Source organism: Pyxidicoccus fallax, assembly GCF_012933655.1.
Lineage (GTDB): Bacteria > Myxococcota > Myxococcia > Myxococcales > Myxococcaceae > Myxococcus > Myxococcus fallax.
Genome location: NZ_JABBJJ010000055.1, coordinates 1 through 47,403, shown reverse-complemented (window position 1 = coordinate 47,403; position 47,403 = coordinate 1). Strand labels below are relative to the sequence as shown.

Annotated in this window: 33 protein-coding genes and 1 pseudogene; 19 read left to right on the top strand and 15 right to left on the bottom strand. The window is 71.1% G+C overall.

Annotated features, from left to right (window positions below; genetic code table 11):
• Positions 1-505 (bottom strand): annotated as a pseudogene (locus HG543_RS14660) (metallophosphoesterase family protein); the annotation flags it as partial.
• A gap of 182 nt (positions 506-687) precedes the next feature.
• Between HG543_RS14660 and HG543_RS14655 the strand changes: the two are divergent.
• The 4 genes from HG543_RS14655 to HG543_RS14640 are packed head-to-tail and all read left to right on the top strand — an operon-like array spanning position 688 to position 5,183.
• Complete coding sequence (locus tag HG543_RS14655) at positions 688-1,296, top strand: biliverdin-producing heme oxygenase (protein ID WP_246357021.1); 609 nt, start codon at positions 688-690, stop codon at positions 1,294-1,296.
• Positions 1,277-3,550 carry an ATP-binding protein gene (locus HG543_RS14650; RefSeq protein WP_169345376.1) on the top strand — a complete coding sequence of 758 codons (2,274 nt, stop codon included), beginning with the start codon at positions 1,277-1,279 and terminating at the stop codon, positions 3,548-3,550. Before HG543_RS14655 ends, HG543_RS14650 begins: the two co-directional genes overlap by 20 nt.
• Positions 3,547-3,990 carry a response regulator gene (locus HG543_RS14645; RefSeq protein ID WP_169345375.1) on the top strand — a complete coding sequence of 148 codons (444 nt, stop codon included), beginning with the start codon at positions 3,547-3,549 and terminating at the stop codon, positions 3,988-3,990. The genes HG543_RS14650 and HG543_RS14645 overlap by 4 nt, the downstream gene beginning before the upstream one ends.
• Positions 3,987-5,183, top strand: coding sequence for a hybrid sensor histidine kinase/response regulator (locus HG543_RS14640; RefSeq protein ID WP_169345374.1), 1,197 nt, complete (start codon positions 3,987-3,989; stop codon positions 5,181-5,183). The genes HG543_RS14645 and HG543_RS14640 overlap by 4 nt, the downstream gene beginning before the upstream one ends.
• Here the strand turns inward: HG543_RS14640 and HG543_RS14635 are convergent, their stop codons facing one another.
• Positions 5,184-5,747 (bottom strand): DUF420 domain-containing protein, encoded by a 564-nt coding sequence (locus HG543_RS14635; protein WP_169345373.1) that lies wholly within the window; start codon positions 5,745-5,747, stop codon positions 5,184-5,186.
• Between the two features lie 173 nt (positions 5,748-5,920).
• Here HG543_RS14635 and HG543_RS14630 point away from each other — a divergent pair, with 173 nt between their 5' ends.
• The 6 genes from HG543_RS14630 to HG543_RS14605 all read left to right on the top strand — a co-directional run bounded on the left by HG543_RS14630 (position 5,921) and on the right by HG543_RS14605 (position 15,848).
• Entirely contained in the window at positions 5,921-7,954 is a 2,034-nt protein-coding gene (locus tag HG543_RS14630; RefSeq protein WP_169345372.1) for a DUF1585 domain-containing protein, read from the top strand.
• Positions 7,954-8,649, top strand: coding sequence for a hypothetical protein (locus HG543_RS14625; RefSeq protein WP_169345371.1), 696 nt, complete (start codon positions 7,954-7,956; stop codon positions 8,647-8,649). Before HG543_RS14630 ends, HG543_RS14625 begins: the two co-directional genes overlap by 1 nt.
• A gap of 17 nt (positions 8,650-8,666) precedes the next feature.
• Complete coding sequence (locus tag HG543_RS14620) at positions 8,667-10,070, top strand: DUF1501 domain-containing protein (protein ID WP_169345370.1); 1,404 nt, start codon at positions 8,667-8,669, stop codon at positions 10,068-10,070.
• 12 nt (positions 10,071-10,082) lie between these two features.
• The gene (locus HG543_RS14615) at positions 10,083-11,609 is read left to right on the top strand and encodes a hypothetical protein (RefSeq protein ID WP_169345369.1); all 1,527 of its coding nucleotides are present in this window, start codon (positions 10,083-10,085) and stop codon (positions 11,607-11,609) included.
• A gap of 24 nt (positions 11,610-11,633) precedes the next feature.
• Positions 11,634-15,359 (top strand): VCBS repeat-containing protein, encoded by a 3,726-nt coding sequence (locus HG543_RS14610; RefSeq protein ID WP_169345368.1) that lies wholly within the window; start codon positions 11,634-11,636, stop codon positions 15,357-15,359.
• 75 nt (positions 15,360-15,434) lie between these two features.
• Positions 15,435-15,848: a hypothetical protein gene (locus HG543_RS14605; RefSeq protein ID WP_169345367.1), complete on the top strand. Its 414-nt coding sequence runs from the start codon at positions 15,435-15,437 to the stop codon at positions 15,846-15,848.
• A gap of 4 nt (positions 15,849-15,852) precedes the next feature.
• Here the strand turns inward: HG543_RS14605 and HG543_RS14600 are convergent, their stop codons facing one another.
• Entirely contained in the window at positions 15,853-16,815 is a 963-nt protein-coding gene (locus HG543_RS14600) for a DMT family transporter (RefSeq protein WP_169345366.1), read from the bottom strand.
• A gap of 901 nt (positions 16,816-17,716) precedes the next feature.
• Positions 17,717-20,374, bottom strand: coding sequence for a DNA ligase D (gene ligD, locus HG543_RS14595; protein ID WP_343073354.1), 2,658 nt, complete (start codon positions 20,372-20,374; stop codon positions 17,717-17,719).
• Positions 20,375-20,667: 293 nt separating this feature from the next.
• Here ligD and HG543_RS14590 point away from each other — a divergent pair, with 293 nt between their 5' ends.
• Positions 20,668-20,979: a PQ-loop repeat-containing protein gene (locus HG543_RS14590; RefSeq protein ID WP_169345364.1), complete on the top strand. Its 312-nt coding sequence runs from the start codon at positions 20,668-20,670 to the stop codon at positions 20,977-20,979.
• Positions 20,980-21,043: 64 nt separating this feature from the next.
• Here HG543_RS14590 and HG543_RS14585 read toward each other — a convergent pair whose 3' ends face one another.
• Complete coding sequence (locus HG543_RS14585) at positions 21,044-21,358, bottom strand: hypothetical protein (RefSeq protein WP_169345363.1); 315 nt, start codon at positions 21,356-21,358, stop codon at positions 21,044-21,046.
• 173 nt (positions 21,359-21,531) lie between these two features.
• Here HG543_RS14585 and HG543_RS14580 point away from each other — a divergent pair, with 173 nt between their 5' ends.
• The 6 genes from HG543_RS14580 (at position 21,532) to argE (ending at position 29,536) form a co-directional block, all read left to right on the top strand.
• On the top strand, positions 21,532-22,017 hold the full coding sequence (locus HG543_RS14580; protein WP_169345362.1) for a demethoxyubiquinone hydroxylase family protein: 486 nt from the start codon (positions 21,532-21,534) through the stop codon (positions 22,015-22,017).
• 72 nt (positions 22,018-22,089) lie between these two features.
• On the top strand, positions 22,090-23,601 hold the full coding sequence (locus HG543_RS14575) for a TraB/GumN family protein (protein ID WP_169345361.1): 1,512 nt from the start codon (positions 22,090-22,092) through the stop codon (positions 23,599-23,601).
• Positions 23,602-23,697: 96 nt separating this feature from the next.
• Positions 23,698-25,173 (top strand): TraB/GumN family protein, encoded by a 1,476-nt coding sequence (locus HG543_RS14570; RefSeq protein WP_169345360.1) that lies wholly within the window; start codon positions 23,698-23,700, stop codon positions 25,171-25,173.
• A gap of 66 nt (positions 25,174-25,239) precedes the next feature.
• Positions 25,240-26,628: a formimidoylglutamate deiminase gene (gene hutF / locus HG543_RS14565; protein ID WP_169345359.1), complete on the top strand. Its 1,389-nt coding sequence runs from the start codon at positions 25,240-25,242 to the stop codon at positions 26,626-26,628.
• A gap of 186 nt (positions 26,629-26,814) precedes the next feature.
• A complete protein-coding gene (locus HG543_RS14560; RefSeq protein ID WP_169345358.1) occupies positions 26,815-28,323 on the top strand; it encodes a TraB/GumN family protein in 1,509 nt (502 codons plus the stop codon).
• 76 nt (positions 28,324-28,399) lie between these two features.
• Entirely contained in the window at positions 28,400-29,536 is a 1,137-nt protein-coding gene (argE, locus tag HG543_RS14555) for an acetylornithine deacetylase (RefSeq protein ID WP_169345357.1), read from the top strand.
• Between the two features lie 29 nt (positions 29,537-29,565).
• On the opposite strand, the gene HG543_RS14550 is transcribed toward argE, so the two are convergent.
• Complete coding sequence (locus HG543_RS14550) at positions 29,566-30,966, bottom strand: hypothetical protein (RefSeq protein ID WP_169345356.1); 1,401 nt, start codon at positions 30,964-30,966, stop codon at positions 29,566-29,568.
• 180 nt (positions 30,967-31,146) lie between these two features.
• On the opposite strand from HG543_RS14550, the gene HG543_RS14545 reads away from it, so the two are divergent.
• Complete coding sequence (locus HG543_RS14545; protein WP_169345355.1) at positions 31,147-31,740, top strand: flavodoxin family protein; 594 nt, start codon at positions 31,147-31,149, stop codon at positions 31,738-31,740.
• A gap of 69 nt (positions 31,741-31,809) precedes the next feature.
• On the opposite strand, the gene mfd is transcribed toward HG543_RS14545, so the two are convergent.
• The gene (gene mfd / locus HG543_RS14540; protein WP_169345354.1) at positions 31,810-35,403 is read right to left on the bottom strand and encodes a transcription-repair coupling factor; all 3,594 of its coding nucleotides are present in this window, start codon (positions 35,401-35,403) and stop codon (positions 31,810-31,812) included.
• 211 nt (positions 35,404-35,614) lie between these two features.
• Here mfd and HG543_RS14535 point away from each other — a divergent pair, with 211 nt between their 5' ends.
• On the top strand, positions 35,615-37,120 hold the full coding sequence (locus HG543_RS14535) for a sensor histidine kinase (protein ID WP_169345353.1): 1,506 nt from the start codon (positions 35,615-35,617) through the stop codon (positions 37,118-37,120).
• A 22-nt stretch (positions 37,121-37,142) separates the two neighbouring features.
• Here the strand turns inward: HG543_RS14535 and HG543_RS14530 are convergent, their stop codons facing one another.
• The 8 genes from HG543_RS14530 to HG543_RS14495 all read right to left on the bottom strand — a co-directional run bounded on the left by HG543_RS14530 (position 37,143) and on the right by HG543_RS14495 (position 47,330).
• Positions 37,143-37,478: a hypothetical protein gene (locus tag HG543_RS14530; RefSeq protein ID WP_169345352.1), complete on the bottom strand. Its 336-nt coding sequence runs from the start codon at positions 37,476-37,478 to the stop codon at positions 37,143-37,145.
• A 58-nt stretch (positions 37,479-37,536) separates the two neighbouring features.
• On the bottom strand, positions 37,537-37,860 hold the full coding sequence (locus HG543_RS14525; RefSeq protein WP_169345351.1) for a c-type cytochrome: 324 nt from the start codon (positions 37,858-37,860) through the stop codon (positions 37,537-37,539).
• Positions 37,861-37,897: 37 nt separating this feature from the next.
• Positions 37,898-38,548, bottom strand: a complete 651-nt coding sequence (locus tag HG543_RS14520; RefSeq protein WP_169345350.1) for a prepilin-type N-terminal cleavage/methylation domain-containing protein — start codon at positions 38,546-38,548, stop codon at positions 37,898-37,900.
• A complete protein-coding gene (locus tag HG543_RS14515) occupies positions 38,545-39,750 on the bottom strand; it encodes a PilW family protein (protein WP_169345349.1) in 1,206 nt (401 codons plus the stop codon). Before HG543_RS14515 ends, HG543_RS14520 begins: the two co-directional genes overlap by 4 nt.
• Positions 39,747-40,304: a type IV pilus modification PilV family protein gene (locus HG543_RS14510; protein WP_343073353.1), complete on the bottom strand. Its 558-nt coding sequence runs from the start codon at positions 40,302-40,304 to the stop codon at positions 39,747-39,749. Before HG543_RS14510 ends, HG543_RS14515 begins: the two co-directional genes overlap by 4 nt.
• On the bottom strand, positions 40,301-44,755 hold the full coding sequence (locus HG543_RS14505) for a pilus assembly protein (protein ID WP_169345348.1): 4,455 nt from the start codon (positions 44,753-44,755) through the stop codon (positions 40,301-40,303). The genes HG543_RS14510 and HG543_RS14505 overlap by 4 nt, the downstream gene beginning before the upstream one ends.
• 30 nt (positions 44,756-44,785) lie before the next feature.
• Positions 44,786-45,472, bottom strand: coding sequence for a hypothetical protein (locus tag HG543_RS14500; RefSeq protein WP_169345347.1), 687 nt, complete (start codon positions 45,470-45,472; stop codon positions 44,786-44,788).
• Between the two features lie 262 nt (positions 45,473-45,734).
• Entirely contained in the window at positions 45,735-47,330 is a 1,596-nt protein-coding gene (locus HG543_RS14495) for a glycosyltransferase family protein (RefSeq protein ID WP_169345377.1), read from the bottom strand.
• Positions 47,331-47,403: the final 73 nt, after the last annotated feature.

The window sequence follows — 47,403 nt, the reverse complement described above, 5'->3', positions numbered from 1 at the left end:
CCCGCAGTCCATCCAGCTCCACCACCTCTCCATCCAGCAGGTACACCCCCGGCTGCCGGCGGAAGCGCTGCTGCTCCCGCGCGCTCCCGAAGGTGTCGTGGTTGCCCGCCACGCCCGCCACCCAGCGGTAGTGCGTCGCGAAGGCACTCCACACCGCCCGCACGTCCCCCGACGCCCCACGCACCGTCGCCGTCTCGTCCGAGTACAAATCTCCCGCGAGCACCACGCCGGTATTCGCCGGCAGCGGCAAGTCGCCGTACTCCCCCAGCTCCGCCAGCGTGTCGGCCAGCACCTCGCCCAGCAGCGCCACGGCCCCGTCACGCAGCGCGTGCGGCGCCACGCCTTGCAGGTCCGACATTACCAGCAGGGCATCCAGCCCTTCCGGCAACACGTCCACCGTGCCCCGCAGCAGTGGGAAGTGCCGTACCTCCGCCCCACCGCGCGGCGCCGCGGACTGGTAGGGCCACGTGCCCGCGGGCACCGTATCGAGTGTCAGGATTCGCATGGCCCCGAGAGTCGAATGGCGCTCCGGTTTCCTGACCGTGTTCATTCGAACCCACGGTCCCAGCCGCCTGCGCCCACCAGTGAACAGGGGAACCGTCAGGACAGGCGGGGGGTAGCCAGGTGGACACTCGCGAAGGATGCCGGGTTCCCACCCTGTGAGATTGGGAGCATCTTCCGACCACCTTGTCACTGTTGCAGCGACTGAAGACGGAGACGCGTCCCCACCACGAGCGCACCGAGGCCGCGGTCCGCCTGATGGAGCCAGACCTGACGCCCGGCGGCTACCGACGCCACCTCGAGGCACTTCACGGCTTCTATGTCCCGCTGGAGGCGGAGCTGTCCGCCTGGCTGGAGGGAGCCGTGCCCGCCCTGCGCGCGCACGAGCGCTGGAAGGTGCCGCTCTTGGAGGAGGACCTGCGGGCGCTCGGCCATGACACGGCCTCGCTCGCGCGGCTGCCCCGCTGCCAACAGCTGCCGCAGCTGCCCGGCCTGCCCGAGGCACTGGGGTGCTTCTACGTGCTGGAGGGCTCCACCCTCGGAGGTCAGCTCATCCTCCGCCACCTGCGGCGCCGCTTCGCGGACGTGCCCGTGGGCCCGTTCGCCTTCTTCAGTGCCTATGGAGAGGAAGTGGGCCCCATGTGGCGCGCCTTCGGCCAGGCCCTCACCCAGGCCGCGGCCGAGGCCTCCTCCAGCGACTTCGACGCGCGCGTGGTGAAGGGCGCGCAGGACACCTTCGAGGCATTCGGCGCCTGGCTGGCGCGGGAGACGGCGAATGCTTCCCCCCACGCCTGAGCTCGACCTCTCGCAGTGCGACCGCGAGCCCATCCACCTGCTCGGCGGCGTCCAGCCGCACGGCGTGCTGCTGGCCTTCCGGCCGCCGGACCTCACCATCGCCGTGGTGAGCGCGAACACGGAGCCGCTGCTCGGCCGGTCCCCCCAGGCGCTGCTGGGCCAGTCCATCACCCGCGTGCTCGACACGCCCAACCTCGGCCGCGTGCGCGTCGGCACCGCCGCCGGCCCCGTGCGAGTCTCCGTGTCCGGCCGCCCCTGCTCCGCGCTGCTGCACGACAGTGATGGGCTCACGGTGCTGGAGCTGGAGCCCCTCACCGGCGAGGACGCCAGGGCCGACGAGGACGCGCTCGCCGCCGTGCACCAGCTCGTGTCGCCCCTGTCCGCGGGCCGGGGGACGTCGTCGCTCCTCCAGTCCACCGCGGACGCGGTGCGCGCGCTCACCGGCTTCGACCGTGTCATGGTGTACCGCTTCCACGCGGACTGGCACGGCGAGGTGGTGGCCGAGAGCCGCGCCGAGGGCGTGGACAGCTTCATGGGCATGCACTTCCCGGCGAGCGACATCCCCGTCCAGGCCCGGGCCCTCTACACGCTCAACCCGCTGCGCCTCATCGCGGACGTGGGGGCCCGGCCCGTGGCGCTGGTGCCTCCCGTGGCGCCGGGCTCGGGCCGCCCGCTGGATTTGTCCGGCGCCGCCCTGCGCAGCGTGTCCGAGGTGCACATCGAATACCTGCGCAACATGGGCGTGGGTGCCTCCTTCTCCGTGTCGCTCCTGAAGGACGGCACGCTGTGGGGCCTCATCGCCTGCCACCACCTGGCGCCACGCCACGTGTCCGCCGCGCGGCGCCAGGCCTGCGAGGTGCTCGCGCGGCTGTTGTCCCTCCAGCTCACCGCGGAGGAGCGCGGCGCCAGGGAGGCCGCGCGGGCCCGCCGCGCCGACCTCCAGGGCCAGCTCGTCACCCGGCTGGGGGAGGGCCCCGCGCTCGCGACGGCGCTGGAGTCGCACCGCGACCTCCTGCTGGAACTCACCGGCGCTACCGGCGTGGCGCTGCTGCTCGGCGACGTGCTCGACGCCGAGGCCGGCGAGGCGCCCCTCCTCTTCGGGAAGACGCCCTCCGGGGACGAGGTGCGGGCGCTGGGCGCGTGGCTCGCCACGGAAGCGGGCGCTGGCGCCGCCTTCCACACGGAGCGCCTGGGCGCGCGCTTCCCGCCGCTGGCCGCGCGCGCGGACGTGGCCGCGGGCCTGCTGGCCGTGCGGCTGGACCCGGAAGCCTCGCGCTTCGTCCTCTGGTTCCGCCCGGAGGTGGCGCGCACCGTGACGTGGGCGGGCAACCCGCGCAAGCCGGCGGAGCCGGAGCCCGGCCACGCGCGGCTGCATCCTCGCGGCTCCTTCGATGCCTGGCGCGAGGAGGTGCGCGGCGCGAGCGCGCCCTGGACGCCCGCGGACGTGGAGGCGGCGGAGTCCTTCCGAGGCGCGCTGGTGGGCGTGGTGCTGCGCCACGCCGCGGAGCTGTCCCGCCTGTCGCGCGCCCTGGTCCGCTCCAACGCGGAGCTGGAGTCCTTCAGCGGCACCGTGGGACACGACCTCAAGGAGCCGCTGCGCGGCATCCAGCAGTACACCTCCTTCTTCCTGGAGGACCACGGCGACGCGCTCGACTCCGAGGGCCGCGAGCACCTCCAGTCGGTGCTGTGGCTCGCCAGGCGCGCCCAGAAGATGCTGGACGACCTCTTCGAGTTCAGCCGCCTGGGCCGCTTGGAGCTGGCCTGGGGCGAGGTGGACATGCACGAGGTGGTGGAGGAGGTGCTCGCCACCCTCTCCACGCGCCTGGAGGAGGGACGCGTCGAGGTGCGCCTGTCCCGCCGCCTGCCCCGCGTGGCGTGCGACGCAGTGCGCGTCCGGCAGGTCTGGCTGAACCTCCTCTCCAACGCGGCCAAGTACCAGGCGGCCGAGCCTCACTGGGTGGAGCTCGGCTGGTTCGGACCGGGCGAGGCGCGTCCGGGGGCGGCGGACCGTGTCGGCGCGCCCTACGTTTTCTTCGTGAGAGACCCGGGCATCGGCATTCCAGAGTCGTTCCACGAGACCATCTTCGAGATGTTTCGGCGGCTGCACCCCGCGCACGCGTATGGCGGGGGCTCCGGCGCGGGGCTCGCGATTGCCCGCCACCTGGTGCGGCTGCACGGCGGGGAGCTGTGGGTGGACTCGGCGCCAGGGCAGGGCGCCACCTTCTACTTCACGCTGGGCCGGGGGCCGCGATGAGCGCGCCGCGCCCCCTGCTGCTGGTGGAGGACAGCGACGCGGACGCGGTCGCCATGGCGCGCATCGCCCGCCGGCTGCCCACGCCGCTGCCGCTGGTGCGCGTGCGGGATGGCGAGAGCGCGCTGGACTACCTCTACCAGCGCGGCGGCTATACGGACGCCGTGAGGCCGGCGCTGGTGCTGCTCGACTTGCACATGCCGGGCATGGGGGGCCGCGAGGTGCTCGCCCGTCTCAAGGCGGACCCGGGGCTGCGCTGCATCCCCGTCATCATCTTCTCCAGCTCGCAGGACCAGCTGGACGTGGAGGGCGCCTACTCGGACGGGGCCAACAGCTACCTCTTCAAGCCGGAGCCCGGTGAGCAGCTCGAGGCCACCGCCCGCGCGCTCCAGGCCTTCTGGCTCAGCGCGGCCCGGCTGCCCGACGTAGGGGAATCCTCATGAGGGCCCTGCGGGTGCTGATGATCGACGACAGCCCGGCGGACCGGCTCGCCGTGCGCCGCGCCCTGGAGCGCGACGAGGAGCGGCGCTGGGAGCTGGAGTCCGTCACGTCGGCGGAGGAGGGCCTGTCGCGCATCGTCGCCGCGCCGCTCGACGTCGTCCTCGTGGACTACCACCTGCCCGGGATGACGGGCATCGGGCTGCTGCGCGAGCTGCAGGCGCGCCTGCCCGGTGCCGTCCCCGCGGTGGTGATGCTCACCGGCAGCGGCAACGAGCGCGTGGCGGTGGACGCGATGAAGGCCGGCGCCCAGGACTACCTCGTCAAGGAGACCTACAGCGCGGACCGGCTGCGCCGCAGCCTCAAGGCCGCCGTGGACACGGTGCGCATGACGCGCGAGCTGGAGGAGCGCCGGGAGCGCGCCGAGCACGCCGAGCGCGCCGCCCGCGAGGCGCTGGCCGTGCGCGACGAGCTGTTCGCCATGGCCACGCACGACCTGAAGGGGCCGCTGCAAATCATGGCCTTCAACGCCCAGTTGCTGCGCCGTCAGCTCCCCCAGGGCACCCTCAACACCTCCCAGGAGTCGCGCCTGGAGCACATCGTCCGCGCCGCGCACCGCATGGGCGAGCTCATCGACCACTTCCTGGAGGTGACGCGCGGCGAGGTGCAGCCCCTGCGCCGCGAGCACCTGGACCTGCGCGCCCTGGTGGGTTCCAAGGTGCACGCCATGGAGGCCTCCGCCCGGCACCGCTTCGTCTTGCGCGAGGAGGACGGCGACTTCACCGGTGACTGGGACGCCCGGGCGCTGGAGCGCGTGCTGGAGAACCTCCTGGGCAACGCCGTGAAGTACAGCGCCCCGGGCACCACCGTCACGGTGCTGCTCGCCGTGGAGCCCGGCGCCCCGGTGGACCGCATCCGGCTGGAGGTGTCCGACGAGGGCGTGGGCATCCCCGCCGAGGACCTGCCCCTCGTCTTCGAGCGCTTCCACCGCGGGCGCAACGTGGCCCCGGACATCTCCGGCAGCGGCGTGGGCCTGGCCAGCGCGCGCCGCCTGGTGGAACTGCACGGCGGCACCATCCACGTGGAGAGTCAGCTGGGCCGCGGCACCACCTTCACCGTGAGCCTGCCGCGCGGCCTGCCGCCCACCACCTCCGTGCCGGACGCGTCCGGCGCCAACCCCGCCACGTCCCCGCAGTGACTACGGCACCGCCGGCATGCTGCCGCGCAGCATGAAGAAGATGACCACGCCCGTCACCGACACGTACACCCAGATGGGCGCCAGCCACCGCGTCACCTTGCGGTGCCGGGTAAACTCCTTGCGCCACGCGAAGTAGAAGGCCACCAGCGCCAGCGGCACCACCGACATGGACAGGAGCACGTGGCTGGCCAGGATGCTCAGGTACAGCCCGCGCCAGTCGCCCACGTAGCGCGTGTCCCCGTGCACGTAGTGGTAGGCCAGGTAGCACACCAGGAACAGCGCCGACGCCGCGAAGGCCCCCACCATCAGGTACTGGTGCGCCCGCCGCGCCCCGCGCTTCACCGCCACCCACCCCGCGATGAGCATCGTCGCCGCCGTCGCGTTCAGCCCCGCGTTCACCGCCGGCAGGAAGCGCAGATCCACCCCCGCATCCGCTCCGCCACGCCGGATGAGCAGCAGCCACGCCAGCAGCGACAGCGCGGCCACGGAGACCACGGCGGTGAACACGTAGAAGGCCCGGTCATTCACCCGGGCCGGCAGCGGGGCGGGAGCGGCGTTCGACATGCGCTCTATCTCTCGCGGCCCGTCTCCCGTTGCAACCGCCACGCCCTTGCAGGAACGACTCCGTCATACATGTCGGAGTAGCAAATGTTGACCAGTCGTTTGATCTTCAATCTGAAATTCCAGCATACTCGGAGTTGGTCACCCCCGACCCCCCCTCTCGGAGGTCCCCTTTGTTGGACCGTGTGCGTTGCCTTGCCGCCCTGGCCGGCGCCGCCTTCCTGCTGGCCGGACCGGCCGCCGCTCAGGACGATGCGGCCGTCTGTGCGCCCGTGGAGAAGGTGCCCCTGGAGCGGCACCTCCGTCAGCTGTCGCTGGATCTGCTCGGGCGCCCTCCCACCTACGAGGAGTACAAGGCCATCCAGGCCAAGGGCTCCATCACCGCGGAGGACATCCGCGCGCTGATGAATAAGGAAGAGTTCTACGCCCGCATCCGCTCGTACCACCGGGCCCTGCTGCGCTCGAACATCTCCGCCAGCGTCTTCGACAACGGCAACTCGCGCATGAGCGGCCTGGGCACGGACACCAGCCCGCTGGTGCTGAGCAACAACACGGCCGCCTCGCTGCGCGGCATCAACAACATCGGCTGCGAGGCCGCCGTGGAGCAGGACTCCTGCCTCACGTTCGACCAGCCGGACAAGCATGCGGAGCCCCTGCGCACGCGCGTGACGAAGTGCCGGGACGACCATGGCGTCCCCATGCCCGTCACCTTCGACTACGACGAGAACCTCCACAAGTGCACGCCGGTGGCCGAGTTCACCGCGGGCACCAACGCCGTCACCACGTGCGAGGCGCTCAAGACGAGCACCGCCTGGGGCAAGTACCTCTTCTTCTGCGACGTGCGCGGCGCGGACAAGGTCCATGAAATCTGCATCCCGTCTCCGGACCGGGCGGCCACCGCCGCGCTGACGGTGCAGGAAGTGGACGCCAACGGCCGCATCGTCGTCTTCAAGCACCCCAACCCCGCCTCCCGGCCGTCCCTCACCGAGCTGAAGCGCTGCACGCTGGACCTGGACTGGCGCGACGGCATCAAGGGCAACTACATGCCCACGCGCGGCTGCATCCAGCGCGAGGGCTATGTGGTGGCGAAGACGCAGCCCTACTGGGCCACCGCCGTCACCACCATGCCCAACCCCGTCCGGGTGTGCGCGATTGAAGCGCAGAACCGCGTTGAGAATCCCTGGACCCGGGCGTCCTGCGAGACGGCCCGCTTCACCGGCGACCGGACGTGCGGCTGCGGCGACCGCTTCAACCGCTGCGAGAGCAACAACATCACCGCCCAGAACGTGCGCAGCGTGCACACCATGCGCGTGAACGCCTTCAACGAGGAGCCGCTGCGCATCGCCGAGTCCGTGGTGCGGCGCGACGAGCCGTACTTCAACATCCTCACCACGCGCCGCTCCTACGTGAATGGCACCCTGTCCGAGCTCTTCCGGAACAAGCAGGGCGTGGGCGTCTTCAACGTCACCGCGCCCACCGCCATGGAGGCCGTGCCCGTCGTCCCCTACGAGGAGGACGGCGCCTGGGTGGAGTACACGCGCGACGCGCAGCACGCCGGCGTGCTCACCACGCCCTCGTTCCTCTTCCGCTTCCCCACGCACCGCGCGCGGGTGAACCACTTCTACGAGGCCTTCCTCTGCAAGACGTTCGCCCCGCCCGCAGACGCCTCGCTGCCCCCGCCCGAGGACTCCTGCAACCGGGAGAACAACCTCGCGGTGCGCTGCGGCTGCAACTACTGCCACGCGACGATTGAGCCCACCGGCGCGCACTGGGGCCGCTACGCCGAGCGCACCGCCCAGTTCCTGTCGCCGGACCAGTTCCCCCGCTTCGACCCCAAGTGCCGCGACTGCGCCCTCAACGGCGACACCAGCTGCGGCGGCGAGTGCAGCCAGTACATCATGCAGGCGTACGACGGCGACGGCGCCAGCAGCCTGGGCATGCTCAAGACGTACCTCTACCGCACGCCGGAGGAGGAGCAGAACATCGAGGCCGGTCCGCAGCTGCTCGTCCAGCGCATGATGCAGTCGGGTGACCTGGAGCGCTGCACCGTCAAGCGCATCTGGAACGAGTTCCTCGGCCGGCCGATGTCGGCGGAGGAGCAGCGCATGTACCTGACGCCGCTGTCGCAGGAGTTCGCGAAGAGCGGCCACCGCCTCAAGGCGCTCATCGAGCGGGTGGTGATGACCGACGCCTACCGGAGGATTGACTGATGCGCCGCCTCGTACTCTCCGCCGCGTTGCTCGCGCTCGCCTCCGCCGGCTGCTCCAAGTCGGAGGAGAAGCCGGTGGCTCCGCCGCTGGACGGCCAATTGGAGCCCATTCCCAACCCGCACCAGCCCGGTGACTTCGAGCCCCTGCCGGACCCGGAGGCCCAGGGCGGCAGCGTGGGACGCCAGCCGCGCCGCCTCACCGTGGCGCAACTCGACGCCGCCATCCTCAACGCCGTGGGCCGCAGGTGGACGGGCCCCGGCAACGACGGCATCGACGCCCGCGCCACGTCGCTGGGCCGCGCGGACTACGCGCTGGTGGCCAGCGAGAACACCGAGCCCAACCTCGTCTTCGCCAAGTTCCTGGAGGACGGCGCGCGCTACACGTGCCTGGAGCAGGCCAAGGTGGAGGTGACCCAGACGGACCCGTCGCTGCGCACGCTCAGCCGCACCCTGCCCGGGACGTGGGGAGACCTGCGCAAGCTGACGGACGCGCAGGTGCGCGAGTTCCTCGTCTACAACTCCACGCGCTTCTGGGGCTCGCCGCTGTCCGGTGACGAGCTGACGAAGTGGGTGGGCCTCTTCACCCAGGCCGCGACCCGGGTGGAGACGCTCACCGCGAACCCCAAGCCGCGGCACCAGGTCCTGGCGTTGGTGTGCATCGCCATGCTGACCGACCCGCGCTTCATCACCTACTGACGCTCGGAGTTCCCGCGATGAAGAAGAACCGCCACGACGAGAACCCCCACCCCGGGCGCCGCACCTTCCTCAAGGCCGCCGCCGGCTTCATGGGCTCCACCCTGCTGGGGGGCATCCCCTTCCGGGCCTTCGCCCAGGCCGCGCAGCTGGCCCCCGCGGACCGCTGCTTCGTCTTCGTCTACTTCAACGGCGGCTGGGACCAGCTGCTGGCCTTCGACCCGCGAGATCCGGACGAGTTCACCGCGGACCGCGCGTCCGAGACGAAGATTCTGCCCGGCTACAACCTCATCAACGACTCGAACTTCCGCGACCGGCCCATCCTCCCCGCGGAGATGGTTGGCAAGCCCCGCTCCAACATCGACTTCGGTCCCGCGGTGGGCGACGCCCTCGCGAAGCACTACGACCGGATGACGGTCATCCGCGGCATCAACATGAACACGCTGGGCCACGAGGTGGGCTACCGGTACTTCCTCACCGGCAAGATTCCCATCGGCAGCGCGGCGCGCGGCTCGTCCACGGCGACGGAAATCGTCGGGCAGATGAGCCCGACGGTGCCCATCCCGTCCATCTCCTACAACGTCGAGTCGTACAACGACCGGTACCCGGGCTACGCCAACGCGCTGCGCGTCAGCCGCCGCGACGACCTGCTCCTGACGCTCAGGGCCAGCAGCAACCGGCTGGACACCGAGCTGGAGAACCAGCTCATCAACCTGCGCGGCGAGCCGGTGACGTGCGAGCAGGCGGCGTACGGCGCGCGCGGCGTGGGCACCACCTACGCCAACAGCCAGGAGCAGATGCGGCTGGTGCAGTCCCAGGGGCTGGACCAGGCCTTCAACTTCCTGGCGAACACCCCGGAGATGGCCGCCGTCCGCTCGCGCTATGGCCTGACGGACCAGGGCTCCGTGGATGGCGAGCGGGGCCGCGCCGCGCTGGTGGGCACCGCGCTCAAGAAGGGCATCGCCCAGTGCGTCACCATCAACCTCACCGGCGGCCTGGACACGCACTTCGGCACCCAGCTCACCCACGCCAACAACCAGCGCCGCGGCTTCAACGCGCTGGCCAGCCTCGTGGATGACCTGCGCGAGAGCGACCACCCGAAGGGCGGCAAGTTCCTGGACCGCACCACCATCCTGGTGTTCTCCGAGTTCTCCCGCACGCCGCTCATCAACGCCTCGGGTGGACGAGACCACCACCTGTGCAACTCGTGCCTGCTCATCGGCGCGGGCCTCAAGCACAACCTCGTCTTCGGCAAGAGCGGTGACATCGGCATGTCCCCGGGCACGTTCGACCTGCGCACGGGCGCGGCGGACCCGAACGGCGAGAACATCTTCCCCGAGCACGTCATCGCCACGGTGCTGGCCTCGGCGGGACTCGACTACAGCATCACCCGCGTGGAACCCCTGCGCCCCATCCTCGCCTGAGCCGTCATCCGCATGAGCATGCTTCAGAGGTCCGTGTCGTCCGTCGTCCCCCTGTTCCTCGCCGCCGTGCTGTCCACCGCGTGCGGCGAGGGCTCCGTTCCCGAGGACAAGCCCCGGCCCGGGGACTTCCGCCCCACGGAAGTCCCCGCCAAGGCGGAGCTGGCCCAGGCGCCGGGCTTCGCGGACCAGTCCGGCGGTGGCGTCTTCGTCAGCGCCGCGGGGAGCCTCGTCCGGCTGCGGCTGGACGGCTCCCTGGGCGCGCTGGCGCCGCACCCGGGCAACACCGTGGCCGCGGGCCGGGTGGAGGCCGTCTTCCGGCTGGGGCCCCACAGCGCGCTGGTGAAGGCGGAGAACGGCCTGTTCCTGGCCGAGTCCGGCTGGGTCATCGCCCCGCCGTGGCGGACCACGCTGGCGGAAGGGAGCATCATCGGCACCGCGCAGTCCGCGGACGGCGCGGTGTGGCTGGCGCACACCAGCGGCCTGTACCGCCTGCAGGAAGGGACGCTGGCCGCGCTGAAGGCGGGCGGCGGTCCGCTCACCGGCATCACCTCCCTGGCGGCGGCGCCCACGGCGGAGGGCTCGCCGGGCGTCTGGTTCCTGCGCGAGGGCAGGCTGTACGTGGCGGTGGCCACCGGCGCCACCACGTACCAGGTGCGCGAGGCGAACGCTCCGCTGGAGGAGGGCGAGGGGGTGGAGTCGCTCGCCGGCCTCGGCCCCGGGGTGGGCTCGCCCGGTGAGCTGTGGCTGCTCACCAACCAGGGACTCCTGCGCCGCTCCAGGGACGGCTGGCGCCGGGTGGAGCTGGACGAGCGGCCCTCGCGAATCCTCGGCGCGGGCCGCTTCCTGTGGGCGAAGGCCGGCGGCTCGCTGCTGCTCCACGACGCGGAGACGAACACGTGGGGCCGGGCCGCGGACCTGGACACGGGCGACTTCGACTTCCTCGCCGTGGACGAGAGCGGCTGCGCGTGGGTGCGGCTCGGCGGAAGGGCGGTCGCGGTGAGCCGCGCGCCGGTGCCGCGCGTGCTGGGGCTGTACCAGGGCATGCAGGTGGTGGAGGACGGGCTCGTCGTGCGCGCGGTGATGCCGCCGGGCACGGCGCCCACCCAGGTCTTCTTCCAGGTGGATGGCAAGGACGTGCCCACCACCGGCCCCGAGTTCAGCCTCGGCGGCCTGGAGGCGGATGGCACGCACCGGGCGTACTCCTTCGCGGGCCTGTCCGCCGGCCGCCACGTGGTGGCGGTGGTGGCCCGCTTCGAGGACGGCACCGAGGCGAAGCGCACGGTGCCCTTCGACTACCAGCCGCTGTCCACGGAGCCGCTGAGCTGGGCGGCGGACATCCGCCCCATCTACGAGTCGCGCTGCAAGCAGTGCCACGAGACCGGCCCCGCCCGGGCGCTCAACACCTACGAGCTGTGGAAGGCCAACGCGGCCCTCATCACCGCTTCCGTCAGGGACCAGCGCATGCCCGCCGACGGGCCCATGGACCCGCAGCTCATCACCCGCATCCAGCGCTGGGCCGCGTCCGGCGCGAGGCCCTGACGTACCCCCTCGAGGTACCCCCACATGATTCGACTGACCCGCGCGGCCCCCCTCCTCGCGCTCCTCACCGCGTCCTGCTCGGATGAGCTGGACACCGCGCGCGTGGTGCCGCTGACCCCCACGGTGGACCTGTGCTCGGGCCTGCCGCCGCTGGCCCTCACCGTGGAGCCCGCGCGCGTGCGCGTGTCCACCCCGGTGTCGCTGGCGGCCTCCGGCGGCAGCGGCCACTACCGCTTCCTGCTGGAGCCGGGTGGCTCCTCCGGAGAGGTGGTGGGCAACCGCTTCGTCGCGGGCCGCACCCCCGCCACCGACACGCTGGTGGTGGAGGACGCGAAGTGCCCCGGCGACGCGCGCGCCAGCGTGACGGTGGTGGCCGCCTTCGACGTGGCGCCCGCGCGCGCGGAGCTGCCGCCGGGCACCTCGTTCCAGGTCGCCGTGGACGGGCTGTTGGGCTCGCCCTCGTACACCCTGACGCGCAGCGGCTCCGGGGGCACGCTGACGGAGGACGGCGTGTACACGGCCGGCACGCGCGATGGCACGGACCTGCTCACGGTGCGCGACTCGCGGACGGGGGACGAGGCGCTCTTGCAGTACGAGGTCCGCACCGGCGCGCGGCTGTTGGGGGACCCGGCGTACCTCGCGGTGCCCTCCGGCTCCTCGGTGCCGCTGGCCACGCGCGGTGGCGCGGACCGGGTGACGTGGACGAAGGTGTCCGGCCCCGGGACGCTGGCGAACGGCCGCATCTCCTTCGCGCCGGGCGACACCGGCGTCGCGCTGCTGTCGGTGACGGACCCCTTCACGAAGCAGACGGCCCAGGTGTCCGTGCGCGTGCTGACCGAGCTGACGCGGCCGGGGCTGGCGCATGGCCGCCTCACCGACGTGGCCAGCATGGTGACGGCGGACTTCGACGGCGACGGGACGCTGGACCTCGCGGTGGGCCAGCGCGAGAGCGACCTGTCCCGCCCGAGCGGCGGCGCCGTCTTCATCTTCAAGGGCGGCCCGGACGGCCTGCCGGCCGAGCCCACGTGGGTGCTCACCGGCAGCACGGACACGGCGGCCTTCGGTGACGTGCTGGCGGCGGGCGACCTGGACCGGGACGGGCGCGCGGAGCTGGTGGTGTCCTCGCCGGGCGCGGACGTGGCCATCAGCAACGCGGGCGCCGTGTACCTCTACACCTTCAAGGGCGGCACGCCGGCCCCGCTGCGCCAGCAGCTCACCGGCCTGCTGCGCGACGCCGCGTTCGGCGCGGGCCTGGCCATCGCGGACGTGGACGGGGATGGAGACCTGGACCTGGTGGCGGGCGCGCCAGCGGGAGATTTGTCTCCTACCACCGCCATCAACAAGCGCGGCACGGTGGACATCTACCTGTCCGAGCCCAGCAGCCCGGTGCCGGACCTGCCGACGATGCGGCTGGGTGGCTCGGACCTGTCGCGCGACGGCGCGCTCCTGTCCCGCAGCAGCTCGGACCTGGGGCGCGCGGTGGTGGTGGCGGACCTCAACGCGGACGGCCGCGTGGACCTGGCGGCGCTCGGCCGCATCACCCGCTGGAAGGACGACGGCACCGCGGACGGCTCGCAGGTGGCCGTCTCCGTCTTCTTCGCGCGCGCGGACGGCTCGCGCTTCCGGGCCTCGCCGGACGTGTACGTGCTGCCGGGCAACACCGGAGATACCACCGAGGGCACGTGGCGGCTGGCCGCCATCCCCGGCGAGGGCGCGCGGCCGCCGCTCCTCATGGCCGTGGCGGACGGGCTGAACTCCCCGGACCTGCGCTCCAGCGGCGGCGTCCAGTCCGGCGGCGACTCGGGCGGCGCGCTGCTGTTCGACCTGAGCGACCGGAAGCCCACGGGCGAGCCGCCTGGCACGCCGCCGCGGGTGACGCTCGAGGAGGCCTTCGCGCGCATCTACGGTGACGCGGGCGGCATCAACGCGGGCCGCAGCTGGGCGGTGATGGATGTGGACGGCGTGCCGGGACCGGAGCTGCTCCTGGGCGCGCCCAAGGCTTCCGGGCCCGGCGCCAACAACGCCCTGCGCTGGAGCGGCAAGGTGCTGGTGTACCCGTTGGCCACGCTGACGAAGGGCGCCGTGCTGAACAAGCCGCTGGTCTCGCTGGTGGGCCCGGGCAAGTCGGACACGCTGGGCTCGGGCCTGGCGACGTGGAACCTGCCCGGAGGCGAGGCGCTGGTGGCCTTCTCGGGCCGGGCCTCCTCGGAGCAGGGCGCCTTCACCGGCCGGGTGGAGCTGTACCGGCGCGCGGGTGCGTCGCTGACGGAGTGGACGCGCACGAGCGCCAGGGTGCCGGCGAAGCCGAGCGTGGAGCGCTACGGCGAGGTGGTGGCGATGGCCCTGGGCCCCCAGGGCCCCGTGACGCTGGTGGGCGCGCCGGGCTGGTCCGGCGCGGGCTCCAACAACGACGGTGACGCGCTGTCCATCGGCCGCGCCTACGTGTACGACGCCACGAAGCCCACCGCCTCCCTCGTGGCGGAGCAGGGCGCGCCGTCGCCGAGCCGCGCGGGCCGCGGCGTGGGCGCGGACGTGGCCTTCACGGACTTCAACGGCGACGGCCGCCCGGACATGGCCGTGGGCGCCACGAGCTTCTACGTGCCGGGCACGACGAACTCCACCGCGGAGCTCGAAAGCACCTACGCCGGCCTCCCCGCCGGGTGTGCCACCACCGGCAGCCAGACGCTGGGCGGCGTGCTGGTGTCGCTGGGGCAGACGGACGGCACCTTCAAGCCGGCGTACCGGCTGTGGGCCCCGCCCGCGCAGATTCCCAACTGCACGCCCGAGACGGACTCGCGCTGCAAGCGCACCAGCGTGGGCCGCGGGCTGGTGGGCGGCTTCGACTTCAACAACGACGGGAAGGAAGACCTCGGCGTCCTGCGCGACAAGGGCTTCGAGCTGTACCTGGGCCGAACGCCGCAGGACGCCTCGCTGGCGAAGCTGACCGCGAGCTGCACCCCGGACTACACGTGGCCGACGATGGAGCTCCAGACGTCCGTGCCCGCGTCGCTGGGGGACCTGAACGGCGACAACTGCGACGAGGTGGCCTGGCGCTACGCGGAGGGCACGCGCTCCGGCGTGGCCATCCTCTTCGGCTACGACGCGAGCGGCGCGCGCTGCGGCTCGCGCACCACGCCCACCGTGCTGCGGCTGGCCGGTGACAGCGAGAAGAACCTGGCCAACCTGGGCCTGGGCGTGGCCATCACCCGCGCCGGCCGGTTCCTCAACGACACGCGCGACTTCGTGGCCATCAGCGCCTCCAGCATCCCCTTCGGGGGCGTGACGCAGCCGGTGGTGCTCCTCTACGACAAGGCGGAGCTGCTGACGAAGATGCAGAGCCTCCAGACGGCGGGGCAGCCGCTGGTGATTGGCGCGCTGAGCGACGGGGTGACGCCGGTGACGCTCGTCCACCGCACCCGCGCGGTGAGCTTCGGCGCGTCCCTGGCCGGCGGAAGAGACCTCACCGGCGACAACGTGCCGGACCTGCTGGTGGGCGCGCCGGGTGCCTCGGACGCTTCCGACGGTGGAGGCGCGGTATTCCTGTATGCCGGGGGCCGCGACAAGGTGGGCGCGCTTTCCCCATTCCTCATGGTCGTGGGGGATGGTTCGGAGCGCGGTGCTCTCGGACAAGACGTGGCACTGATGCCCGGCGGTGGGGCGACGCCGCCCATGCTCCTCGTCGGCGCGCCCCGCAGCTACCGCTCCGGCACGCAGAACGGCACGGCCTTCGTCCTCCCGCTCGGCTTCTGACAAGGCCGGCGTGACGTGGTGGTCTTCCGCAGTGGAACGGGCCTATCATCATTCCGTTCCAAGCGTAGGAGTTCCATGTCACGGCAAGGGGAGTGGGAATACGGGGAGCAGCGGGCGTGGGTGGAGCCCCCGGACATTCTGTGGGCGCGGTTCCGGGGCGCCGTCACGCTGGAGACGTCGCAATGGTCCTGCGGCGTGTACCGGGAGAGGTCCGAGGGCGGGCGCTTCTACCTCGCGGCGGACATCACCGGCTCGCACCTGAGCCCGGAGTCGCGCCGCTACCTCGTGGAGCACGCGAAGGCGGACTGGTTCCTCGGGCTCATCTACATCGGCGCCGGGCTGGACCAGAAGGTGACCACCAAGAGCCTCATCGTGGGCTCCATGCTCAGCGGCGGCAAGCCGCTGGACATGGTGTACGTGGACACGGTGGAGCAGGCCCGCGCGTGGATTGAGCAGCACCGCGCGGCGCGGGTGGGACGCACGGGCTGACGGCTCAGCGCGCGTTGGCCTCGCCGGTGGCCGTCGCGTCCGGCCGGGGCCGCTCGTCCGCGGGGATGAGGTTGGCGATGGCGGCGCCGCCGAGGATGAGCGCGCCGCCCAGGAGCAGCGACAGGGTGAGGGGCTCGTCGAGGAACACCACGCCCAGCACCACCGCCACCAGCGTGTCCAGCAGCGCCATGGCCCCCAGCGCCGCGAGCGAGATTCGCGGCAGCAGCCAGTAGAGACACTGGTACGTGAGCACGGTGCCGCACAGCGCGAGGTACAGCACGGCGAGCACCGAGCGCGTCGACCAGTTCATCGGCTGGCCGGCTTCCAGCAGGAACGACAGCGCGAGCAGCGGCAGCGCGCTGCTGAACGTCTGACCGAAGACGAGCACGTGCGCGGGCACGTGGCCCATGTGCTTCTTGGCCAGCACGTTGGCCACGGAGATGACGGCCACCGAGGTCAGGCACAGGAGGCACCCGAGCAGCACGCGCCCCGACACCTCCAGCGCGCCCAGCCCGGAGTGCTGGAGCACCAGCACGCCCGCCACGCCCAGCCCCGCGGCCAGCAGCTTGCGTCCCGTCAGGCGCTGCTCGGGCATCATCACCCGGCCCACCAGCAGCAGCCACATGGGGAAGGTGGAGAAGAGCAGCGCCGCCCAGCTGGAGGGAATCCATTGCTGCCCGACGAAGAGCAGGCCGAAGGGAAGGGCGATTTGCAGCAGTCCCAGCCCCGCGATGTTCCAGCCCGTCCGTGAGCCGAGCGACGCGCCGCGAGCGCGGGCGAAGGGCAGGAGCGCCAGCCCCGCAACGAGCATGCGGATGCCCACGAAGCGCAGGGGCGGCAGGTCCTCCAGACCCACCTTCACCACTGACCACGTGGAGCCCCACAGCAGGAAGCAGGTGCAGTAGGCGAGGGCGATCTTCAGCGGGCCTCCCGGCTTCGCGGGGCCGGTGACGGGAGCGGAGGACATGCGGCGCGTCGGACTAGCACCGCGCCCGCCTCCATGCACGGCCTGATGCGGCGCGCCCGCTGGCCCAGGACAGCGCACTTCTTCGGAGCGGAACCTCCATTCCGCGGAAGCCTGCCAGCCCCGGGCCGCCCCCCTCGGAACGGAACCTCCATTCCGCCGGAAGCCCGCCAGCCCCGGGCCGCCCTTCTCGGAATGGAACCTCCATTCCACGGGAGCCCGCCAGCCCCGGGCCGCCCTCCGCGGAACGGAACCTCCATTCCGCGGAAGCCCGCCAGCCCCGGGCCGCCCTTCTCGGAATGGAACCTCCATTCCGCGGAAGCCCGCCAGCCCCGAGCCGCTCCCCTCGGAATGGAACCTCCATTCCACGGGAGCCCGCCAGCCCCGGGCCCCTCTCGGAGCGGAACCTCCATTCCGCGGAAGCTTGTCAGCCCCGGGCCGTCCCTCCTCGGAGCGGAACCTCCATTCCGCGGAAGCTTGTCAGCCCCGGGCCGTCCCTCCTCGGAACGGAACCTCCCTTCCGCGGAAGCCTGTCAGCCCCGGGCCGCCCTCCTCGGAACGGAACCTCCATTCCGCGGAAGCCCGCCAGCCCCGGGCCAGCTCGGAGCGGAACCTCCATTCCGCGGAAGCTTGTCAGCCCCGGGCCGCCCCTCCTCGGAACGGAACCTCCCTTTCGCGCAAGCCTGTCAGCCCCGGGCCGCCCCCCCTCGGAACGGAACCTCCATTCCGCAGAAGCCCGCCAGCCCGGGCGCCCTCCGCGGAACGGGACCTCCCTTTCGCGGAAGCCCGCCAGCCCGGGCGCCCTCCTCGGAACGGAACCTCCATTCCTCGGAAGCTTGCCGGCCCTCGCCGGTCGACGCGGCGGCCTGGCCGCCGGTGCCGGGTATCCAGCTCCTCGATGGAGTCACTCCGGCAGCGTCTGCCGGTCCTTCATGGCCTCGGCGAAGAGGTCCCCCACCGCATCGAGCCGCTTGCGGAGCGTCTTGAGGTTGAAGCGCGCGGGGTCCAGCTTCTTCGTCACCTCGCTCCACTGCACGGGCGCGGAGAAGGGCGCGCAGTCCTTCGCGCGCAGCGAGTAGGGCGCCACCACCGTCTTGCCGCGCGCGTTCTGCCCCGCGTCCAGGTACAGCCGCCCGCCACGCTTCTTGATGGCGCGTTCCGTGGTGGCGATGTCGCCCAGGTCCGCCTCCAGCTCCGACACCAGTCGGTCCGCGAAGGCCTGCGTCCGCGCGTAGGTGTGCCCCTGCGTCAGCGGCACCAGCACGTGCAGGCCGCGCTTGCCGGACGTCTTCGGATAGCCGCGCAGCCCGTACGCCTCCAGCTTCTCGCGCAGCGCCAGGGCCACCGTCACCACGTCCGCCCAGCCGCCCTTGCCCGGGTCCAGGTCGAGCACGAGGAAGTCCGGCTGCGCCAGCCGGGGCGCGCGGCTCAGCCACATGTGCAGCGTCAGCGCGGACTGGTTGGCCAGCCACAAAAGCGGCTCCTCGTCCTTCACATTCACGTGCCGCAGCGTCTTCTCCTCGTGGCGCACGCGCAGCGTGGGCACCCATGGAGGGATGCCGGACATCTCGTGCCGGAAGAAGCCCGGGGCCTGGATGCCGGCGGGCCACTGCTGGACGGAGATGGGCCGGTCCTCCAGCACGGGCACCATCAGCGGCGCCACCTCGCGGTAGTACGCGAAGACGTCCGCCTTCGTGAAGCCGCTGTCCGGGAAGAGCACGCGGTCGCCGTGCGTCAGCTTCGCGCGGCCCACCGCCGTCTCCGCCGCCTCCGCGTCCTTCTTTCCGCGCACCGCCGCCGTGCGGGCCGCCAGGGCCGTGGGAGCGCGCCGCGCCCCCTTGCCGAGCGTGCCCTCCCGCACCGGGCGCACGCGCTTCCGAACCGCCTCCGGCATGTCCGTCTCCTCCGCCCCGCGCCGTGGCGCCGTGCGCGCCACCGGGGCCGGCTTCTCGCGCACCACCTCGAGGGGCTTCTTGTCCGTGCGCAGGCCCTCGTAGACGGGGTGCCGCAGCCGGCCATCCTCCGTCCACTCGGTGAAGTGCACCTGCGCCACATGCTTCGGCCTCACCCACACCGCGTGCTTGCGAGGCTCCGCGTCCACCGCCATGGGCTGTCTCACACGGTCCTTGTCGAGGAGCTGGCGCAGCGCGCGCCGGTCCTTCGACGAGAAGCCCGTGCCCACCTTGCCCACGTCGTGGAAGCCGTCCTCGTCGTGCACGCCCACCAGCAGCGCGCCAATCTCCGTCTCCGCCCGCTCGTTCTGGATGGGCAGGTAGCCGAGGATGACCACCTCCTGGCCCGCCACCACCTTCAGCTTCAGCCAGTCATCCGAGCGGGTGCCCACGTACGGCGAGCCCCGCCGCTTCGCGATGAGCCCCTCCCACCCGCGCCGCTGCGCGGTGGCCATGGCCTTCGCCAGCGGCAACTCCAGGCGCTCCGAAATCTGAAGCGGGAACTCCACGTCCTCCAGCAGCCCCTCCAGCCGCGCGCGCCGCTCCTCCAGCGGCAGGGCCCGCAGGTCCTCTCCGTCCAGCCAGAGCACGTCGAAGACGACGTAGCGCTGCTCCACGCCGGACTGGTTCTGCAAGAGCTGGAAGCGCGAGCGGCCCTTCTTGTCCAGCGCCACGATTTCGCCGTCCAGCACCGCGTCCCGCGTCCCCAGCGCGCGCAGCGCCTCGGACAGCGCGGGGAAGCGCGCCGACAGGTCATTGCCCCGCCGGCTCTGGAAGGCGAGCTTCCCGCCCACCAGCGACGCCACCGCGCGGAAGCCGTCGTACTTCACCTCGTACACGTGCGTCGCGTCGCTGGCCTCCTCCTGCGTCGACAGCCGCGCCAGCATGGGAGGCCAGACGCGCTCCAGCAGCGCCTCCGGCGTGCGGGGGGCGGCCTTCACGCGGCCCTTCGCCGCGCGCTTCGTCCGGGCGGTGGGGGCTGCCTCCGCGGGCTCGGGCGCGCGCGCCTTGCGGCCGCGCCTCACCGGCCCATGCGTCTCCACCTGGCCGCTCTTCACGGACTCCGGGCGCTCGGTGGTGACGTCGTAGTCGGGGTCCGCCGTCTCGTCCTTCGCCTTGAAGCACAGCCACTGCGTCTTCTTGCCGCTGCCGCGCAGGTGGGTGCGGATGAGGTGCCAGCGCCCCTTCAGCTTCTCTCCGCGCAGCTCCACCAGCAGGCGCCCCTTCGCGCGCTGCTCCGAGGCCTGCCCGGGCGGCACGGTGTCGAAGGTGCCACGCTCCCACAGCAGCGAGTCCCCGCCGCCGTACTCGCCGTCGGGGATGTGGCCCTCGAACCCGGCGTAGGAGAGCGGGTGGTCCTCGGTCTCCACCGCGAGCCGCTTCTCGCCGGGGTCGTAGCTGGGGCCCTTGGGTATCGCCCAGCTCGCCAGCGCTCCGTCGATTTCCAGCCGGAGGTCGTAGTGCAGCCGCGTGGCATCGTGCTTGTGCACCACGAAGAGGGGCGCGCCGTCCTTGCGCTCGCGGGCGCCGGAGTCGGGCGCCGGCTCGGGCGTGAGACGGAAGTCGCGCTTGCTGCGGTAGGTCTCGAGGCGTGGATTTTTTCGGCTCACGGTTGGACGTTTGGCATCCAGCGTGCCACCGGCAAATCCCGCGCTGAGCGGCATGGAAGAGAAGCACGCGCCCCGGGCCCCCACCCACTGTCCGGAGAGCCGCCAGCCAACCGGGCCCCACAGAGACCGGGTCCGGGACGCGTGTCGGTGCGTACTGCGCACCCCTCATCTTTCAGAGTAGGGGCTCCGGCGCCCGTTGCATGTTCCGCGTCGGGGGACGCAGGGAGGGGAGGCGGGCGGGCGCGGGTGCACCACGGGCCGGGTCGTGCGCATCGTCACTGCCCGGAGGGTCAATGGGGTCCGAAGCCATCGGCTGGTTCAGCTCGTTCGTCCTGGTTCTGACTATCGGCAAGCAGGTCTACAAGCAGTGGAAGTCCGGCTCGAGTGAAGGCGTGTCCAAGTGGCTCTTCGTGGGTCAGATCACCGCCTCCACGGGCTTCACCATCTACAGCATCATCGTGCGCAACTGGGTGTTCGTGGTGACCAACGCCCTGATGTTGCTGAACGCCTTCGTGGGCATCCTCATCGTCTTCAAGCACCGCCGCCAGCGCGGGACTTCCCGCGTGCGGACGGCCGGGGAGAGTGCCCGTCCCGTCCATGCGTGAGTGAGCGCGCCCGGGCACCGCGACCCGCCCCTCCGGCCCGAAGGAGGAGGGGCGGGGGGAGGCCTCAGCTCAAGGGCCGCACGCTCTCCTGACGGCGCAGCTCGTCCGCGGACTTGATGAGGGACGCGTTGTCGCCGTGCTTCGCGCGCTGCTCCTCGTCGTACGGCGCGGAGAACGTCTTCACGATCTTGTTGTAGATGGCGAACGCCACCACGGTCGGGGCCCACTGGCCCACGAAGAGCGCCGCCTGCTTCTTGCCCAGCGCCATCAGCGTCGCACTGGCCACCACGGAGCCCAGCGCGACCCCCAGCAGTCCGATGGATGGGATGTGCTTGGTCGCGCTCTCGAAGCGGGTGGTGGCGAGGTCCTCGTTCTTCATTGCGTTCCCTCCGGCGGATGAGTTGCGGGTCAAAGGTGCGCATGGCCCGTCCGGCCTCCCTCCGCTACCTGCCTGCCTGCCCTGGAGCCTGACGGGGGCTCCTCCCGGGGGACGGCTTGGCTGCCGGGAAGAGCCTTCTCACATTGGCCGGGTCCCGCCACGAGGAGGTCGACATGGCCGAGAACCCTGAAGTCGCCCGGTTGCGCAGTCTGGCCCAGCTCGACGCGGATGCCGTGGGCGCGTACGACGCCGCCCTCGCGCGCATCCAGGAGCCCCTGGTGCGTGAGCGGCTCAACGATTTCCGCATCGACCACATGCGGCACGTTCAGGACCTGAACACCCTCATCAGCCACTTCGGCGGCGAGCCGGTGGAGCTGCGCCCGGACCTGAAGGGCGCAGCGATGAAGGGCCTGACGGCGATGACCAGCATGATGGGCACCGAGGCCGCGCTGGTGGCGATGCTGGGCAACGAGGAGTACACCAACCGCGCCTACGACCTGGCCCTCCGGTTCGACTGGCGCCCGGAGGTGCGCTCCCTCATCGAGAAGCACCGCGAGGACGAGCGGCGCCACGTCATGTGGGTCCGCGAGGCCGTCCGGACCCGGCCCTGGGAGCAGGCCCGTGCCGCCGTCCACGAGGGGTCCGAGGCCCAGGCCTGACCTTTCACTCGATATGCCGGAGTCCTGGTCACGTTTCCCCTCCCGAGACTGACTCTCGTGGAGGGGTAGCGAATGCGTTCGTGGGTCTACGTGGTGGCGGTACTGGCATGCCTGGGGACGGGCTGTGCGGCCCGCATGGGCGATTTGGACGTCCCTGACCAGGAAGCCATCTACGAGCGCCCTCTGGAAGAGATGTGGCCGCAGGTGCGCCAGTTCTTCACAGAGAACAACATGCCCTTCCGCGAGGACAAGGGCAGCATGGTGCTGGAGACGGATTGGCGGCAGGAGTTCGGCGGCTCGAAGATCGCCGGCTTCTGGCACCGCTACCTCGTGCTGGGCAAGCGCGAGTCCCCCACGCAGAGCAAGCTCTGGGTCATCCGCGTCACCAAGAGCGCCAACACGACGCTGTCCCAGGCCGGCAGGGAGCTGGACTGGGGTGTGAACCGGGGAGGCTCGGGTTCCTCCGGCGCCAGCGAGAGCGGCGGGCCGGCCACCGGAGACGAGTTCTCCTCGCCCAACACGAGCCCCGAGGACTGGGCGGCGATGCTGGACGAGCCGCAGGGCGACAACTCCTTCCTCGCTGCGTCCGCGCAGAGCTCGCGCGACCTGCTGATGGAGTGGCGGGTGTTCAAGGCGGTGGCTCCGAAGTTGATGAAGGAGGAGAACGCGCCCAAGCCGGTGCAGGTGGCCAAGGCGCCCACGGCGAAGGAGGCGCCCAGCGCGATGGCCATCGAGTGCGGCCTGCCCATCATCGGCCTGGGCAAGCAGGCGAAGAAGGGTGGGGTACTGCTGCTGGGTGAAATGCACGGCACGCGTGAGGTGCCGCGCTTCGTGGCGCAGGCGGCATGTCAGGCGGCGGTGGCGGGCGTGCCGGTGACGGTGGGTCTGGAGCTGCCGCTGGAGAGCCAGACGCGGGTGGACACCTTCCTGGACAGCGCCGGTGCGGAGGAGGACTGGCTGAAGCTGATGGACGCGCCCTTCTGGCGCAGCCCGTACCCGGACGGCCGCAGCAGCGAGGCGATGGCGAACATGCTGGAGCAACTGCGCCAGCTTCGCTCGCGGGGGCTGGACGTGGACGCCTTCGTCTTCGACCATCCGAAGGGCCAGGGCCAGGCGCGCGAGGACGCGATGGCGGCCACGGTGAAGCACCAGGTGGAGTCGGCGCGGAATCGCTTCTACATGGTGCTGTCGGGCAACATCCACGCGCGTACGGAGGAGGGCCTGCCGTGGGACAAGAAGTACAAGCCCATGGGCAAGCTGCTGAGTGAGGCGCTGGACGACGTGGTGGCGCTGGACATGGCGTACGACAGCGGCTCGGCGTGGATCTGCGCGGTGGACAGCAAGGGCGTGCAGGACAAGCTGGACTGCGGCATCCGTCAGGCGAAGGGCCGCGACAACGGTGACCGCTTCTTCGTGCACCAGTGGAGCAGCACGAACGACGCGGGCTACCACGGGGTCTTCTACGTGGGGCCGGTGAACGCGTCGGCTCCGGCGGTGCACAAGGGACTGGGCCGGCCGGGTGGGAATGACAACTCGGTGCATCCCGCGCCCGAGCAGGGCCCGGCCTTCGCGTCCGTTCCCTGAAAGTAGCGTTGGCTGCCTCGCGGACGGGCACGTCCGCGAGGCGGTGTTCGTGGCATCCTTGCCCTGTTGAGAAACGATTTCCGGAGGGGGTAGTCAATGCGCGCGTGGGTCTACGCGGCGGTAGTTCTGTCTTGCATGCTGGCGGGCTGCGCGGCCCGCATGAGCGACCTGGACGTCCCGGACCGGGAGGCCATCTACGACCGGCCCCTGGAGGAGCTGTGGCCGCAGGTGCGCCAGTTCTTCACGGAGAACAACCTGCCCTTCCGCGAGGACAGGGGCAGCATGGTGCTGGAGACGGAGTGGCGGCAGGAGTTCGGCGGCTCGAAGGTCGCGGGCTTCTGGCACCGCTATCTGGTGCTCGGCAAGCGCGAGTCCCCCACGCAGAGCAAGCTCTGGGTCATCCGTATCACCAAGAGCTCGAACAAGGCACTCGCCCAGCCGGGCAGGGAGATCGACTGGGGCGTGAACCGGAACATGTTCGGCGGCGAGGTGGCCGAGACTCCGGGGCTCACCTTCGAGGACTATGAAGACCGCCTGGACATGCCGCGGGGTGAGAACTCCTTCTTCGCGGAGTCGGGGCAGAGCTCGCGGGACCTGCTGATGGAGTGGCGGGTGTTCAAGGCGGTGGCCCCGAAGCTGATGAAGGAGGAGAACGCGCCCAAGCCGGTGCAGGTGGCCAAGGCCCCCACGGCGAAGGAGGCGCCCAGCGCGATGGCCATCGAGTGCGGCCTGCCCATCATCGGCCTGGGCAAGCAGGTGAAGAAGGGCGGGGTGCTGCTGCTGGGTGAGATGCACGGCACGCAGGAGGTGCCGCGCTTCGTGGCGCAGGCGGCGTGTCAGGCGGCGGTGGCGGGCGTGCCGGTGACGGTGGGGCTGGAGCTGCCGCTGGAGAGCCAAACGCGGGTGGACACCTTCCTGGACAGCGCGGGCGCGGAGGAGGACTGGCTGAAGCTGATGGAGGCCCCCTTCTGGCGCAGCCCGTACCCGGACGGCCGCAGCAGCGAGGCGATGGCGAACATGCTGGAGCAGCTGCGCCAGCTGCGCTCGCAGGGGCTGGACGTGGATGCCTTCGTCTTCGACCATCCGAAGGGGCAGGGGCAGGCGCGTGAGAATGCGATGGCGGCCACGGTGAAGCATCAGGTGGAGTCGGCGCGGAACCGCTTCTACGTGGTGCTGTCGGGCAACATCCACGCGCGCACGGAGGAGGGCCTGCCGTGGGACAAGAAGTACAAGCCCATGGGGCTGCTGCTGAGTGATGCGCTGGATGACGTGGTGGCGCTGGACATGGCGTATGACAACGGCTCGGCGTGGATCTGCGCGGTGGACAGCAAGGGCGTGCAGGACAAGCTGGACTGCGGCATCCGTCAGGCGAAGGGCCGGGACAACGGGGACCGCTTCTTCGTGCACCGCTGGAGCGGGACGAACGACGCGGGCTATCACGGGGTCTTCTACGTGGGGCCGGTGAACGCGTCGGCTCCGGCGGTGCACAAGGGGCTGGGCCGGCCGGGTGGGAATGACAACTCGGGCCACCCGGTGAAGGACGAGGGGACGGACTTCGCGTCCGTTCGATGACGGTGGCTGGCGGCGGAGGGTGCCGCCGCTGCTGCGCCCTCCGGCGCGCTGACGTACGCTGGCGGCGTGACTGAACTCACCGTCTACCAGCCGGACCTCCTCTACACGAAGGGCCGGTTCCAGGAAGGGCACTCCCTCTGCGTGAGCGCGGAGGGCCTCATCCTCCACGAGGGCCCCGTGCCCGCCGGGGCGCGCACCGTCCGGCTGCCGGGACGCGCGCTGCTGCCGGGGCTCGTCAACGGCCACTCCCACGCCTTCCAGCGCCTCATCCGCGGCCGCACCGAGTACGTGGCGGCGGGCCGCGAGGCGGACGACTTCTGGAGCTGGCGCGAGGCCATGTACCGCGCCGCGGAGGCGCTGGGCCCGGACGACGTGTACGTCGCCTCGCGGCAGGCCTTCGTGGAGATGGCCCTGGCCGGCATCACCACCGTGGGCGAGTTCCACTACCTGCACCACCAGGCGGACGGCACGCCCTACGCGGACCGCAACACCCTGGCCCACGCCGTCATCCGCGCCGCGCGGGACGTGGGCCTGCGCATCTGCCTGCTGCGCGTGGGCTACGCGCGCGCCGGCTTCCAGGTGCCGGAGAACCCGCGCCAGCGTCGCTTCATCGACAAGGACGTGGACGCCTTCGTCGCCTCGGCGGAGTCGCTCGCCCGCGAGACGAAGGGCGACGCGCTGGTCAACGTGGGACTGGCTCCGCACAGCGTGCGCGCGGTGCCTCGCGAGTGGTTGACCGCGCTCGCCAGCGCTCCGGCGCGGAACATGCCCGTGCACATGCACGTGGCGGAGCAGCCGAAGGAAATCGAGGCGTGCCTCGCCGAGAACGGCCTGCGGCCGGTGGCGCTGCTGGCGGACGTGGGGCTGCTCGGGCCGGGCTTCACCGCCGTGCACGGCGTCCATCTGTCGTCGGCGGAGGTGACGCTGCTGGGCATGGCGAAGGCCACGGTGTGCGCGTGCCCGTCCACCGAGCGCAACCTGGGGGACGGCATCGTCCCCGCGGACGCGCTGGTTTCCGCGGGGGCGCGCATCAGCCTGGGCTCGGACAGTCAGGCCACGGTGGACCTGCTGGACGAGGCGCGCCAGCTGGAAGGTCACCTGCGGCTCGCGCGGCTGCGGCGCGCGGTGCTGGACCCGGGACGGGGCGAGATGAGCGGGCTGGCGGCGCGCCTGCTGGACATGGCCACGGTGGAGGGAGCGCACAGTCTGGGGCTGCCCACGGGAAGGCTGGAGCCGGGCGCGCCCGCGGACTTCTTCACCGTGGACCTGAACCACCCGTCACTCCTCGGCGCGAGCCCGGAGTCGATGCTTGCCGCCATCGTGCTGGGAGCGGAGAAGGGCGCGGTGCGCGAGGTGGCGGTGGCCGGACGTCTGGTGGTGCGGGACGGGCGCCACGCCATGGCCGAGGAGAGCGGCCGCGCCTTCCAGGGACTGTCGCGCACGCTGTACGCCTGAGAACGAACCCGTCTCGCCGCGTGCGAGCCCCCGTGGGAGCGCTCGCGCGCGGGGTGGATTGCGAGAGGCGTGCGTCCCTCGGCGTGCGGCATGTGTCGGGTCTCGAGCGGGAGCGCGTGGCGTCGAGCGATATGTCGCCGTGCGTTGCGCCGTTTCCTCGAGGGGGCTTGATTCGCGAGAGGAACGATGCGCTCGACAGTCTTCGCGGTGGTGACGCTGATGTGTTTGCTGGTGGGCTGTGCGGCCCGTCAGGGGGCCTGGGACATTCCGGACCGGGAGGCCATCTACGACCGGCCCCTGGAGGAGGTCTGGCCGCAGGTGCGCCAGTTCTTCACGGAGAACGACCTGCCCTTCCGTGAGGACAAGGGCAGCATGGTGCTGCAGACGGAGTGGCGGCAGGAGTTCGGCGGCTCGAAGGTCGCGGGCTTCTGGCACCGCTACCTCGTGCTGGGCAAGCGCGAGTCCCCCACGAAGAGCAAGCTCTGGGTCATCCGCATCACCAAGAGCGCGAACAAGGCGCTGTCCCAGCCGGGCAAGGAGCTGGACTGGGGCGTCAACCGCTCGGTGGGCTTGTCGCACATCGGCGTGAGCCCGCAGGCCATCGCGACGAACCCGGAGGCGTACGACACCATCTTCACCGCGGAGGACATGGAGGACCGCTTCGATGCGCCGCGCGGAGAGAACTCCTTCTACGCGGAGTCCGCCCAGGGGTCGCGGGACCTGCTGATGGAGTGGCGGGTGTTCCACGGGGTCGCGCCCCGGCTGGAGAAGGACACGCCCCAGCCCGTGCAGGTGGTGGCCAAGGCCCCCACGGCGAAGGAGGCGCCCAGCGCGCTGGCCATGGAGTGCGGGATGCCCATCATCGGCCTGGGCAAGCAGGTGAAGAAGGGTGGGGTGCTGCTGCTGGGTGAGATGCACGGCACGCAGGAGGTGCCGCGCTTCGTGGCGCAGGCGGCGTGTCAGGCGACGGTGGCGGGCGTGCCGGTGACGGTGGGGCTGGAGCTGCCGCTGGAGAGCCAGGCGCGGGTGGACGCCTTCCTGGACAGCGCGGGCGCGGAGGAGGACTGGTTGAAGCTGATGGACGCGCCCTTCTGGCGCAGCCCGTACCCGGATGGCCGCAGCAGCGAGGCGATGGCGAACATGCTGGAGCAGCTGCGTCAGCTGCGCTCGCGGGGGCTGGACGTGGACGCCTTCGTCTTCGACCACCCGAAGGGCCAGGGCCAGGCGCGTGAGAATGCGATGGCGGCCACGGTGAAGCATCAGGTGGAGTCGGCGCGGAACCGCTTCTACATGGTGCTGTCGGGCAACATCCACGCGCGCACGGAGGAGGGGCTGCCGTGGGACAAGAAGTACAAGCCCATGGGGCTACTGCTGAGCGAGGCGCTGGACGACGTGGTGGCGCTGGACATGGCGTACGACAGCGGGTCGGCGTGGATCTGCGCGGTGGACGGCAAGGGCAAGAAGAACACGCTGGACTGCGGCGTGCGCCAGGCGAAGGGCCGCGACAACGGGGAGCGCTTCTTCGTCCACACGTGGGGCGGGGCGAACGATGAGGGCTACCACGGGGTCTTCTACGTGGGGCCGGTGAACGCGTCGGCTCCGGCGGTGCACAAGGGGATGGGCCGGCCGGGGGCGGATGACAACTCGGTGCACCCGCCAACGGAGTCGGGGCGCTCGGTGGCTTCCGTCCACTGATGGAGGGGAGGGGCCTCCAGGGGGCTGGCGCGCCGTGCCCGGCGGTGGCATGACGCGGCCCCTGGAGGTCGTCCCCATGAGCGACACGTTGCCCGCGCTGCGCGCCACCCTGACGGAGCTGGTGGCGATGGACACCACGTCCGCCCGTCCCAACGCCCCACTGGTCGACTACGCGCAGGCGAAGCTGGAGGCCGCGGGCTTCTCGGCCGAGCGCCAGCGCTACACCGATGACGCGGGCGTGGAGAAGGTGAACCTCGTCGCGGTGAAGGGCGGCACCGGCCGCGCGGAGCTGGCGCTGGTGGGGCACACCGACTGCGTGCCGTATGACCCGGCGTGGACGGACGCGCTGCGGCTGACGGAGAAGGACGGGAAGCTCTACGCGCGCGGCGCGTGTGACACCAAGGGCTTCATCGCCTGCGCGCTGACGGCGGCGCTGAAGGCCGAGCGCCTGCGGGCCCCGCTGATGGTGGTGCTCACCGCGGATGAAGAGGTGGGCCTGGTGGGCGCGAAGAAGCTGGTGCAGGCGGGGCTGGGCCGCGCGCGGCACGCGATTGTCGGCGAGCCCACGCGCCTGACGCCGGTGCGCGCCAACAAGGGCTACTGCCTGGCGGAGGTGGAGGTGCTGGGGAAGGAGGGGCACAGCGCGTACCCGGAGTCGGGCGCGTCGGCCATCTTCCGCGCGGGCCGCTTCCTCCAGCGCCTGGAGCACCTGGCCACCACGGTGCTGCGCGACGAGCGGGACGAGGGCTTCCAGCCGCCCTTCACCACGGTGAACGTGGGCGTCATCCAGGGCGGCAAGGCGAAGAACATCATCCCGGGCGCGTGCCGCTTCATCGTGGAGTGGCGCCCCATTCCCGGCCAGCCGCCGGAGCGGGTGCCGCAGCTGTTGGAGAGCATCCGCCAGGAGCTGGTGCGCGACGAGCCGGCGTACGAGGCGCACATCCGCGTGCTGCGCACGGACCGGGGTGTGAATACGAAGGCGGACGCGGAGGTGGTGCGCTTCCTGGCGGAGGCCAGCGGCAACGCGTCCACCACGGTGTCCTTCGGCACGGAGGCGCCGCAGATGACGGAGCTGGGCGCCGAGGCCGTGGTGTTCGGCCCCGGCGACATCCGCGTGGCGCACCAGACGGGTGAGTACGTCCCCGTGGACGACCTGGTGCGCTGCGAGGCCGTGCTGTCGCGCGCCGTGGCGCACTTCTGCGGCGCGCGGTGAGGTAGCCGGTCCGGTCCGCTCCCGGAAGCTCAGGGAGCGGGCTCGTACCCTGGACGGTCGTCGAAGAGCTGCACCCAGCGCCCGTCGAAGCCGCCGTACGCCGGCAGGTACCAGGGCCCCGGGAGCCAGAAGCCCGCCTCCATGCCGTCGGTCGAGTCCACCACGCCGGAGTGGACGAAGTAGTCGTGCTGCCACCAGAACGAGTTGGGAGAGGTGCTGTAGCCACTGGCGCTCGCGCGCGTCTGCCCGCGCGAGTCCGGCACCGTGCTGGCCCACGCGTTGTCATGGAAGGCGCCCGAGCCTCCGCCGCCCGTGTCCGAGGCGTTGGCGTTCAGCTCGTAGGTGCCGAAGAACCACTTCTTCGCGATGTAGCCCTCGCGGTCGTCCTCGCCCTCGATGTCCCGCGTCTTGGCGAAGAAGCGCTGCATGCCGCTGCTGACCTCGCCCACGCCGGCCTCGTTGAGGATGGGGCTCTCCATCCAGAAGTCGAGTATCGGGGCCGTGCCCAGCCAGTGCGTCGCGTAGCCGCCGTGCTGCCAATGCGTGGGCAGGATGTCCGCGATGTCCTGCAGCTCGTAGGTGACGCGCTTGACGTTGGGCCACGTCACCGAGTCGCCGTTGTCGGAGCGGCTCGCGAGCGAGTCCGCCGTCGCGTAGCTGATGGCCCGCGCGCCCAGCGTGGAGACCGCCGAGGGCGAGCCCTGCGGCACGAAGGCGTAGTGCACCTTCTTCCGGCCATCGTCGTTGTTCACGTCGACCTCCGCCTTCGCGGTGGGGGTCGCCAGCTGCGCGGCAATCCACGAGTACGGGTCGCCGACGAAGCGCAGCTCCTGCCCGTGGGGGGCCAGCAGCTTGTCGGACCACTCGGCCTGCCAGATGAGCAGATGCTTGCCCGTGGCCGTCTGCATGAAGTTGAGCTCGGCGCTGCCCTGGGTGCGCACGACGTTGCGCTTGTGCTGGGTGACGACGGCGAACGCGACGGACTCGCCGCCGCCCGGCGAGCCCACGACGTTCTTCACCAGCATCTCCACCCGCTCCCAATCGTGGAGCTGGTAGTCGCCGGCCGCGTTCTTATCGAGCGCGTGGTAGACGTGGTACGTGAGGACGAGGTTCTTGCTGCCTCCGTCCATGAACTCGATGAGCGACGTGTAGAGGGTGGGGCGGATGCGCCAGTGGCTGTACGCGCCAGTCCCGGCGCGCGCCGCGTCGACGTACTGGTCGATGTCCTTCCAGTGCAGCTTGTTGTTGGAGAAGTCCCCGTCCTGGTCGAAGTCGAAGTTCGTAATCCAGTCGTAGCCGTGCCGGCTGTCGTTGCCATTGGCGCGCTTGAAGACGATGGGCGCGTAGTAGTGCAGGAACGCCTGCCGCTGCGCGTTGCTCAGCGTCCACGCCTGCGCGTGCGCCGTGGCGCCGGGCCAGCACAGGCTCACGAGCGTGAGGACGAGTGTCCCGAGGAGTCCGACTCCTCGTGGTGTTCTGGTCTGTCGGGTATTCGTGGTCATGACGCGGGGAAACCATGGACCGCGCGTCCGGGTCAAGAATGGCTGGCCGTGGAGTCGCGGCCGCTTCTGCGTCGGCGCCCGGGCCCTGTTAAGAGAGCGCCACTTCCCATGAGCTCCACGCCCTCCCGCAACATCCTCTTCCTGCTGTCCAGCTCCCGCGAGGGAGGTAACGCCGAGCTGCTCGCGCGCCGGGCCGCGGACACGCTCGCTCCCGATATCGTCGCGGACTGGCGGCGGCTGGAGGAGCACCTGCGCCAGCCCTTCCGGGATTTGCGTCACGCGCCGGGCGGCTACCCGAAGCCGGGGCCGGAGTTGCTCGCGCTCGCCGAGCGCACCCTGGAGGCGGACGAGGTGGTCATCGTCTCGCCCATCTACTGGTACAACCTGTCCTCCACGGCGCAGCACTACCTGGAGCACTGGTCCTGGTGGCTGCGCATGCCGGAGCTGCGCTTCCGCGAGCGGATGCGCGGCAAGGTGCTGTCGCTCATCACCGCGCACTCGTCCGAGGAGGACGACGCCGTCGCGCAGCCGCCCATCCAGAGTCTCCAGCTGTCCGCGGACTACATGGGCATGCGCTGGCGCGGGGCGCTCATCGGCCACGGCTCGGCTCCAGGGCAGGTGCTCACGGACACGCGCGCGCTGGAGTCCGCGCGGGACTTCCTCCTGCGCCCCGTGCCGGCGGTGAAGCCTCGCGCGGCCTGAAGCCGGAAACGACAGAGGCCCGGAGCCAATCAGGTTCCGGGCCTCTTCCTCTTCAACCTCCTGCGAGCGCTACGCCTGCGGCAGCGCGCAGTGGCTCAAATCCCTGAGCACCTTCTTGGCCTCGGCGATGAGGTCATGCCCGCTCAAGTCCTGGGACACGCGGGCGATGAGCTTCATGTCCGGGGTGAGCCGGTACACGCCCTTGGAGCGTTGCACCAGTCCGGCCACCTTCGCGCCGTCCAGGAGCGCGTCCGCGCCCAGCGTCACCACCAGCCGGCCGGTGCCCACCTCCAGCGCGCGCAGCCGCAAATCACGCATGTCGATTTTCAGCAGCGTCAGCTCGGACAGCGCGTCCACCTCGTCGGGGGCCTCGCCGTAGCGGTCCACCAATTCCGCGCGCAGGTCCGTGACTTCGTCCGGGTGGCTGGCCTGGCTGAAGCGCTTGTAGAAGACGAGCCGCTGGTGCACGTCCGGCACGTAGTCGTCCGGGATGAGCGCCGGCATGGGCAGGCTGACGTCCGGCTCCACCTGCACCTTGGGCGGCTGGCCCTGCAGCTCCGCCACCGCCTCCTCCAGCAGCTGCGCGTACATGTCGAAGCCAATCTCCGCGATGGCGCCCGACTGCTTGTCGCCCAGCAGGTTGCCCGCGCCGCGAATCTCCAGGTCGTGGCTCGCGATGGAGAAGCCCGCGCCCAGCTCGGTGAAGTTCTGCAGCACCTCCAGGCGGCGCTGCGCGTCCTTCGTCACCGCCCGCCGCGACGGCACCAGCAGGTACGCGTACGCGCGCTCCTTGCTGCGGCCCACGCGCCCACGGAGCTGGTACAGCTGCGCCAGGCCGAACTGGTCCGCCCGGTTCACAATCATCGTGTTGGCGCTGGAGATGTCGATGCCGCTCTCGATGATGGAGGTGCACAGCAGCACCTGGTACTTCCGCTCCGTGAAGTCCAGCATCACCTTCTCGAGCTGGCCCTCGCCCATCTGTCCGTGCGCCACGCCGATGCTCACCTTGGGCACCAGCGTCCGCAGCTGCTGCTCGATGGAGGGGAGCGACTCCACGCGGTTGTGGACGAAGAACACCTGACCGCCGCGGGCAATCTCGCGTTCAATCGCTTCCTTGATGACCGTGTCGTCCGACTTCATCACGAAGGTGCGGATGGCCCGGCGGTCCTGCGGCGGCGTGGCGATGATGCTCATGTCGCGCACGCCCGACATGCTCATGTGCAGCGTGCGGGGAATGGGCGTCGCCGTCAGCGTCAGCACGTCAATCTGGGAGCGCCACTTCTTCAGCGACTCCTTCTGCTTCACGCCGAAGCGCTGCTCCTCGTCGACAATCATCAGGCCCAGGTCCTTGAAGGCCACCTCGCCGCCCAGGAGCTTGTGCGTGCCGATGAGGATGTCGACCTTGCCCTCCTTGGCCCGCTTGAGGATTTCGCGCACCTCCGGCGCCTTCTTCATGCCGGAGATGACCTCCACCGTGACGGGGTAGTCCTTGAAGCGCTTCTTGAAGGACAGGTAGTGCTGCTGCGCCAGCACCGTGGTGGGCACCAGCACCGCCACCTGCTTGCGGTCCAGCGCCGCCTTGAAGGCGGCCCGCATCGCCACCTCCGTCTTGCCGTAGCCCACGTCGCCGCAGACCAGCCGGTCCATCGGCTGCGGCTTCTGCATGTCCGCCAGCACGTCTTCAATCGCCTTGGCCTGGTCCGGCGTCTCCTCGAACTCGAAGTCCGCCTCGAACTGGGCGAAGTACCGGTCCGGCGCGCTGAAGGAATGGCCGGGGTGCGCCTTGCGCGCGGCGGCAATCTGGAGGAGCTCCGCCGCCATCTTCAGCAGCTGCTCCTTCACGCGCTTCTTCGTCTTCTCCCAGCTCGTGCCGCCCAGCTTGTCGAGCTGCACCTTCTCCGGGTCTCCGCCGGAGAACTTCTGGATGAGCCGCATGCGGCCCACCGGGAGATAGATCTTGTCGCGGCCCGCGTACTCCAGGACGAGGAAGTCCCCGGGCACGCCGTTCACCTCCATCTTCGTCAGGCCCGAGTAGCGGCCGATGCCGAAGTCGGTGTGGACGATGAGGTCGCCTTCCTTCAAGTCTCCGAAGCCGGAGGCGAACGCGTCCAGCTTCTTGCTGCGCTTGACGCGCCGGCGCGCGCGGACGCCGAAAATCTCCTCGTCCGCCAGCACGGCCAGCCCGCCCGCGCCGTCCACGAAGCCGTGGCTCACCTCACCCGTGAAGAGGTGCGCCCACACGGACGGCTCGTACAGCTTCGCCGGGTCCTCCAGCGGCTCCGTGTGCACCTTCACCATGACGTTGCGGTCCAGCAACAGCCGCTTGAGCCGGTCCGCCTGGCTCAAGGTGCCGCACGCCACCGCGCACGCCACGCGCATGTCCCGCCAGCGCTGGAGGCGCTCCACCAGCGGGCTGAGCGCGCCCTCCTCGCCGTGGTGCGCCAGAATGGCCTCGCGCAGGTCCTGGGTGCCGCCGAAGTTGAAGAGCACCGGCGGCCGCTCCGCCTGCGCCAGCGACAGGCCGCCGCCTTCCACCACGCGGAAGCCATTCAGCTGCTCCGCCACCGCCTCGCGCGAGAGGAAGTGCTCCGAGGGCGGGCACACCAGGTCCTGCCGCGCCTCCGCCGCGGTGAAGGAGCGCTCCACCTCCGCCCACAGCTCGTCCACCGTGCGCTCCAACCCGAGCGGGTCGTCCAGGTAGAAGACGGGCGGCTCCTTGCCCCACTGGCGCAGGAAGTCGAACACCGTGGACAGCCCACCCTCGAAGAGGCCGGGCAGCAGCCCCTCCAGGCCGAAGCCGGGCAGGCCCTCGCGCAGCGCGTCCAGCCGCTCGCGCAGTTGGATGGTGGGCAGGTTGATGCGGTCGGCCACCGCGCGGGCGGCGGCCTCGGCGCGCGGACGTGTCTCGTCGGTGAGAATCACCTCGCGCGCCGGCACGAGCATGACCTCCTTCATCGAGTCCACCGTGCGCTGCGACTGCGGGTCGAACGCGCGGATGGAGTCGATGGTGTCGCCGAAGAACTCCAGGCGCACCGGCTTGTCGTAGAGCGGGCTGAAGACGTCCAGCAGGCCGCCGCGCACGGAGAACGTGCCCACGTCCTCCACCAGCGGGCTGTTCTGGTAGCCCATGCGCGCCAGCTTCAGCGCCAGCGAGTCGCGGTCGAAGTCCTGTCCCACCACCACCCGCTCGGACAGGGACTGCATCACCGCCATGGGCAGCACGCGGCGGTACAGCGCGCGCACCGACACCACCAGCGCCGGGAAGCGCGTGCCCTGGCCCAGGTGGAAGAGGGCGCCCAGCCGCTCCGTCACGGTGGCCGTGTCCGGCGACAGCTCGTCGTAGGGCAGCATCTCGTCCGCGGGCAGCCGCAGCACGCGCGGCTCCAGCAGGCTGCCGTTGCCGCCCAGGAAGAAGGCCAGGTCGGCGGCCAGGGCATCGGCTGCCTCCTCGTCCACCGCCACGCAGACGAGCGGCGCCCGGGTCGCCCGGTGCAGGCGGGCGAGCGCATGGCCTCGTGCCGCGCCCTTCAGCCCCTGTGTCCGCACACGGCGGCCGGGTTGGAGGGCCTCGAGCACCTGAGGGAGGGGGTCACCTGCCGTGGGAGGCGCGCCGCCGTGCAGCGCCGCCTCGACATCCAGCCTCTGAGTGAAAGGAGTGTCCATGAGTGGACCCTGAGGGCCCCGGGGTAATTAGGGGGGTGACACGCCCAAATCAACGACAGAGCGCGCGGCCTGTCGTGCCGAGGGCGGCCCGACTGCCCTCCAGGTCCGGTCCGCCACGCTTGCGCAGCCCCGGGGGCCGGTTGTCCCCAGGCCCCGTCACGGGGGAGGCTCGTCACCAACGGGCACGACTGGGGGGTGCCACACGCCAGCCATGCAATCCGGCCGTGCAAGCAACAAGCGCCCCGTCGCCGGGGGAGACCTTCCCCCGTCCGAGGCGGTCATCGTGCTGCGCAGTGTCCGCTCCACCGTGGGCGGCATCCTCGACTTCGAGTGTGTCTCCGCCAACATCCACGCGGAGCGCTGGCTCGGGCGGGAGGAGCGTCCCCTCGTGCGCCAGCGGCTCCTGGAGGAGGCCCCCTGGCTGCACGGGTGCGGCCTGTTCGCCGCGTGTGTCCGGGTGGCCGTGCGCCGTGAGCCGGAGGTGGTGCGCCTGTCGCGCAAGTCCGATGTGGGCACCGTGTGGCTGCTGGCGCGCATCTCCCCGTGGGAGGACGGCGCCGTCGTCTTCCTGGAGGACCTCACCGAGCGGATGGCCGCCGAGGAGGGCCTGCGCAGGGACCACGACCTGCTGCACGCCGTCATCGAGAGCGCCACCGACGCCGTCTACGTGAAGGACCTCCAGGGCCGCTACGTGCTCGTCAACCCGGCCACCGCGCGCGCCTTCAACCGCGCGCCCCACGACATCCTCGGGCGCACGGACGCGGAGCTGCTGGGCCTCGACGCCGCCGCGCCCACCCTGGCGCATGACCACGCGGTGGCGGAGTCCGGGGAGACGGCCACCTACGAGGACTCCGAGGGGGGCCCCGGCGCCGACTGCCTCTGGCAGACGACGAAGGGCGTGCTGCGCCGGGGGGACGGCACCATCTACGGCCTCTTCGGCATCAGCCGCGACGTCACCGCGCGGCGCAAGCGGGAGCTGGAGCGCGAGGAGGAGGCGCGCTTCCAGGAGCGCTTCATCGGTGTGCTGGGACACGACCTCGGCAACCCGCTGGCCGCGGTGCGCCTGTCCGCCGCGGCGCTGCTCGGCCGGGACAATCTGCCCGCGGACGTGCGCCGGGGGGTGGAGCGCATCGACGGGAGCGCGGCCCGCATGGCGCGGCTGGTGAAGCAGTTGTTGGACTTCACCCGCGCCCGCCTGGCCGGCGGCATCCCCGTGCGCCCGCGTGAGGTGTGCCTGGAGGAGGTGTGCCGCCGCATCATCGCCGAGCTGGAGCCCGCCCACCCCGAGCGCCCCATCGTCCTGGAGGTGGAGGGCGCGTCCAAGGGCCAATGGGACGAGGAGCGGCTGGGGCAGGTGATGTCCAACCTGCTCGGCAACGCCCTGCAGCACAGCCCCCCGGGGACGGAGGTGCGCGTCCGGCTGTCCGCCGCGGACTCCCACTTCCAGCGGGTGGAGGTGCGCAACGGGGGGCCGCCCATCCCCGACTCGCTGCGCCCGCGCCTCTTCGCGCCCTTCCACCGCGCGCCGCTCGAGCCGGGCCAGCCGAGGCCCCAGCACCACGGGCTGGGCCTGGGCCTCTACATCGTGTCGCAAATCGTCACCGCCCACGGGGGCTGGGTGGACGTGGCGTCCTCGGTGGACGCCGGGACGTGCTTCTCCGTGACGCTGCCCCGCGTCGCCCGGCCGCCAGCCGCCCTTCCGGGCCGGGGCGCTTGAGCGACGGGGGAGGAAGCGGCGGCTACCGGCCGCCGAACTTCACGCCCGCCCGGACGCGCAGCACGTCCTCGAGCGCGCCCGGGTCCACCAGCTCCAGGGCGGCCGCCTGGGACAGGCCGGCGTACCGGGCGCGGGCGCGGTACTCTTCCTCGTCCTCCTCGTCGTCGTCCTTGCCGCCCTTGTCGTCCCCGCCGCCCTTGCCGCCGCCCTTGCCGTCACCGCGGTTGAGGACGGACAGCGGCTCCGGCCGCGACAGCCCCTTTTCGATGCGCACGGACGACAGCGCGTCCGCGCGCAGGGACGTGAAGAGGCTGGCCATGGACAGGCAGAACACGAGGGCGACGGTGAGGTTCTTCATGGGCGGCTCCGTTTCTCCCCCTCCATGACGCGCGGCCACGCGCGGAAATTCAAGCGCGCTACTTTGCCTTCATTGTGCGGATGTATCCCACCACCGCGTCAATCTGCTCGGGGGTGAGCTTGTCCTTGTAGGGCTTCATCTTCTTGTTGCGGGGGGAGCCCTCGGCAATCGTCTCGCGGATGTCGGCATCCGTCTGGGCCTTCTGCCAGGCGGGCTGGGTGAGGTCGACGATGGACTCCTTCTGGCCCATCTTCGTCTGCGCCTTGCCGTCGGCGCCGTGGCAGGAGGCGCACTTCGCCTTCCACACGTCAGCGACCGAGTCCTGAGCGGACGCGCTCGACGCCAGACCGAGGACCATCACCAGGGCGAACCGCTTCATCATCGTTGCTGTCTCCTCGAGAGGAACATGGGCGTGGGGCTCAGGACGCGGGGCACTCGGTGGGGCGGGGCACCTTGGTGCAGTCCACCGGCTGCAGGGAGCCCGTCAGCGCGTTCAGGATGAAGACCTGGTCCACCTTGTAGTTGCCCTGGCCATCCCCCCGGCGCACCCTGAACGCGGTGTTCCCCGCGACGGGGTTGGCGGGGTCGCACGTCGTGGTGCCCAGGGGCGCCACCACGCCGCCGGTCTCGCCGCCCAGCCAGCACAGGCCGGCGAGGCTGTTCACGTCCAGGTTGGGGGGCAGCGGCACCGGGGTGCCCGTCTTGGAGCAGGTGCAGCCGGTGGGGCTGGCGGGCGTGCTGCACGCCGTGTTCCGGCACGCGGGGATGGGGCACTGGGTGCCCCAGGTGTTCCCCGGCACGCAGTCGAGCTGCTCCCAGCGCAGCGCGGGGCCGAGCACCCCGTTCTCGTTGGGGGCGTTGATGATGCTCAGCCGGACGGGCTGCCGGGTGCGGCGGGCCTGCTGCCGCGCCTCCAGCGTCTCCAGGTGGATGGAGCGCTGGGCGCCGCTCATGCGCTGGTTCTGGATGGCGCCCATGAGGTTCGGCATCGCCAGCGCCAGGAGGACGCCGGTGATGGCGATGGCGGACATCAACTCCAACAGCGTCATGCCACGGTGTGGGGTCTTCACGTTGCTCCCCCCGAGATGGCGAAGTTGCGCGGGGCGATGCGCTGGATGAAGTGCCGCCGCTTGAAGCCATCGATGGGATTGTTCTCCGCGTCCCGCGTCGCGCCGTTGAGGCCGCGCTGCACGGCCTCCGCCTCGGGCTGCAGCGTGCGCGCGGTGATGCTCAGCTCCACCATGCGCACGCGGCGCATCAGCTCGTCACGCGCGCTGCCGGACCCGAAGTCGTTGGCCCCCTGGGGCATCGACGGGGTCGGCACCAGGGCCCAGCAGGTGGCGTTGGTGCACTCGTCCACGCCGAGGGGCCGCAAGGGCTGCTCCGGGAAGTAGACGACGTCGGCGATGGGATTGCCCGGGTTGAACACGCCCAGCCTCACCTTGATGCGCTCGATGTCGCGGGCCATGGCTTGATACGGAGCGGGACCGGGGCCGTCCGGGTCCATCTCCAGCACGGGGGCGCGGGTGAACCAGTTGACGCGGAAGGACCGCACCGTCAGCGGCATCATGACATTGCCCCCCCCGTACTGGGACGGGGTCTGGTCGTCGCAGTCAGAGATGGGGGGCGGGGGGCGGCCTGGCAGGCCCGGCCTCCAGTTGACCACACCATTCGGACCCGGGGCGGAGCCGCTCACCATCCCGACGCAGGCGGTCTGTACCGCCGGCTGATCCGCGACCACGTTCACGATGACGGCCAGGCTGTTGTCGGGGAAGGTCCCGGCGGGCAGGTTGTCGACGCAGACCGTGTCGTCGCCGTCCCAGGCGCTGGCGGCACCACACCTGTTCGAGAGCCTCACCATGCGGGAGGAATCCGCTTCCCAGATTTCCACCGCGTCCGAGATGAGGTGCGCGTAGTTGCCCGCGGGCGGCGCGAATGAGAAGTCTCCCGCGAAGTCCGCGGCCACCGCGTTGGTGGTGACCCAGATGGCATAGCGCTGGTCCAGGAGGGCGCCATTGCCGGACACGTCGAGCCGGGCCTTGCCGAAGCCCGCGCCCGCGCGTTGGATGGCGGGGGCGAGCAGATCCCTCGCGGCGCGCCCGGCGTTCTGCACCTCCATGGTGCGCTCCTCCAGGATGCCCCGCCGCTGGAGGTAGACGCCCGCGGTGATGGCGCCAGCGAGCAGCGTCAGCGACAGGCTGCTGGCAATCATCACCTCCATCAGGGTGAAGCCCCGGGCGCCCCGGGAAGCCGTGGTGTTCATGCGTTTCATGGTGCCATCCGCGTCTGAAGGACCACCGCGCGTCGCGTCGCGGGGGCCAGTCCCGCCAGCAGCGAGTCCTGCCAGCTCACCACCACCCGGACGTTGATGACCTGCTGGAGCTGGGCGCCCCCTTCGACGCGGTCCACGGCCGGGGAGCCTCGCGCGCCGCCCTCGAAGCCGCCGCCCGCGCCGGGGTCCACGTCCACGGCGACATCGAACCGCAGCCGGTTGGACCGGCCGGGATTGGCATTCTGCGTGGTGCTGAGCTCGCCGTCCGCCGCCCAGAACACCGGCGGCCGGGGCAGGTTGTCCAGGGCCTGGATGTTGCTGCACGGCTGCCCGAGCGGCCCCGCGCAGCCAATGCCGATGATGCGCTCCAGCTCCTGCTCGGCGATGAGCGTCGCCTGGGCCTGGATGAGGTTGCGGCGGTTCTGCCGGGCGGCGGCGAGCACCGTGAGGGACACCGCCAGGATGCCGACGAGGAGCACCGCCATGGTGGCCATGGACTCCAGCAGGGTGGCGCCCCGGTGGGCGCCCGCCCCGCGCTGCTGCGTGCTTCTCACGGAACCACCTCTTGGATGTTGGCGTTGGAGCGCATGTCCCAGAGGATGCTCCGGGCCGCGCGGCCTCCGGTGGCGGCGCCCGGGACATCCAGCGCGCCCGCTCCGTCGACCTTTCCACTGCCCTGTCCGCCCGTGGAGTCCAGGAAGCGCAGGCGCTGCCCGATGACGGTCGGCGGGGCGAAGCTGTGGCCTCCCAGGGCGGTGCCGCTGCCGGGCATCGCCTCGCCGCTGGCGCCGTTGAGCAGGTAGATTTCCCCGCTCTTGTCGTCGCTGACGCTGCAGGCATCCGCCTTGGTGCCCACCGCGGTGGCGGTGGCGACGGTGTTCTCGCGCAGGGCCAGCCCGCCCCACACCGCCTGGCCCAGGCCGAGCGGCTGCACCCAGACCTGCGCGCGGCCGCTGCAGTCGGCGGCCAGCGGGGCCCGGTCCTCGAAGGCCATGACGTGGTAGCGGCGCGGCGAGCCGGCCAGGTCGTCGGCGTCCACATCGCTGTCCGGGTTGTTGCCCGTGCCGAAGAAGATGCTGACGGTGGCGCTGGCGCCCGTGCGCGTCGTCTTCACCAGGAGGTTGGAGTAGATGCGCTGGCTGCTCGGGTGCTCCACCGTCTGCCCGTTGGCGTACGTCGCCGTCTGGGCATTCGCGATGACGCACGAGCTGATGGCCTTGCCAAACGCCCGGGAGGCATCCACGTCCCGCAGGTTCACCTTGTAGACCTTGCCCGACGTGGACGGCACGTAGAGGACGTCGTAGGCGCCGTCGCCGTTGACGTCCACCGCCGAAGGCGCGCCACCAATGCCCTTGCCGTGATCGCCGGTGACCCGGTCGCGGTCGGTGCCCAGCGTGACGACGCCCGTCAGCCGCTGCTTCAGGCCGGAGCCGCTGTTCGTCATGACGGGCTGCCCCGTCTTCACGTCGATGAGGTAGATGGTGCCGGCCGCGTCGCTCACGCCCGAGCTGTTCTCCCGCGGCGTGAAGTCGGTCGCGAACGCCGCCACCCACTTCTTGCCACCCTGGCTGCCGAAGTCCATGCGCAGCAGCAGCGGGTTGTGCCGCGAGCCGCGCGTGTCGGCCCGGACGGGGGCCTGCCCCAGGGCCATATAGGTGTCGAAGATCTCCTTGATGGTGAGGCAGTCGTAGTGGGTGGAGCGCGACGTGCAGGCCACGCCCGAGTTGTCGAACGCGTGGTACAGCTCGTTGGCGATGTCGAACTCCCACATCGGCCACGGGTAGTTGGCGTGGTTGGGGTTGGTCACGTCCAGCGCGAAGAAGACGCTCTGGTCGGGCCCCGCGGCGCTGGCCAGCACCGTCTTGGCGCCAATGTTCTGCGTGGGGTCGTTGTTGAGCCTCCAGGCCGTGGCCGGATCGGGGGTGTAGCCCTTCCTCACGTTGTAGTCATGCGTGCCGGCGTTGTCCGGGTTGGCGTTCTGGCCCAGGTCCACGTTGGCGAAGGTGGGCGGCGAGTCGAGCTTGGCCGCCGGCTTGTCATCGAGCGACGTGCGCAGGTAGCTCTCCACGTAGTTGCCGAGCATCTTTCCGGGCAGGTACGCGAAGAGCTCCTCGCCGGTGCCGTACCTGCGGGTCGTCGAGCAGGGGTTGGTGGAAACGGGCTCGAAGTGGCCGCTGTAGTCGTTGGCGGGGGTGCAGGAGTCATCACCGAAGCGCCACGCGCCCACGTCCAGCGCGTGCAGGAAGCCCTGGTTCGTGCCGATGAAGGCCACGCTCTTGCGGTGCTCGATGAGGGGGTCCTTCTTGAAGCGGTCGCGGTAGTACGACTTCTCGTCCTCGGTGACGTAGGGGTTCAGCAGCCAGGCCGGGTCGGTGGGCTCGGCCACCAGGGCCGGGGCGGACAGGCCGATGGCGCCCATGGGCCAGGTGCGCTTGGACGACAGCGCGGGGTTGTTCGGGTTGGCGGGGTCCAGCTGCTCCCAGCCATAGAGCCAGTGGATGAGGGTGGTGCGGTCCGCCGCGTTGCACTCACCGTCGATGTTGAGGTCGTACCGGGCGGAGGCGGCGTTGGGGCAGAAGGTGCCGGTGCCCGTGGTCGGGAAGACGGGGCTGTCGCTCCCGGTGAGGTTCTTCAGCTCCGTGCGCGCCCCGTTCCGGCGGGTGAAGAGCTTGCGCGCGTTGGGGTCACCGTTGCGGATGGCGAGCCGCTGCACCTCGCCCGCGTCCCACAGGGGCGGGTTGGCCAGGTCGCTGTCGGGCAGGAGGACGTTCTGGTTCTCCGGCTCGTAGAGCTTCTTCAGGTACACGTGCCCGCGCGGGCTCATGTCCGGGCGGCCGTTCAGCAGACGGGTGGAGGGCTGCAGGCCGGGGGTCTCCACCCACTGGCGGCCCGGGACCTCGGCCACGCCGAACAGCTCGGTGTTGGCCACGCGGATGCGGGTGGCGCGCTCGTACTTGCCGGACTTCTGCGCCTTGTAGGAGATGTTGACGTTGGCGATGGTGGGCTGGCAGCCCTCGCCCGGGCTCTCCATGATGGCGCGCCAGCACAGCTGCGTGCCGGTGTAGCCGCGCTCCAGCAGGTCATCGATGGAGACCGTCTGGTTGCGCTCGCCGGGCGGCTCGGTGGGGTGGTTGAAGGGGACGTCAATCCAGTCCGGCTCCGTGGGCTTGCGGCCGAACACGGGCGGATTCTGCGGGTCGCTGCTGTTGCAGTTGGACACGCACACCTTGCAGTCCAGCGCCACCTGGTAGGAAATCTTGGGCCGCGGGCGGTGGATGGTGCCGTTGGGCTGCTCGATGTTGGGCGTGCAGGCGCCGCTGTTGCCCTGCGGGTCGAAGAACGGATGGTCGTCGACGGAGAGCGTGACGGAGGTGATGGTGTAGTCGCGCGCGTCCGCCAGGTCGATGTCCGACACGACCTCGGACTTGTAGACGCCGTTGTTCTGCTTGTTGATGAGGATGACGATGTCGTTGTACGTGCGGTTACCGCCCGAGTTCTGGTCCTCCCAGCCGAGAATCCAGACGTTCGGGTTGTTGGCCGGCGCGCCCACGATGGTGTGCGCGGCGCGCTGGTTGATGGCCCTGACGGTCTTGTTCTGGGTGGGCTCGAAGAAGACGCGGCCGTACTCGGGCATCTGCAGGCGGTCGTAGGCGCCCTGGTCCAGCCAGTTGGTGCGCAGGTTCTTGGTGACGACGTCCTCGCCGGCCGTCTGGTGGAGGTCCAGGTTGAGGAACGTCTTGGAGAAGAAGACGTTGATGTCACCGTGGGCCCAGAGGTCGCACTGCATGCGGCCGCTGGGCGGTGGCAGGGCATACGTCATGAAGCAGGCGTCGGTGGACTGGGTGTCGTTCATCCAGCCGAAGACCTGCCGCACGTAGGTGACGAGGAAGAAGACGATTTCCCGCTGCCCCTGGACGCGGCCAATCTTCACGCGCCGGTCCTCCTCGTTGGGGGCGGCGTTCCAGTTCTTGCCGGGAATGAGCCGGCCCCGGTCGTCGAAGGCGCTCGCCTTGTAGTCGGGGATGCCGTTGTAGCCGCCGCCCTTGTCCCAGATGGGGCCAATCTGCGTCGTGCCGTCCGTGCTCCAGGCCATGCGCGGCTGGAGGCACTCGGCCTCGCCCGACTGGGGGCACCGGTTGTCGTCGTCATCCGTGGCCAGCAGGGCCAGGTGGCCCATGCCCTTGTTGCCGTTGCGCGGGTCCTGCGGCTCGAGCAGGTTGGGGATGTGCGGGAACAGGCCCTGGTCGCTGAACCAGCTGTCCACCCGCGTCATGGGGGCGCCGCCGGGGATGTCGAGCGTCCGGTCCACGTTGGCCGCCCAGTCGTACCAGATGAGGCCTCGGCCCACGACGGCGGTGTCCAGGGGCTTGGGAGGGTAGCGGTTGTCTTCTTCCGGCCAGCGCCGGGGACCGCCCCAGTCGGCGTAGGTGCCGGGCTCGTTGCAGGTGGCCGTGAGCAGCTCGGGCTCGCGAAGCTGGATGGACGTGCCGTCCGGCCGGACGTGCGTGAAGCGCTTGTCGCAGCGCGGGTTCACGCCGATATAGGCGCGGGCCGGGTTGAGGTTGAACAGGTCCTCGTGGAAGTCCGGGATGCCGCTGCCATCCGCGTCGATGAGCGTGTCGTCGTTGGTGTTGTTGGGGGTGTTGTTGGCGTTGACGTACTGACGCGTGATGAGCTCGTCGTAATAGAACCAGCCGAGCGTGTGGGACGCGCCGTCACCCGCGCGGTCGTCGACGATGAGCGCCTCCAGATCCTGCTCGAAGGGCAGGCGGATGAGCTCCGGGTCCAGCTCCTCCTGGAAGGTGTTGAGGCGCAGCTTGGCCTTGGCGGGCGGATTGGGAGGGATGACCAGCACCGCGCTGCGGTCGCCCTGGGCCTCGGTGAAGTCGGGCTGGGCGTCGTCGCCGGTGGTGTCGATGCAGGCATTGAAGTCGCCGGTCTGGCCACTGGCGGGGCCGGGCGCGGCGAGAATCAGCGCGGTGGTGACAAGGCTCGAAAGGCGCATGGGATGTCCTTTGGCGCGGAAGAAGGTGACTCAGTTGGATTCGCCGCCGGCTTCGTGAACGGGCGGGCCGGCGCCGGCGCTCTGGCCGGCGGTGATGAGCATTCGGACGATGGAACGGTGCGGCTGGGTGCCGGCCGGGCCGGTCACCTCGCCGACGGAGACGAGCCAGACCTGGCTGTTGGAGTCGTTCGTGCGGGCGTCGCTGTCGTTGTCATCGGCGAGGAAGACGCGGTAGCGAACGTTGTTCGCGGTGGGGAAGTCGGTGATGAGCGTGCCGTCGGGCGCGTTCAGCTCCGCGGCCGCCACGGCGATGTCGACGCCCGCGGTGGCCAGGGTGTACTGCCTCCAGGGGATGAGCTCGGACCAGGGGCCGCTGGCGACGACCGCGTTCACGTCGGCCGCGGGACCCGTATTGCCGAGCAGCGCGGTGAAGCTCGGAGCGCCGCCCGCGAGCCTCTGGCGTATCACCTCGCGCCCCTCCGCCAGGCCCGCCTGGGCGGCGAAGAAGGCCTCGCGGCCGCGGCGCTCGTGCGCCTGCAGCGCGCTTTCCGTGGACACCGCGCGCAGCGAGATGAGCGTGGCGGCGGTGATGAGCGCGATGAGCACGACCGACATCAGCAGGGCGAGGCCACGCTCCGGACGCGCCCCGCGTGCGCCCCGCCGGCGGGCGGGCGGGCGCGCGAGCGCGCGCTTCAAGGACGGAGGACGACGATTCACCGGGGGCTCCTTGCCGGGCAGGCAACGGGGAAGAGCAGGTGTCCGTCGAAGAGCAATCTCCGGGCCCAACCGGAAAGCGCGCGCGCTCCAGTTTTTTCAGCCCTTTGGCCTCGCCCCTGGGTGGCGAGTGACACGTGTCGTCCTGACAACCTTTTGCAGGTCCGCAAAAGTTGCGAGGCCGGGTGGCCAGCGGGCGCGGCCCGCAACTTCTTTTCTCACGGTTCGTGAACTATTGGATTCACGGTGAGAGTGGGAAAACAGGTCAGGCGCCCGGGCCGGGCCAGAAGGGGACGGGGCGGCCGGGTGGGGTGAGCCACACGGACTGGAGGAAGCGCACGGCGTTGCGGTCCGCCTCGTCGTGCTCGGTGGTGAGGACGTGGCCCGCGACGAGGAGCGCCAGCGTGGCGAGGCCGGCGCCGAGGGCGGCGGGAGCGGGCCAGCGCCTTCCGCCCCCGCGCGCCAGCTCGCGGTACACCCACCCGGCGACGGCCAGCAGCGCGGCCAGGGTGAGCGCACCGGCGACGAGGTGGGGCAGGCCGAGGAAGGACAGCACGCCGGGGGGGAAGAAGCCCGCGCCCAGCAGCGGCAGCGCCAGCGCGCCCACGGCGTTGGAGACGTCGTCGGGGATGTAGTTGACGAAGGTGGCCACGCCGGTGGTGGCGATGGAGGCCGCGCACAGCATGGCGGCGGCGCCAGGAGCCCACGTGCGCCCACCTGCGCGCAGCCGCTCCAGCCACAGGCCCGCGGGCAGCAGGAGGAAGGGCACCAGGCCCGTGAGGTGGCGCGGCCCCGTCGTCCAGCCCCACGAGTCATAGGAGAAGGACGACGTGAAGTACGTGTAGCCGCCGAGGAGCGCCACCGTCATCCACGCCACCGCGCGCGGCTCGGCGGAGGCGTCCGTGCGCCGGTAGCGCAGCCGCGCCAGCCCCGGCAGGGCCAGGAGGAGGAAGGGCGCCAGGGTGAAGAGGCCGCGCAGCGGGGAGAAGAAGGAGAGGGCGAAGGCGCGCGGGTCCGGCGTGCGGATGCCGAGGAAGCCGCCCAGGTGCCACGGCTGGTAGCCCGCGTCGTTGAGGTGCTTGTAGCCCGTCGTCAGCGGGTGGCCGAAGGCGGACTGGTGGTAGAGCGCCAGCGCCACCACGAAGGGCAGCGCGCCCAGCGTGGCGAGGCCCGCCGCGCGGCCCAGGCGCGTCCAGCGCTCGCGCGCGGGGACGGGCTGGAGGAGGACGGTGAGCACCGCGTACAGCACGAGCCCGAGCACGCCCAGCGCGCCGGTGTACTCGGCGGCCACGGTGGCCCCGGCGCAGGCGCCCGCCACGAGGTAGCCGCGCTCGCGCCAGTCGCCGCGCGCGCACCGCCACAGCGCGTAGAAGCCGCCGAAGAGCAGCACCGCCGTCGTCTGGTGGCTCATGAAGAGCAGCGAGTAGCTGAAGGCCAGCGAGCCCAGCCCGTACGTCACCGTGAGGGCGTCCGCCACGGCCGGCTCGAGGTGCGCGCGCAGGTAGCGGCGCACGAGCCACAGCATGAACAGCGTGGGCAGCACCGTGAGGAGCAGGCGCGAGAAGAAGACGAGCGGCACCTCGGGCACCGCGTACCGGTGGCCGCCGCCCACCGCGCGCAGGCCGGCGTACAGCGGCACGGCGGCGAACGACAGCAGCGGCGCCTTGCTGGGGTAGTACTTCCCGTCCTTCACGGACAGGTCGCCCACGTAGCCGTAGTCGCGCAGCGCGCCGTTGATGTCGAGCGTGCCGTACTCCACCAGCGCGCGCGTCTGCCACAGCCGGCACAGCTCGTTGGGCGAGCGCAGGCCCGGGTGGTACGGGAAGAGCAGCACGTACAGCGCCACCAGCGCGGCCCACACCGCGCGCGGCGCGCCAGCCGTCGAGGGGCCGGGACGCTCGGCGGGGGCGGAGGAGGCCGCGGTCGAGGGCGGC

Coding starts and splice junctions, on each gene's coding strand:
- HG543_RS14605 (WP_169345367.1), top strand. CDS start 15,435: ATGTCACGGCAAGGGGAGTGGGAATACGGGGAGCAGCGGGCGTGGGTG.
- HG543_RS14560 (WP_169345358.1), top strand. CDS start 26,815: ATGCGCTCGACAGTCTTCGCGGTGGTGACGCTGATGTGTTTGCTGGTG.
- HG543_RS14615 (WP_169345369.1), top strand. CDS start 10,083: ATGAGCATGCTTCAGAGGTCCGTGTCGTCCGTCGTCCCCCTGTTCCTC.
- HG543_RS14515 (WP_169345349.1), bottom strand. CDS start 39,750: ATGAAACGCATGAACACCACGGCTTCCCGGGGCGCCCGGGGCTTCACC.
- argE (WP_169345357.1), top strand. CDS start 28,400: ATGAGCGACACGTTGCCCGCGCTGCGCGCCACCCTGACGGAGCTGGTG.
- mfd (WP_169345354.1), bottom strand. CDS start 35,403: ATGGACACTCCTTTCACTCAGAGGCTGGATGTCGAGGCGGCGCTGCAC.
- HG543_RS14650 (WP_169345376.1), top strand. CDS start 1,277: ATGCTTCCCCCCACGCCTGAGCTCGACCTCTCGCAGTGCGACCGCGAG.
- HG543_RS14590 (WP_169345364.1), top strand. CDS start 20,668: ATGGGGTCCGAAGCCATCGGCTGGTTCAGCTCGTTCGTCCTGGTTCTG.
- HG543_RS14545 (WP_169345355.1), top strand. CDS start 31,147: ATGAGCTCCACGCCCTCCCGCAACATCCTCTTCCTGCTGTCCAGCTCC.
- HG543_RS14575 (WP_169345361.1), top strand. CDS start 22,090: ATGCGTTCGTGGGTCTACGTGGTGGCGGTACTGGCATGCCTGGGGACG.
- HG543_RS14525 (WP_169345351.1), bottom strand. CDS start 37,860: ATGATGAAGCGGTTCGCCCTGGTGATGGTCCTCGGTCTGGCGTCGAGC.
- HG543_RS14635 (WP_169345373.1), bottom strand. CDS start 5,747: ATGTCGAACGCCGCTCCCGCCCCGCTGCCGGCCCGGGTGAATGACCGG.
- HG543_RS14600 (WP_169345366.1), bottom strand. CDS start 16,815: ATGTCCTCCGCTCCCGTCACCGGCCCCGCGAAGCCGGGAGGCCCGCTG.
- HG543_RS14580 (WP_169345362.1), top strand. CDS start 21,532: ATGGCCGAGAACCCTGAAGTCGCCCGGTTGCGCAGTCTGGCCCAGCTC.
- HG543_RS14585 (WP_169345363.1), bottom strand. CDS start 21,358: ATGAAGAACGAGGACCTCGCCACCACCCGCTTCGAGAGCGCGACCAAG.
- HG543_RS14610 (WP_169345368.1), top strand. CDS start 11,634: ATGATTCGACTGACCCGCGCGGCCCCCCTCCTCGCGCTCCTCACCGCG.
- HG543_RS14570 (WP_169345360.1), top strand. CDS start 23,698: ATGCGCGCGTGGGTCTACGCGGCGGTAGTTCTGTCTTGCATGCTGGCG.
- HG543_RS14620 (WP_169345370.1), top strand. CDS start 8,667: ATGAAGAAGAACCGCCACGACGAGAACCCCCACCCCGGGCGCCGCACC.
- HG543_RS14505 (WP_169345348.1), bottom strand. CDS start 44,755: ATGCGCCTTTCGAGCCTTGTCACCACCGCGCTGATTCTCGCCGCGCCC.
- HG543_RS14640 (WP_169345374.1), top strand. CDS start 3,987: ATGAGGGCCCTGCGGGTGCTGATGATCGACGACAGCCCGGCGGACCGG.
- HG543_RS14530 (WP_169345352.1), bottom strand. CDS start 37,478: ATGAAGAACCTCACCGTCGCCCTCGTGTTCTGCCTGTCCATGGCCAGC.
- HG543_RS14535 (WP_169345353.1), top strand. CDS start 35,615: ATGCAATCCGGCCGTGCAAGCAACAAGCGCCCCGTCGCCGGGGGAGAC.
- HG543_RS14625 (WP_169345371.1), top strand. CDS start 7,954: ATGCGCCGCCTCGTACTCTCCGCCGCGTTGCTCGCGCTCGCCTCCGCC.
- HG543_RS14645 (WP_169345375.1), top strand. CDS start 3,547: ATGAGCGCGCCGCGCCCCCTGCTGCTGGTGGAGGACAGCGACGCGGAC.